56 protein-coding genes and 1 pseudogene (1 of these 57 only partly in view) are annotated in these 55,662 nt (G+C 62.9%); 32 read left to right on the forward strand and 25 right to left on the reverse strand.

Translation table 11 applies throughout. The features are described 5' to 3' along the window. The first annotated feature begins 161 nt into the window (after positions 1-161). The 3 genes and pseudogenes from ACS5Q0_RS07240 (at position 162) to ACS5Q0_RS07250 (ending at position 2,920) form a co-directional block, all read left to right on the forward strand. Positions 162-961: pseudogene (locus tag ACS5Q0_RS07240) on the forward strand (IS5 family transposase). A gap of 432 nt (positions 962-1,393) precedes the next feature. Next, on the forward strand, positions 1,394-1,528 hold the full coding sequence (locus ACS5Q0_RS07245; protein WP_473125944.1) for a hypothetical protein: 135 nt from the start codon (positions 1,394-1,396) through the stop codon (positions 1,526-1,528). Positions 1,529-2,218: 690 nt separating this feature from the next. Then, the gene (locus ACS5Q0_RS07250) at positions 2,219-2,920 is read left to right on the forward strand and encodes a L,D-transpeptidase family protein (RefSeq protein WP_473125945.1); all 702 of its coding nucleotides are present in this window, start codon (positions 2,219-2,221) and stop codon (positions 2,918-2,920) included. Between the two features lie 106 nt (positions 2,921-3,026). On the opposite strand, the gene ACS5Q0_RS07255 is transcribed toward ACS5Q0_RS07250, so the two are convergent. Further along, positions 3,027-3,266: a hypothetical protein gene (locus ACS5Q0_RS07255; protein WP_473125946.1), complete on the reverse strand. Its 240-nt coding sequence runs from the start codon at positions 3,264-3,266 to the stop codon at positions 3,027-3,029. Positions 3,267-3,744: 478 nt separating this feature from the next. Between ACS5Q0_RS07255 and ACS5Q0_RS07260 the strand changes: the two genes are divergently transcribed. The 6 genes from ACS5Q0_RS07260 (at position 3,745) to ACS5Q0_RS07285 (ending at position 11,091) form a co-directional block, all read left to right on the forward strand. Next, the gene (locus tag ACS5Q0_RS07260; RefSeq protein ID WP_473125947.1) at positions 3,745-6,288 is read left to right on the forward strand and encodes an arylsulfatase; all 2,544 of its coding nucleotides are present in this window, start codon (positions 3,745-3,747) and stop codon (positions 6,286-6,288) included. A gap of 367 nt (positions 6,289-6,655) precedes the next feature. Continuing rightward, positions 6,656-7,462 carry a cytochrome c oxidase subunit II gene (gene coxB, locus ACS5Q0_RS07265; protein ID WP_473125948.1) on the forward strand — a complete coding sequence of 269 codons (807 nt, stop codon included), beginning with the start codon at positions 6,656-6,658 and terminating at the stop codon, positions 7,460-7,462. 59 nt (positions 7,463-7,521) lie between these two features. Then, the gene (ctaD, locus tag ACS5Q0_RS07270) at positions 7,522-9,300 is read left to right on the forward strand and encodes a cytochrome c oxidase subunit I (protein WP_473125949.1); all 1,779 of its coding nucleotides are present in this window, start codon (positions 7,522-7,524) and stop codon (positions 9,298-9,300) included. Further along, positions 9,293-9,994, forward strand: a complete 702-nt coding sequence (locus tag ACS5Q0_RS07275; RefSeq protein WP_473125950.1) for a cytochrome c oxidase subunit 3 — start codon at positions 9,293-9,295, stop codon at positions 9,992-9,994. Before ctaD ends, ACS5Q0_RS07275 begins: the two co-directional genes overlap by 8 nt. A 16-nt stretch (positions 9,995-10,010) precedes the next feature. Further along, a complete protein-coding gene (locus ACS5Q0_RS07280; RefSeq protein ID WP_473125951.1) occupies positions 10,011-10,733 on the forward strand; it encodes a heme-copper oxidase subunit III family protein in 723 nt (240 codons plus the stop codon). A 10-nt stretch (positions 10,734-10,743) separates the two neighbouring features. After that, on the forward strand, positions 10,744-11,091 hold the full coding sequence (locus tag ACS5Q0_RS07285) for a cytochrome C oxidase subunit IV family protein (protein ID WP_473125952.1): 348 nt from the start codon (positions 10,744-10,746) through the stop codon (positions 11,089-11,091). A 26-nt stretch (positions 11,092-11,117) separates the two neighbouring features. On the opposite strand, the gene ACS5Q0_RS07290 is transcribed toward ACS5Q0_RS07285, so the two are convergent. Further along, on the reverse strand, positions 11,118-11,972 hold the full coding sequence (locus tag ACS5Q0_RS07290; RefSeq protein WP_473125953.1) for a DUF2189 domain-containing protein: 855 nt from the start codon (positions 11,970-11,972) through the stop codon (positions 11,118-11,120). A 224-nt stretch (positions 11,973-12,196) separates the two neighbouring features. Between ACS5Q0_RS07290 and ACS5Q0_RS07295 the strand changes: the two genes are divergently transcribed. Both ACS5Q0_RS07295 and ACS5Q0_RS07300 read left to right on the forward strand, forming a co-directional pair. After that, the gene (locus ACS5Q0_RS07295; protein WP_473125954.1) at positions 12,197-12,442 is read left to right on the forward strand and encodes a hypothetical protein; all 246 of its coding nucleotides are present in this window, start codon (positions 12,197-12,199) and stop codon (positions 12,440-12,442) included. 260 nt (positions 12,443-12,702) lie between these two features. Next, positions 12,703-13,182 (forward strand): hypothetical protein, encoded by a 480-nt coding sequence (locus ACS5Q0_RS07300; RefSeq protein ID WP_473125955.1) that lies wholly within the window; start codon positions 12,703-12,705, stop codon positions 13,180-13,182. Between the two features lie 17 nt (positions 13,183-13,199). Here the strand turns inward: ACS5Q0_RS07300 and ACS5Q0_RS07305 are convergent, their stop codons facing one another. Genes ACS5Q0_RS07305 through ACS5Q0_RS07320 form a run of 4 tightly spaced genes read right to left on the reverse strand, consistent with a single transcriptional unit; the run spans position 13,200 to position 15,876 of the window. Continuing rightward, positions 13,200-13,799, reverse strand: a complete 600-nt coding sequence (locus ACS5Q0_RS07305; protein WP_473125956.1) for a nucleotidyltransferase family protein — start codon at positions 13,797-13,799, stop codon at positions 13,200-13,202. Further along, a complete protein-coding gene (locus ACS5Q0_RS07310) occupies positions 13,796-14,815 on the reverse strand; it encodes a molybdopterin-binding protein (protein ID WP_473125957.1) in 1,020 nt (339 codons plus the stop codon). The genes ACS5Q0_RS07305 and ACS5Q0_RS07310 overlap by 4 nt, the downstream gene beginning before the upstream one ends. Beyond that, positions 14,812-15,504 (reverse strand): XdhC family protein, encoded by a 693-nt coding sequence (locus tag ACS5Q0_RS07315; protein ID WP_473125958.1) that lies wholly within the window; start codon positions 15,502-15,504, stop codon positions 14,812-14,814. The genes ACS5Q0_RS07310 and ACS5Q0_RS07315 overlap by 4 nt, the downstream gene beginning before the upstream one ends. Before the next feature lie 48 nt (positions 15,505-15,552). Then, positions 15,553-15,876 carry an XdhC family protein gene (locus tag ACS5Q0_RS07320; RefSeq protein WP_473125959.1) on the reverse strand — a complete coding sequence of 108 codons (324 nt, stop codon included), beginning with the start codon at positions 15,874-15,876 and terminating at the stop codon, positions 15,553-15,555. Positions 15,877-16,066: 190 nt separating this feature from the next. Between ACS5Q0_RS07320 and ACS5Q0_RS07325 the strand changes: the two genes are divergently transcribed. From ACS5Q0_RS07325 to ACS5Q0_RS07355, 7 genes are all read left to right on the forward strand, one after another. Continuing rightward, positions 16,067-16,513 (forward strand): iron-sulfur cluster assembly scaffold protein, encoded by a 447-nt coding sequence (locus tag ACS5Q0_RS07325; RefSeq protein WP_473125960.1) that lies wholly within the window; start codon positions 16,067-16,069, stop codon positions 16,511-16,513. A 107-nt stretch (positions 16,514-16,620) separates the two neighbouring features. Then, a complete protein-coding gene (locus ACS5Q0_RS07330) occupies positions 16,621-17,082 on the forward strand; it encodes an SRPBCC family protein (protein ID WP_473125961.1) in 462 nt (153 codons plus the stop codon). A gap of 175 nt (positions 17,083-17,257) precedes the next feature. Continuing rightward, the gene (locus ACS5Q0_RS07335) at positions 17,258-17,752 is read left to right on the forward strand and encodes a (2Fe-2S)-binding protein (RefSeq protein WP_473125962.1); all 495 of its coding nucleotides are present in this window, start codon (positions 17,258-17,260) and stop codon (positions 17,750-17,752) included. 151 nt (positions 17,753-17,903) lie between these two features. Then, on the forward strand, positions 17,904-20,267 hold the full coding sequence (locus ACS5Q0_RS07340) for a xanthine dehydrogenase family protein molybdopterin-binding subunit (RefSeq protein WP_473125963.1): 2,364 nt from the start codon (positions 17,904-17,906) through the stop codon (positions 20,265-20,267). Positions 20,268-20,279: 12 nt separating this feature from the next. After that, on the forward strand, positions 20,280-21,086 hold the full coding sequence (locus ACS5Q0_RS07345) for an FAD binding domain-containing protein (RefSeq protein WP_473125964.1): 807 nt from the start codon (positions 20,280-20,282) through the stop codon (positions 21,084-21,086). A gap of 63 nt (positions 21,087-21,149) precedes the next feature. Then, on the forward strand, positions 21,150-22,109 hold the full coding sequence (locus ACS5Q0_RS07350; protein WP_473125965.1) for an AAA family ATPase: 960 nt from the start codon (positions 21,150-21,152) through the stop codon (positions 22,107-22,109). Continuing rightward, complete coding sequence (locus ACS5Q0_RS07355; RefSeq protein WP_473125966.1) at positions 22,106-23,320, forward strand: vWA domain-containing protein; 1,215 nt, start codon at positions 22,106-22,108, stop codon at positions 23,318-23,320. Before ACS5Q0_RS07350 ends, ACS5Q0_RS07355 begins: the two co-directional genes overlap by 4 nt. Positions 23,321-23,532: 212 nt before the next feature. On the opposite strand, the gene ACS5Q0_RS07360 is transcribed toward ACS5Q0_RS07355, so the two are convergent. The 3 genes from ACS5Q0_RS07360 to ACS5Q0_RS07370 form a co-directional block, all read right to left on the reverse strand. Continuing rightward, positions 23,533-24,930, reverse strand: a complete 1,398-nt coding sequence (locus ACS5Q0_RS07360; RefSeq protein WP_473125967.1) for a GGDEF domain-containing protein — start codon at positions 24,928-24,930, stop codon at positions 23,533-23,535. 120 nt (positions 24,931-25,050) lie between these two features. After that, complete coding sequence (locus ACS5Q0_RS07365) at positions 25,051-25,548, reverse strand: invasion associated locus B family protein (RefSeq protein WP_473125968.1); 498 nt, start codon at positions 25,546-25,548, stop codon at positions 25,051-25,053. Between the two features lie 206 nt (positions 25,549-25,754). Next, positions 25,755-26,336 carry a peptidoglycan-binding domain-containing protein gene (locus ACS5Q0_RS07370; protein ID WP_473125969.1) on the reverse strand — a complete coding sequence of 194 codons (582 nt, stop codon included), beginning with the start codon at positions 26,334-26,336 and terminating at the stop codon, positions 25,755-25,757. A 299-nt stretch (positions 26,337-26,635) separates the two neighbouring features. On the opposite strand from ACS5Q0_RS07370, the gene ACS5Q0_RS07375 reads away from it, so the two are divergent. From ACS5Q0_RS07375 to mnhG, 7 genes are all read left to right on the forward strand, one after another. After that, positions 26,636-27,232: a peptidoglycan-binding domain-containing protein gene (locus tag ACS5Q0_RS07375; protein ID WP_473125970.1), complete on the forward strand. Its 597-nt coding sequence runs from the start codon at positions 26,636-26,638 to the stop codon at positions 27,230-27,232. 337 nt (positions 27,233-27,569) lie between these two features. Next, entirely contained in the window at positions 27,570-30,506 is a 2,937-nt protein-coding gene (locus ACS5Q0_RS07380) for a monovalent cation/H+ antiporter subunit A (protein ID WP_473125971.1), read from the forward strand. Next, positions 30,506-30,853 (forward strand): Na+/H+ antiporter subunit C, encoded by a 348-nt coding sequence (locus ACS5Q0_RS07385; protein WP_473126149.1) that lies wholly within the window; start codon positions 30,506-30,508, stop codon positions 30,851-30,853. Before ACS5Q0_RS07380 ends, ACS5Q0_RS07385 begins: the two co-directional genes overlap by 1 nt. Beyond that, the gene (locus tag ACS5Q0_RS07390) at positions 30,850-32,469 is read left to right on the forward strand and encodes a monovalent cation/H+ antiporter subunit D (protein WP_473125972.1); all 1,620 of its coding nucleotides are present in this window, start codon (positions 30,850-30,852) and stop codon (positions 32,467-32,469) included. The genes ACS5Q0_RS07385 and ACS5Q0_RS07390 overlap by 4 nt, the downstream gene beginning before the upstream one ends. Then, positions 32,466-32,954, forward strand: coding sequence for a Na+/H+ antiporter subunit E (locus tag ACS5Q0_RS07395; RefSeq protein ID WP_473125973.1), 489 nt, complete (start codon positions 32,466-32,468; stop codon positions 32,952-32,954). The genes ACS5Q0_RS07390 and ACS5Q0_RS07395 overlap by 4 nt, the downstream gene beginning before the upstream one ends. Beyond that, complete coding sequence (locus tag ACS5Q0_RS07400; protein WP_473125974.1) at positions 32,951-33,232, forward strand: K+/H+ antiporter subunit F; 282 nt, start codon at positions 32,951-32,953, stop codon at positions 33,230-33,232. The genes ACS5Q0_RS07395 and ACS5Q0_RS07400 overlap by 4 nt, the downstream gene beginning before the upstream one ends. Continuing rightward, a complete protein-coding gene (mnhG, locus tag ACS5Q0_RS07405; RefSeq protein ID WP_473125975.1) occupies positions 33,229-33,606 on the forward strand; it encodes a monovalent cation/H(+) antiporter subunit G in 378 nt (125 codons plus the stop codon). Before ACS5Q0_RS07400 ends, mnhG begins: the two co-directional genes overlap by 4 nt. 142 nt (positions 33,607-33,748) lie before the next feature. Here the strand turns inward: mnhG and ACS5Q0_RS07410 are convergent, their stop codons facing one another. Next, positions 33,749-33,991, reverse strand: coding sequence for a helix-turn-helix transcriptional regulator (locus ACS5Q0_RS07410; RefSeq protein ID WP_473125976.1), 243 nt, complete (start codon positions 33,989-33,991; stop codon positions 33,749-33,751). 174 nt (positions 33,992-34,165) lie between these two features. Here ACS5Q0_RS07410 and ACS5Q0_RS07415 point away from each other — a divergent pair, with 174 nt between their 5' ends. The 3 genes from ACS5Q0_RS07415 (at position 34,166) to ACS5Q0_RS07425 (ending at position 35,495) form a co-directional block, all read left to right on the forward strand. Then, positions 34,166-34,309, forward strand: coding sequence for a hypothetical protein (locus ACS5Q0_RS07415; RefSeq protein WP_473125977.1), 144 nt, complete (start codon positions 34,166-34,168; stop codon positions 34,307-34,309). Between the two features lie 133 nt (positions 34,310-34,442). Then, on the forward strand, positions 34,443-34,913 hold the full coding sequence (locus ACS5Q0_RS07420) for a YbaK/EbsC family protein (RefSeq protein ID WP_473125978.1): 471 nt from the start codon (positions 34,443-34,445) through the stop codon (positions 34,911-34,913). Positions 34,914-35,261: 348 nt separating this feature from the next. After that, a complete protein-coding gene (locus tag ACS5Q0_RS07425) occupies positions 35,262-35,495 on the forward strand; it encodes a hypothetical protein (protein ID WP_473125979.1) in 234 nt (77 codons plus the stop codon). Positions 35,496-35,594: 99 nt separating this feature from the next. Here ACS5Q0_RS07425 and ACS5Q0_RS07430 read toward each other — a convergent pair whose 3' ends face one another. The 7 genes from ACS5Q0_RS07430 to ACS5Q0_RS07460 form a co-directional block, all read right to left on the reverse strand. Beyond that, complete coding sequence (locus ACS5Q0_RS07430) at positions 35,595-35,732, reverse strand: hypothetical protein (protein WP_473125980.1); 138 nt, start codon at positions 35,730-35,732, stop codon at positions 35,595-35,597. 148 nt (positions 35,733-35,880) lie between these two features. After that, positions 35,881-36,633 (reverse strand): SDR family NAD(P)-dependent oxidoreductase, encoded by a 753-nt coding sequence (locus tag ACS5Q0_RS07435; RefSeq protein ID WP_473125981.1) that lies wholly within the window; start codon positions 36,631-36,633, stop codon positions 35,881-35,883. 75 nt (positions 36,634-36,708) lie between these two features. Continuing rightward, complete coding sequence (locus ACS5Q0_RS07440; protein ID WP_473125982.1) at positions 36,709-38,184, reverse strand: aldehyde dehydrogenase family protein; 1,476 nt, start codon at positions 38,182-38,184, stop codon at positions 36,709-36,711. A gap of 113 nt (positions 38,185-38,297) precedes the next feature. Further along, a complete protein-coding gene (gene mmsB, locus ACS5Q0_RS07445; protein WP_473125983.1) occupies positions 38,298-39,494 on the reverse strand; it encodes a multiple monosaccharide ABC transporter permease in 1,197 nt (398 codons plus the stop codon). A 1-nt stretch (position 39,495) separates the two neighbouring features. Next, complete coding sequence (mmsA, locus tag ACS5Q0_RS07450; protein WP_473125984.1) at positions 39,496-41,025, reverse strand: multiple monosaccharide ABC transporter ATP-binding protein; 1,530 nt, start codon at positions 41,023-41,025, stop codon at positions 39,496-39,498. Between the two features lie 97 nt (positions 41,026-41,122). Beyond that, a complete protein-coding gene (gene chvE, locus ACS5Q0_RS07455) occupies positions 41,123-42,166 on the reverse strand; it encodes a multiple monosaccharide ABC transporter substrate-binding protein (RefSeq protein ID WP_473126150.1) in 1,044 nt (347 codons plus the stop codon). A 319-nt stretch (positions 42,167-42,485) separates the two neighbouring features. Further along, on the reverse strand, positions 42,486-43,259 hold the full coding sequence (locus tag ACS5Q0_RS07460) for a FadR/GntR family transcriptional regulator (RefSeq protein WP_473125985.1): 774 nt from the start codon (positions 43,257-43,259) through the stop codon (positions 42,486-42,488). A gap of 412 nt (positions 43,260-43,671) precedes the next feature. Here ACS5Q0_RS07460 and ACS5Q0_RS07465 point away from each other — a divergent pair, with 412 nt between their 5' ends. Next, positions 43,672-45,405, forward strand: a complete 1,734-nt coding sequence (locus tag ACS5Q0_RS07465; protein ID WP_473125986.1) for an IlvD/Edd family dehydratase — start codon at positions 43,672-43,674, stop codon at positions 45,403-45,405. Positions 45,406-45,439: 34 nt separating this feature from the next. Next, entirely contained in the window at positions 45,440-46,378 is a 939-nt protein-coding gene (locus ACS5Q0_RS07470; RefSeq protein ID WP_473125987.1) for a dihydrodipicolinate synthase family protein, read from the forward strand. A gap of 75 nt (positions 46,379-46,453) precedes the next feature. Here the strand turns inward: ACS5Q0_RS07470 and ACS5Q0_RS07475 are convergent, their stop codons facing one another. The 6 genes from ACS5Q0_RS07475 to ACS5Q0_RS07500 all read right to left on the reverse strand — a co-directional run bounded on the left by ACS5Q0_RS07475 (position 46,454) and on the right by ACS5Q0_RS07500 (position 51,969). Beyond that, a complete protein-coding gene (locus tag ACS5Q0_RS07475; protein WP_473125988.1) occupies positions 46,454-46,642 on the reverse strand; it encodes a hypothetical protein in 189 nt (62 codons plus the stop codon). Positions 46,643-46,699: 57 nt separating this feature from the next. Beyond that, a complete protein-coding gene (locus ACS5Q0_RS07480) occupies positions 46,700-47,017 on the reverse strand; it encodes a c-type cytochrome (RefSeq protein ID WP_473125989.1) in 318 nt (105 codons plus the stop codon). Positions 47,018-47,029: 12 nt separating this feature from the next. Next, complete coding sequence (locus ACS5Q0_RS07485) at positions 47,030-47,425, reverse strand: hypothetical protein (RefSeq protein WP_473125990.1); 396 nt, start codon at positions 47,423-47,425, stop codon at positions 47,030-47,032. 85 nt (positions 47,426-47,510) lie between these two features. Then, positions 47,511-49,109, reverse strand: a complete 1,599-nt coding sequence (locus tag ACS5Q0_RS07490) for an MBL fold metallo-hydrolase (protein ID WP_473125991.1) — start codon at positions 49,107-49,109, stop codon at positions 47,511-47,513. 183 nt (positions 49,110-49,292) lie between these two features. Beyond that, positions 49,293-50,963, reverse strand: coding sequence for an alpha-glucan family phosphorylase (gene glgP, locus ACS5Q0_RS07495; RefSeq protein WP_473125992.1), 1,671 nt, complete (start codon positions 50,961-50,963; stop codon positions 49,293-49,295). A gap of 40 nt (positions 50,964-51,003) precedes the next feature. Continuing rightward, entirely contained in the window at positions 51,004-51,969 is a 966-nt protein-coding gene (locus ACS5Q0_RS07500) for a 1-phosphofructokinase family hexose kinase (protein WP_473125993.1), read from the reverse strand. A 69-nt stretch (positions 51,970-52,038) separates the two neighbouring features. On the opposite strand from ACS5Q0_RS07500, the gene ACS5Q0_RS07505 reads away from it, so the two are divergent. Next, the gene (locus ACS5Q0_RS07505; protein WP_473125994.1) at positions 52,039-52,551 is read left to right on the forward strand and encodes a PAS domain-containing protein; all 513 of its coding nucleotides are present in this window, start codon (positions 52,039-52,041) and stop codon (positions 52,549-52,551) included. Here the strand turns inward: ACS5Q0_RS07505 and ACS5Q0_RS07510 are convergent. Beyond that, entirely contained in the window at positions 52,548-53,555 is a 1,008-nt protein-coding gene (locus ACS5Q0_RS07510; RefSeq protein ID WP_473125995.1) for a 2-hydroxyacid dehydrogenase, read from the reverse strand. The two genes, ACS5Q0_RS07505 and ACS5Q0_RS07510, sit on opposite strands and share 4 nt — an antisense overlap. 429 nt (positions 53,556-53,984) lie before the next feature. Between ACS5Q0_RS07510 and rimO the strand changes: the two genes are divergently transcribed. Next, the gene (gene rimO / locus ACS5Q0_RS07515; RefSeq protein WP_473125996.1) at positions 53,985-55,301 is read left to right on the forward strand and encodes a 30S ribosomal protein S12 methylthiotransferase RimO; all 1,317 of its coding nucleotides are present in this window, start codon (positions 53,985-53,987) and stop codon (positions 55,299-55,301) included. Between the two features lie 127 nt (positions 55,302-55,428). On the opposite strand, the gene ACS5Q0_RS07520 is transcribed toward rimO, so the two are convergent. After that, positions 55,429-55,662, reverse strand: the end of a protein-coding gene (locus ACS5Q0_RS07520) for a nicotinamidase (protein WP_473125997.1). The gene runs 423 nt beyond the window's last position; 234 of the gene's 657 nt are visible here — the last part of the coding sequence; the start codon falls outside the window, past its right edge — the gene reads right to left on this strand; its stop codon occupies positions 55,429-55,431.

Genomic DNA, 55,662 nt, shown 5'->3' on the forward strand with positions numbered 1-55,662 from the left:
CGAACCTTTGATGCACTCTGGCGAGCGCTCGGCGACATCTGCGATCTCTTCGAGCCACAAGAGTGTTGGAACTACCTCAAGGCAGCCGGATATGCGTCCGTGTAATCGTCCGGTGCTCTAGAGGGTGTCTGGAAAATCGGGTGGTGCCCACCTGAAGGGGCATGACAGCCCTTGGCTACGACACCGACCTGAGTGATGCGGAGTGGGCGATCCTGGCGCCCCTTCTTACCCCCACAACCCGCCGCGGGCGGCCTCGCAAGCATGATCTGCGGCGGGTGCTGAATGCGATCCTCTACATCCTGCGCGGCGGCGATCCATGGCGCCCGCTGCCACACGAGTTCCCACCCTGGCAGAGCGTGTACGATCACTTTCGGCGGTGGCGCCAGCGTGGCACGTGGCGGTCCATCAACGATGTCTTGCGCGCATGAGCCCGGGTGCTGGCTGGCCGCAGCCCGCAACCGCACGCACCAGCGAGGCCGGTGGGGTGCGGGGTTATGATGGTGGCAAGCGGACCTCCGGCCGCAAGCGCCATCTGGTGGTCGACACGCAAGGGCTGATCCTGCACGTCTTGGTGCATCCCGCTGACGTGCATGACCGACGGGCGGCGGAAGCGGTGCTGGCCGATCTGAGAGGCCGCTACCCGGAGGTGGAATGCCTGTTTGCCGACATGGGCTATCAGGGTCTGGCCTCCTGGCTGGCAACGGAGCTCGGATGGACGCTGCTGATCGTGAAGCGGCCGCGGCGCTGGGCATGGGTTCCGGCCGATCAGCCCGCGCCCGAGATGCCAGCCGGTTTTTCTATTCTGCCCCAGCGCTGGATTGTGGAGCGCACCTTCGGGTGGCTCATGCGCAACCGGCGATTAGCCAAGGATTGGGAACGCCTCTCGGCCACCACCGAGACGTGGATCTACCTCGCGATGAGCCGGCTTAGGACCAAAAGATTAGCCCATGCAGCAGCTTAATTTCCAGACACCCTTTAGAGCGGTTTGGGGTCGAACGAAATCGGAAGATCTGACTCCATGTGGCCAAGGGCGTGAGCACAGAGGCTCCCTATGACCACACCATTGTCTCAGGAGCTGCTGCGTTCCCTGGTGGACGCCAAATCCGGCATCACGCTGGCCGAGACCGGGCCGAGCTGCGCACCCGCGGGATCGTGGTGCAGGCACTCTCGATCATTCATCACCTGATGCTCAAGCGCATGGACCTGACGCACAAAAAAATGACGCCTAGGGCGGCCGAGCGGGACCGGCCGGCTGTATAATAGCTCAGGAGCGCCACCGCTTTCGGGTGTCGCAGCGCTTCATGGACGCCAGCCACTTTGTGTTCCTCGACGAGACCGGCACCGCCACCAACATGAGACCCGGCGCTACGGGAGGGCGCCGCGCGGGCAGCGGGTGGTCGACGCTGTGCCGCACGGGCACCGGCTCACCACCACCTTCGTAGCGCGTCTGCGCGAGATCGGGATCATCGCTCCGCCCGTGGTGGACGGCACCATGAGAGGCGCGATCTTCCGGGCCTATGTCGGGTAAGTGCTGGCACCAGCCTTTTCGAAAGGCCATGTGGTCGTGCTCGCCAAGCTGGCCACTCACAATTTGGCAGGTGTTGAGGAGAAGATCCGAGCGGTCGGGGCCAGTTTGCTGTACCTGCCGCCGTATAGTCCCATCTCACCCCAATTGAGTGGCTCTTCTCCAAGTTTAAGGCACTTCTGCGCAAAGCGGGTGCACACATCAAGGGGATACTCTGGGCAACCACCTGAGAACTGCTCAATGCATTCTCATCCGAGGAGCGCCGGAACACCTCAGGAACTGCGGATATGAGGCCGTTTAAGTCGAATCTGCGCTAGTTTCGATCATATCTTGTGGAAGGGCTTGAGGTGAACGACAACGTATGCATTCAAACATGATTGCGACCAGAAGAGCCCTGAATATACAGGGATATGCTAAATCGGACTAAACTTGTGTGAACGCGGTGGAATGGTAGTTATATAGACACCCCACCGCATGCCCCTTAACATCCTGCAAATGAAAGCGATTTCGCTTCAGTATTCGAGTGGCCCACATTCTCAGGCCTCATTCTCATCGCGTTTGCTCTGGCACGGTGCGGCGCGCAGCGAAGGCCCGAGCTTGCCAATCGGTCCGTGTGACGGCAATCTCAGCTCAGCAAGACGGTCAGCGGGTGTAGGCCGGCGCATCTTCTCGTCCGGCACTGGGACAAAAATCATGATCATGAACGGTGGAAATGCCGATGCTGGAGAGGCAACTTTGCTCGGGCGTCGGACGGAGTTTCTCACCCGCCGGTCGTTTCTGGTCGGCTCGGCCGCCGGTGTCGGCGCGCTGGGGCTGGCTGGGTGCGTGACATCCGACGGCATGAGCTTCGCTGAGGCAACGAAGGTCTACGGGCCGGTGCCCGATGAGAAATTCCCGATCCCGGCGGCCGATATCAGCAAGGTTGATCCGAAATATTATCGCCGGACAGTTCGCTACGATACCAAGGAGGCACCTGGTACGATTATCGTCGACCCCGGCAATTACTATGTCTACCGCATCGAAGACGACGGATACGCGACCCGCTATGGCGCCAATGTCGGCCGCGACGGGTTCCGGTGGAGCGGTGACGCTTATGTCGGGCGCAAGGCCGAATGGGCAACCTGGACCCCGCCCAAGGAAATGATCAAGCGCCAGCCCGAGGCGGCCAAATATGCCGGCGGCATGCCGGGCGGCCTCGACAATCCGCTCGGCGCCCGTACGCTTTATCTCTATCAGAACGGCGCTTATACGCTCTATACGATCTACGCCAGCCTCGATGCCGAATCGATTGGTACAGGCATCACAAGCGGCTGCGTCGGCCTTCTCACTCAGGACATGATGCACCTCTATTCACGAACGCCGGTCAAGACGAAGGTGGTCGTGCTGCCGGCATAGCAACGGCGCCAGCACGGCCCACCGGGTCCGCACAATGCAGCTGACCGGCCCTGGGGTTTTCTTTGATCTCACAGGGCCACACAGGACCCGAATGAGGAGTCTGCTGTCAGCGCTTCAGACGCCTCACATTCGCCCGAACACGCTTGCGATAATCCTTGACGACCTTGTGGGCCGAACCGCCTGTCGCCACCGTTGCGGTCGCCTCAGCAAAGGCAGCCATCTTCTCCGTCACCATCAGCATGGACTCGGCAGGCGTGCCCTGGCCGCGGGCGATCTGGGTCAGTCGGGTCCAGATGACGATCTGAGACTCCAGAGCCAGCCTGTTCGTCTCAATGGCCAGTTTCATCCATGAAAACAGCATCCGTGCCCCGCTCCTGTTATGGCGGCAAATCATACCGCTTCGCGCCCGTGCTCAGGCCTGTTGACCAGTTTCTCGTAACACCCTTCACCCCAAAGATTCACAACTACTGGTGCGTGTATTTGCCTCATGACGTGATGAGAACACAATAGAAACATCCTCAACACGAACGCGAACGGGCACGAAGTCATGCATGCCGGACAACACGGCAGGCTCGCCGAGTTACAGCTTCGAATTGCCCGGTATGAAAGCAGCCTCAACGTCCGTTGGATCGGCGACCCTTCGGGATTAGGAGAGCCGCGCCTGTCCATTCCGGTCAAGGCAATGTCCGGTTCGATCAAGCACGCTTCAGCCGGCCAATCTTCATTGCATCCTTGAGAAGGCGTGCTCCCCTGAAACGAGGAATGCTTCCCCTCGCCCTGCTCGCCGGGATTTGACCTGCTGCCTTTCACGAAGGATCGCGGACATGAAAAAAGCCTCGTCAGTCATCCTGTCCCTCGCTACCGCCAGTTTCCTGGCGATCTCCGCGGCCCAGGCCCAGCAGACAACCGGCACGCCCGGCGCGCCGGACGCGACCACCACCATCGACGGACGCCAGCTTCCCGCGCCGGACCCGCAGTTCGGCGGCGTGATCAAGAATGATGCCTTGCAGTCCAAACCCTGGTGGGCGCCGCGCGTCGTGCCGCCGAAGGGCGCGCCCAATGTCCTGCTCATCATCACCGACGATGCCGGCTTCGGCGTGCCCAGCACCTTCGGCGGTGTCATCCCGACACCAGCAATGGACCGGGTCGCCAATGCGGGCCTGCGCTACAACCGCGTGTTCTCCACGGCCCTGTGCTCACCCACCCGGGCTGCGCTCATCACCGGTCGCAATCACCACTCGGCGGGCTTCGGGGTGATCTCCGAGCAATCCACGGGCTTTCCCGGCTACAACAGCATAATCGGCAAGGACAAGGCAACCATCGGCCGGATCCTGCAGGACAATGGCTACGCCACCTCCTGGTTCGGCAAGGACCACAACACGCCGGCCTTTGCAGCCAGTCAGGCGGGGCCGTTCGACCAGTGGCCGACGGGCATGGGCTTCGAGTACTTCTACGGTTTCGTCGGCGGCGATGCCAACCAGTGGCAGCCGAACCTCTTCCGCAACACGACGCAGATCTACCCGTTCGAGGGCAAGCCGGCCGGAAGCTGGAACCTGGTCACTGCCATGGCCGACGACGCGATCGGCTACATCAACCGGATGCATCAGATCCAGCCGGACAAGCCGCTCCTCGTCAAGTATGCGCCCGGCGCCACCCATGCGCCGCATCACCCGACGGCGGAATGGATCAAGACGATCAGCGACATGCATCTCTTCGACGAGGGCTGGAACAAGCTGCGCGAGCGCATCTTCGAGAGCCAGAAGCGGCTCGGCGTGATCCCGCAGGATGCCAAGCTGGCGCCCTGGCCCAAGGACATCCTGAAGGAATGGGACACGCTCTCGGACCAGGAGAAGAAGCTGTTCATCCGCCAGGTCGAGGTCTTCGCGGCCTACGCAGCCTACAGCGACCATGAAATCGGACGCGTGATCCAGGCCTTCGACGACATCGACCAACTCGACAACACGCTGGTCATTTATATCAACGGCGACAATGGAACCAGCGCCGAGGGTGGACCGAGAGGGACGCCGAACGAGGTGGCTTTCTTCAACGGCCTGAACGAATTACCCGTCGATGTCCAAATGAAGTTCTACGATGTCTGGGGCACCGAGCAGACCTACAACCACATGTCGGCCGGCTGGTCATGGGCCTTCGATACGCCGTTCCAGTGGTTCAAGCAGAATGCATCGCAGCTCGGCGGCATCAACCAGAACATGGCTGTCTCCTGGCCGGCGCGCATCAAGGACAAAGGAGCCTTACGCGAACAATTCGTGCATGTGATCGACGTCGTGCCGACGATTCTTGAGGCCGCCGGGATCGCGGCGCCGGAAGTCGTCGACGGGATCAAGCAGGCGCCGATCGAGGGCACGAGCTTCACTTACACCTTCGAAGCCGCGAACGCCAAGGCGCCGTCACGGCACACGACGCAGTACTTCGAGATGTTCGGTCAGTGGGCGCTCTATCACGACGGCTGGCTTCTGAGCACCAAGGTCAACCGGGCTCCCTGGGAAGCCTTCGGCCCGGCCAATCCCGATCCGCTGAACAACCAGGTGCTCCAGTTGTACGACCTGGGCAAAGACTTCAACCAGACCACCGACGTGGCGGGACAGAATCCGCAGAAGGTCGAAGAGCTGAAACAGATGTTCATCGCGGAGGCGAAGAAGTACCAGGTGTTCCCGATGGATGCTTCTGTCGCCGCGCGCATCGTCGCGCCGCGCCCGAACATCACCGCGGGGCGCTCCGAGTTCGTCTACACCCAGCCGATGACGGGCCTGCCGCAGGGCGACTCGCCGGTGCTGCTGAATACCTCCTACACGATTACGGCCGACATCGAAGTGCCGCCGGAGGGCGCGGAAGGCATGATCCTGACCTCCGGCGGGCGCTTCGCCGGGTACGGCTTCTACCTGCTCAAAGGCAAGCCGGTGTTCCTGTGGAACCTGGTCGATCTGAAGCGGGTGAAGTGGGAGGGGCCTGACGCTCTCGCGCCCGGCAAGCACACGCTGGAATTTGATTTCCGGTACGACGGCCTGGGCGCCGGCACCCTTGCGTTCGACAGCATGAGCGGCGTTGGCCGCTCCGGAACCGGCACGCTCAGGGTGGACGGCAAGGAGGTGCAGATGATCACGCTGCCGCAGACCCTGCCGATGATCCTGCAATGGGACGAGGCCTTCGACATCGGCTCGGATACGCTCACCGGCGTGAACGATGCCGATTACACGCCGCCGTTCCCGCTGACGGCCAAGCTGGACAAGCTGACGATCAAAGTGGACCGGCCCAGGCTGTCGCCTGAGGACATCAAGAAGCTGGAAAACGCTGAAGCCACCGCGGTGGATGGCACGCCGCTGACGCGGGTCCAGGCCGGGCCTCAATAGCCCGGCACGGCATTCTCGCAATGCGCCTGCCACGGACGCAGACCGGACCAATGGTTCCGGTCTGTGCCTCCTCAGCCGCTCGCAATCCCCACTGCCCTCCAGGCAGGTGCGCGCGTGGGCCGCCTTTCCCCAGGCGTGGCCGATCATTGACCAAGGCAGGCGTTAGGTATAGTTTTTCGGGAGAACTTAACAGGAAGCCTCCACCGCTTGAGAAGCGGGAAGGTTGCTTGGGAGAGCGCAGTGTTGTGCGCGTTCTCCTTCGTGTCGTCCAAGGCAGTTCCGGCTTTGAATAAGCAAATTGCTTTGACGGAGTACGTATCGCCTTCTGTTTCATACCGACAGCCTCTACGGGTAAGGATGAACGGGGATGGCTGTAGCGCTCGTACTGGTTCTGATCGCCGTCGGCTCGGTGGCTTTCCATCTCTTGAGCCCCTGGTGGTGGACGCCCATCGCGTCGAACTGGGCGTATATCGACTCCACGATCATCATCACCTTCTGGATCGCCGGCGCGGTCTTCGTCGCCGTCGTCCTCTTCATGGCCTATTGCGTCTGGCGCTTTCGCCACCAGCCCGGGCGGCAGGCGCATTATGAGCCGGAGAGCAAACAGCTGGAGCTGTGGCTGACCGTCGTCACCGCCATCGGCGTCGCGGCCATGCTGACGCCGGGCCTGTTCGTCTGGAGGCAGTTCATCACGGTTCCGCAGGACGCGACCAATGTCGAAGTTCTCGGCCAGCAATGGCAGTGGAGCTTCAGGCTGCCGGGTCCCGATGGCAAGCTCGGCATATCCGACGCGCGCCTCATCAGTCCCGACAACCCGCTCGGGATCAGCCGCGATGATCCGGCGGGACAGGACGATGTCGTGATCGAGGGCGGCGAACTGCATCTGCCCGTCGGCAAGCCGGTCAAGGCGCTCCTGCGCTCCGTCGACGTCATTCATGATTTCTATGTGCCCGAGATGCGGGCGAAGATGGACCTCGTGCCGGGCCAGGTGTCCTATATCTGGTTCACGCCGACGCGGACCGGAACCTTCGAGATTCTGTGTGCGGAACTCTGTGGCGTGGGGCATCCTCAGATGCGTGGAACCGTCGTGGTCCAGGAACAGAGCGATTACCAGGCATGGCTGCAGGAGCAGGCATCGCGCGACTTCGCGCGGCTCGCCCCCGCAGCCCAATGAACAAGGCGCCGGTGACCGGCGCATAGGGGGCTGAGGAAACGGCCAGGGAGTGTGTCCTGATGGTTGATGTCCCGCTAGGTTCCATCGGAGCGGTCCCCGCGCCCGATCTCGAAGATGTCGAACTCTACCACCCCCATAGCTGGGTGACGAAATACGTCTTCAGCCAGGACGCGAAGGTCATCGCCATCCAATATTCGTTCACTGCCCTCTCGGTCGGCCTGATCGCTCTCGTGCTGTCGTGGCTGATGCGCCTTCAGCTCGGATTTCCGGGCGTCTTTTCCTTCATCGATTCCAACGCCTATTACCAGTTCATCACCATGCACGGGATGATGATGGTGGTCTATGTGCTGACAGCGCTCTTTCTCGGCGGCTTCGGCAACTACCTGATCCCGCTCATGGTCGGCGCGCGCGACATGGTCTTTCCCTATGTCAACATGCTGAGCTTCTGGGTCTATCTCCTGGCCGTGCTGATCCTGATCGCGAGCTTCTTCGCGCCGGGCGGCCCGACGGGAGCCGGCTGGACCCTGTATCCTCCGCAGGCGATCCTGTCGGGAACTCCCGGAGGGCAGGACTGGGGCATCATTCTGATGCTGGTTTCGCTGATGGTCTTCATCATCGGCTTCACGATGGGCGGCCTGAACTACGTGGTGACGGTGCTGCAGGGTCGGGCGCGGGGCATGACCCTGATGCGCATGCCGTTGACCGTCTGGGGCATCTTTACCGCGAGCTTCATGGCGCTGCTGGCGTTTCCGGCCCTGTTCGTCGGCGCCGTGATGATGCTGTTCGACAGGGCGCTCGGCACGAGCTTCTTCATGCCGACGATGGTCGAGATGGGCCAGCCTCTGGACCGCAGCGGCGGGAGTCCCCTGCTCTTCCAGCATCTTTTCTGGTTCTTCGGGCACCCCGAAGTCTACATCGTCGCCCTGCCCGCTTTCGGCATCGTCTCGGACCTGATCAGCACCCACGCGCGGCGCAACATCTTCGGCTACCGCATGATGGTCTGGGCGCTGCTCGCCATCGGCGCGCTCAGCTTCGTCGTCTGGGCGCACCACATGTACGTGAGCGGCATGAACCCGTATTTCGGCTTCTTCTTCGCCACGACGACGCTCATCATCGCCATCCCGACCGCGATCAAGGTTTATAACTGGATCCTGACCCTCTGGCGCGGGAACATCCACCTCACCGTGCCGATGCTGTTCGCGCTCGCCTTCATCGTCACCTTTCTGAACGGAGGTCTGACGGGGCTTTTCCTCGGCAATGTGGTGGTGGACGTTCCGCTCTCCGACACGATGTTCGTGGTGGCGCATTTTCACATGGTGATGGGCGTCGCCCCGATCCTCGTGATTTTCGGCGCAATCTATCACTGGTACCCGAAAGTGACCGGCCGGATGATGAACGACGCGCTCGGAAAGATCCATTTCTGGGTCACCTTCCTCGGCGCCTACGCGATCTTCTTTCCCATGCACTATCTCGGCCTCATGGGGGTTCCGCGCCGCTATTACGAGATCGGGGAGATGAGCTTCGTCCCGCCCTCCGCTCACACGCTCAACGCCTTCATCACCATCGCGGCGCTGATCGTCGGCGCGACCCAGCTGCTCTTCGTCTTCAACCTGTTCTGGAGCCTGCGGCATGGGCGTCCGGCCGGAGGCAATCCCTGGCAGGCGACCACTCTGGAATGGCAGACCCCTGAGACGCCTCCTCCGCACGGCAATTGGGGCAAGACGCCGCCGGTAGTCTACCGCTGGGCCTACGATTACAGCGTTCCGGGCGCGGCGGAGGATTTCATCCCGCAGAACCAGCCCAACGCTCAGGTCCCGTCGGGAGCCGCGCATGGCTAGCATCCTCTTTTTCCTGACGGCGCTTTTCACGATCGGAACATGGTGGCTCCTGCGCCAAGGCGTGATGTCGAAGCCGTGGCTGGAACAGGGCGTTCTGGAAGCCCCGTCGCCGGTTCCGTCGCCGCCATCGACCGCGAAAGTGGGGCTCGGCGTCTTCCTGGCGGTCGTCGGCTCGCTCTTCGCGCTCTTCATCAGCGCCTATGCGATGCGGATGCAGTTGCCGGACTGGCGCGACGTTCCTCTCCCCAATGTGCTTTGGCTGAACACGGGAATGCTCGCGCTCAGCAGCATCGCGCTTCAGGGAGCGCGCAACGCGGCCCGCGATGGTGACGAGGACAGGCTCAAGATCGGCCTTCTCGCGGCGGGCGTCACGACCCTCGCTTTCGTCTCGGGGCAGCTTCTGGCCTGGCGTCAGCTGACGGCGGACGGATATTTTCTGACCTCCAATTCGGCCAATGCCTTCTTCTATGTGCTGACCGGGCTCCATGGGCTGCACGTCCTCGGCGGCCTGGTGGCTCTGGGGGGCACCGTTTCGAAGGCATGGCGCGGCGCGCCCATCGAGCGTCTGCGGCTCAGCGTGGATCTGTGCGCCACCTATTGGCACTTCCTGCTCGTGGTCTGGCTTATCCTCTTGAGCATCCTGGCGGGCTGGGCCGGAACCGTCATCGCCATCTGCCGGCAGGTGCTGACCTGAAGAGGGATCTCCCATCATGACCGAGCAAGCCTTTTCAGAACTTCAGGCCGACCGCGACGACAATTCCGGCTTGCGCAGCATCGCCGTCGATTTCGCCTCCGACAGGCAGGCCTTCAGGAATGTGCCCTGGGGCAAGGCGATGATGTGGATCTTTCTGCTCAGCGACACCTTCGTCTTCAGCAGCTTCCTGATCGCCTACATGACGGCGAGGATGTCGACGACCGTGCCGTGGCCGAATCCGAGCGAGGTCTTCGCCCTGACCATCGGCGGCACGTCTCTGCCGCTGCTCCTGATCGCCATCATGACCTTCGTCCTGATCAGCAGCAGCGGAACCATGGCGATGGCGGTGAACTTCGGCTATCGCCGCGACCGCAAGAAAACCGCCGCCCTGATGCTGGTGACGGCTCTTCTCGGCGCCACCTTCGTCAGCATGCAGGCCTTCGAGTGGACCAAGCTGATCCACGAGGGCGTGCGCCCCTGGACCAATCCCTGGGGAGCCGCCCAGTTCGGATCGTCCTTCTTCATGATCACGGGCTTCCACGGCACCCATGTGACCTTCGGCGTGATCTTCCTCCTCACCATTGCCAGAAAAGTCTGGCGCGGCGATTTCGACGAGCGGCGGCGCGGCTTTTTCACCAGCCGCAAAGGTAGTTACGAGGCCGTCGAGATCATGGGCCTCTACTGGCACTTCGTCGATCTGGTCTGGGTTTTCATCTTCGCCTTCTTCTATCTTTGGTGAGAGGCCATCCATGGCACAGGCAACGGCAGTCACATCCACTCACGCTCAAGGGCAGCAGCATCCCATCAAGCTCTACCTCGTCGTCTGGGCCTGGCTGTTCATCCTGAGCACCGGTTCGTATCTGGTCGATTACTTCCAGCTCGAGGGAGGGCTGCGATACTCTCTCATTCTCCTGTTCATGGTGCTGAAGGCAGGGCTCATCGTCGCCGTGTTCATGCACATGGCCTGGGAACGCCTGGCGCTCGTCTATGCCATCCTGGTGCCGATGAGCGCGCTCCTGGTCTTCGTGGCCATCATGGTGCTCGAGTCGGATCACACGCTTCTGTCGCGGCTCACATTCTTTGCATCCGCTCACTGATCGCAGGACCGCAAGGCCCCGCCCCGTCAGGTCCCGTCGAAGGAGCGCAGGACGGACTTGTCCGCCGGATGGATGTCCTCGGCGCGGGGCGGCTCCACCACGCGTCTGTAAAGATGCCAGGTTGCGTGTCCGAGCACCGGCATCACGACGGCAAGCCCCACGAACAGGGGAATGGAGCCGACGAGCAGCGCCGCCGCGATGATCAAGCCCCAGAGCGCCATCGTGAGAGGGTTCTCGGCGACTGCCTTGATGGAGGTGTAGACTGCCACTGCCACGCCGACGTCCCGGTCGAGCAGAAGCGGAAAGGAAATGACGCTGATGCTCAGCACCACGAGGGCGAAGACGAATCCCAGGAGGTTGCCCCAAACGATCAGCCTCATCCCTTCCGGGGTCGTGAGAACCCGATGGACGAACTGCTCATAGGAGGTGGGAGCGGCGTACCCGAACAGGGACTCGTACAGTACCCGCGCAGTGGTCAACCACGTGAGAAAGATCACCAGCAGGATGATGCCCATCCCGATGATCGATGGAATGGCGGGGGAGTTCAGGACTGAGAACGCATCCCGCCAGGACGTGGGCAGACCCAGCTCCCGCCGCCGGCTGATCTCGTAAAGACCAGTGCCCGCGAACGGTCCCACGAGAGCAAAGCCCGTAGCCAGCGGGTAGAGCAGCGGCAGAGCGTTCGAAGTGAAGGTGAGAGCGGCGAGGCACACGCCGAAAATCGGATAGATCAGCCCCAGAAACACGAGATGGGACGGCATGGCCCAGAAGTCGTCGAAGCCCCTCGACAAGGCCTCCTTCAGGTCTGCGGGAGAGATCTTTCGGATGATAGGATGAGCCGGGGTCGCGCTTGCGCCGGCGACGATATGAAATTGGGCCATGGCCGCACCTCCAGAGCTGAACCTTCGCAGCCCAGATCGCGGTCATGGTGCATCGTCTCAAAAGGTCACGCCCAACCGCGACCTGTCGCACCATCATAGTCTCAAACGGAGCGGCTGTCGTCGAGGAAATGCCTGACCCGCCAAGCTGTCGTGCGCACGGCTTTGTCCCCATATCCCAGGTTTCATGGTATGGTGGCTCGTCCTGCACCCAGGGAGAAGGCTTCATGGATTCCGGGATTCTCCTCATCTGGATCGGCGCCTTGCTCATCATCGCCGGCATCGTCTACGGAGCGGCTCAGGCTCTCTGGGGAGGACGGCTGAGCGATGCGAGGCTTGGCGGGGCGACGAAGGCGCAGGCGAGTCTCGAACCGCGGCAGAGCACGCGGGCGTTCAGCTTCAGAACGCATTGGCCAGCCTTCGCCCTGGTCCTCGTCGGGGCCATTCTCATCCTGACGAAAACGGCGTTCTAAGCCGAGGGCTCTCTTGCAAGAGTTGCTTCCTGCGGGTTGGACTTGTTTTCACGGAAGCCTTCCCGTCCCGAGGCCCGCGGCGCGCAGGCCGATAGTCAATCCGCTCCCCGGATGATACATTCGCAAGGTGACATTCCCGCTCGGCCGAGCCCCTGACGCTCCAGCCCTCGCGCCGTGTTCCCGAGGGCGCGACGACCGGCAGATCCGGCTCAGCTCTTGGCAAGTCAGTTCGACATCGCGCAGCCTTGCAGGAGACCCGAATGACAAAGACCGTCAGTGCCCTCTTCCACAGTGAGCCGCATGCAGCGGCCGCGGCAAGCCGTCTGGAGCAGGCAGGCATCTCCCGAGACGCCATCTCGATCTGGTCGACCCCGCACAATCTCGCTTCGTTCCTGGAGGATGAGGGCTTCTCGCGAGCCGATGCATATGCCTATGCCGAGGGCGTGCTTCGCGGCGGATCCATGGTGATCGCGGAATGCGATGAAGGCGCAGTCGATCAGGCCGTCAGGATCCTGGATCAGGAGGGTGTGCTGGACCTCGATGAGCAGCAGGCCTCCTGGCGCTCCGAGGGGTGGCAGGAAGAACGGGCTGCGAGCGCCGTGGAAGAAGCCGCCTCCGCCGGATCTCCGAACACCCCTTGGACCGAAACCGAAACATCTGCCGGAGGCCAGTTCGAAGAGATCATTCACGGCCGCGTTCGAATTCACATCACCAAGGTGGAGCGCCCGGCGCGGAAATAGTGCTGATGCCGTGCCGTTCAGAGGAGGTGCTTGTCGAATTCCTCTCGCGTGTCGATATCCTGCACCACCGCGGGATCATTGGCAGGCCATTCCAGCACATCGGGCCTTGCGCGCAGGATCGGGCCTGCCCCGACATCTCCTGAAAGCCCTTCGACCATGTCCTGAAGCGCACGCGAGATCACGACCGGGTTCCCGCGCTGGCCGTTCCATGTCGGAACCAGAGCCGACGGCTCTCCGCTTTCCCGCCATCCGGCCACGAGAGCATTAATGAGATCGGCCGTCACGAACGGCATGTCCCCGAGGAGGACGACGGCAGCGCGCGCCGATGGCGGAAGCGCGGAGAACCCGGCCTTGAGGGAGGTCGAGAGCCCTTGGGCGAACAGGGCGTTGTGAACGATGCGAACGGGGAGCCCGAGCAGCGCCGATTGGACCTCCTGGGCACGGTGCCCCGTCACCACGATCACCGGATCGGTTGCGGAATTGACGGCGGCCTCGGCCGCATGGCGAACCAGGGCCTTGCCATTGACCTGGGCCAGCAGCTTCGGCTCTTCGCCGAAGCGCGTGCCGCGCCCGGCCGCCAGAAGGATGGCGGCCACATCTCTCGCTTTCCGGCTCATTCCTCTCCCTCGCTTTCGCCGCCTTCGCGCGGCTGGGGTCGGGAAACGATCTCCATGAGAAGCCCACCGACGCCCAGGGACATGATGTCAGCCCGCGTCACGGGCACGTCCGCAAGAAGGCGCTGCAGAATCCAGTCGAATCCGTTCTCCTTCGGCGACCGTGCGCAACCCGGGGCTCCGATCACGGGCTTTCCGGCGATGGAGCCGATGAGCAGCAGGTTTCCCGGATCGACGGGCATGCCGAAATGGTCCACCCGTCCCCCGGCCCTCTCGATGGCGGAGGGAATGACATCTCGGCGGTCGGCGATGGCCGATGCGCCGAAGACGACGATGAGCTGCGCGTTGCCTTGGGCCTGGGTGGCCAGTTCCTCGGCCAAGGAAGCCGCCTCGTGCGGAACCCGACGATCGGCCACGATCCTTGCATCGGCGGGCTCCAGCCGCTCCGAGAGCGCCGCAAGGGTCTTGTCGACCACGCTCGGCTTGAGGCCGGGAAGAAGGGTCGATACGACCCCGACCGAGCGGCGCATATAAGGCGCGATGCGCAGGGCGCCCTCGCCTGCCCTTGCGATCCCCTCCCGCAGCAGAGTTTCCGGAATGGCATAGGGGATGATCTTGACGGTGCCGATCATCTCCCCCGGAACGACCGGCTTGTAGACCGGCAGGGTGGCGGCGGTCATGGCCTCGTCGACGGCGTTGAGGCCGTTGATCGCCTCGGCATCGATGAGGAGAATGCCCGACACCTCGGCGTAGAGGTTGGAGCGCCCCGTGAAAGGGGCTTCGACCACGACGTTGTCTCCCGCAAGAGCGCGGGCGAGCCGTAAGGCTGCTTCGTTCTCGGCAATGTCTCCCGGCTCGAACCGCGCCGCGATGATCGTCTCGACGCCGGCCTGCTTCAATTGCAAGACGATGTCGGGCGAAATGACTGTTCCTTTTTTCACGAACGTTCCATTCGCCCGCACGCTGTGGGCTGCGAGCGCCCCGATGGCTTCATGAACGGGAACAGGGCCGAACTTCACGCCGGTCGCCTCCGCTCCTTGCGCAGGGTGGCAACGATCTCCGCCAGGATCGAGACTGCGATCTCAGCCGGCGAAACGGCCCCGATATCGAGCCCGATCGGCGCATGGATGCGGGCGAGATCCGTCTCGGTGAAACCGGACGCCGTCAGGCGCTGAACGCGGCGTTCGTGAGTTTTGCGCGAGCCGAGCGCGCCGATGTAGAAGCATTCGGACCGCAGAGCCGCAGTGAGCGCGGGATCGTCGATCTTCGGGTCGTGGGTGAGCGCCACGACGGCCGTATATCGGTCGAGGCCCGTCTCCGGCAGGACGGCGTCGGGCCATTCGGCACGAACCGGCACATCCGGAAAACGCTCGGGAGTCGCGAAGGCCGTGCGCGGGTCGATGATGGTGACGTCGAAATCGACGCCCTTGGCCATGGGCGCCAGCGCTTGGCTGATATGGACGGCGCCGATCACGACTATTCTCACCGGTGGGGCCTGGACGGTCAGGAAGAACTGTCGGCCGCTCTGCTCGACTATGGCACTCTTGCCTTCGCGAAGCCGCTCCCGCAGCTCCTGCGCGAGCGGATCGCCTGCGATCTCCGCCTCATGGACGAGGCGCTGCTCGCCCGAAGCGACATCGGTCACGAGGACGGCGGCGCGTCTGGCCGCGCGCTCCGCGTTGAGATCGGACAGAAGACTCAGCCGCATGCGGTTTCCTCACCTCCTGCGGGGAGCGACGAAGGCCGGTCGGACATCCTAATCCACCCGTTCCACATAGACCCGGATCCGCCCACCGCAGGACAGTCCGACCTGCCAAGCGGTCTCGTCGGCGACACCGAACTCGAGCATGCGCGGCTTTCCGTCCGCGATGACGTCCAGCGCCTCAGTGATGACCGCGCCCTCCACGCATCCACCGGACACGGATCCCAGGAAATTCGTATCGCCGTCGATCACCAGATGGCTGCCGACGGGACGCGGCGCCGAGCCCCAGGTCTCGACGACGGTCGCGATGGCGACGCCCCTGCCCTCGCGCTTCCAGGCTTCCGCGGTCTTGAGGATATCCGTATCGGTCGAGAGCATGAAGATTTCCCGGCGAAAGGAGCATGTTCGAGCAAGGCTCCGAGAGCGATACTGCCACCATGGCCGCCCGGACCGCAACCGCTATGCGACACGCGTGCCGGTCGGTGACAGACCGAAGCATTGACAGGCAGCCGGATGCGGCGTCTGATCGGTCCCGGAGGCGCACGACCGTCGGATGGCTCCGGGCAGGATGCTGAACGATATCTACAGCCGAAGGATCTTGGAGCTTGCGGCCGATATTCCGCTTCTCGGCACGCTGCCGGACGCGGATGCCAGCGCCAAGGCCCATTCGAAATTGTGCGGATCGACCGTCACCGTGCATCTGAAACTCGACGGAGACGTCGTCAGCGCCTTCGCTCACGAAGTCAAAGCCTGTGCCCTCGGTCAGGCGTCCTCATCGATCATAGGGCGCCACGTGATCGGCTCGACGGTCGAGGAGCTCCAGGCCGTCCGGGAGGAGATGCGCGGGATGCTGAAGACCGGCGGACCGCCGCCCTCCGGCAAATGGGCGGAGCTGGCCCTGCTGGAGCCGGCGCGGGATCTGAAAGCCCGTCACGCTTCCATCCTCCTCACCTTCGATGCCGTGGTCGAGGCGCTGGCGAAGGCGAAGGCCACGGGTGAACCCCATAAAGTCTGAGCGCTTCCTCCATTGAGAGTGCATTGCAGCAAATTTTGGCAGGTGACGCGCCGCTGAACTTGCCCGTACTCTGGCGTCAAAACCAATTGACAGGAGGAGGAGACGGCATGGCGATGACGATGCAAGGGGAAGTGATGCTTCCCGCCGATCGCGCGACGGTGTGGGCGGCCCTCAACGACCCGGAGGTTCTGAAGGCCTCGATTCCCGGCTGCCAGGAACTGGAGAAGATCAGCGATACGGAGTTCCAGGCGACGGCCAAGGTCTCGGTAGGGCCCGTGAAGGCGACGTTCAAAGGCGGCGTCACGCTCTCCGACCTCGACCCGCCCAACGGCTATACCATCGGTGGCGAGGGACAGGGCGGCGTCGCCGGCTGGGCCAAGGGCGGCGCGAAGGTACGTCTGGAGGATGTCGAGGGAGGCACGAAGCTGGTCTACGACGTAGAGGCCCATGTGGGCGGCAAGATCGCTCAGCTCGGGGGACGTCTGATCAACGGCGTCGCCAAGAAATACGCCGACGAGTTCTTCGGCAACTTCGCCAAAATCCTGTCGCCGACCGAGTCCGCTGCATAGGCGGGGAACGGGCGCCGTTCGGCACGATATTCCACGACTTGACCACTCAACGAGCGAGGTTCACACTCACGGCCGATGGATCGCATCCGTGCGATCGTCCAACAAGAAAACCTGTCGGTACCTGAGACCGCCTTAAGGTTGGCCGGGTTGCCGGCGCCTGAGGAGGATTTCACGCATGACCACCGTCTCGCTGACGGTGAACGGTCAATCCGTCACCGCAGATGTCGATCCCCGTACCCTGCTCGTTCAGTTTCTCCGCGACAACCTACGCCTGACCGGAACCCACGTGGGTTGCGATACCAGCCAGTGCGGCGCCTGCATCATCCATTTGAACGGTCAGGCCGTGAAGGCCTGCACCATCCTTGCCGTGCAGGCAAATGCCAGCGTCGTGACCACCATCGAAGGGATCGCCAAGGATGGCGAGCTGCACCCGATGCAGGCAGCCTTCCGGGAGCATCACGGCCTCCAATGCGGCTACTGCACGCCGGGCATGATCATGTCGGCCATCGATATCGTGAACCGCAAGGGGAACGCTCTCGACGAGCAGACCATCCGGGCCGAACTCGAAGGCAATCTGTGCCGGTGCACGGGCTATCACAACATCGTCAAGGCCGTTGCCGCCGGAGCGCAGGCCATGGCCCAGGCCCCTCTGCCGCAGGCGGCGGAGTAAGGCGACCGATACGCCCGTCCACGGCACGCGGCCCCGCGACAGGGAAACGTGTAGGCGGGCCTCGGAGCAGGAGCCTTTCTCAGAGAGCCTTCTTCGAGGTGCCGCTTCGTTCCCGTCCCGCTGAGGGCCAACGAAGACAAGGGAGGATTTCATGACCGCAACAGGGATCGGCGCCCCCGTCCGCCGCAAAGAGGATCAGCGCTTCGTCACCGGCCAGGGGCGATATGTCGACGACTTCAACCGGCCCGGGCAGGCTTATGCCTATTTTCTGCGCTCGCCGCATGCCCATGCCGTGATCCGCTCCATCGATACCGGCCCGGCGAAGATCATGCCGGGCGTCGTCGCCGTCTTCACGGGTGACGACCTCGCGGCCGACAAGATCGGCGGCCTCATCTGCGGCTGGATGATCCATTCCAAGGACGGCTCTCCCATGAAAGCCGGGCCGCATCCCGCGCTCGCCCAGGGCAAGGTGCGCTACGTGGGCGACCATGTGGCGGTGGTGATCGCCGAAACTCTCGCCCAGGCCAAGGATGCGGCCGAAGCCATCGTGGTCGATTACGATGTTCTCCCGGCCGTCGTCGATACCGCGCAGGCCACGAAAACCCCAATCCAGGTGCACGACGTCTCGCCCGACAACACCGTGTTCAACTGGCATCTCGGCAACAAGGACGAGACGGAAGCAGCCTTCGCGCGGGCAAAGCACGTGACGAGGATCGATCTCGTCAACAACCGCCTGGTCCCGAACGCCATCGAGCCCCGGGCGGCGGTCGGCGAATACGATTTAGGCACCGACAACTACACGCTCTACACGACGAGCCAGAACCCTCACGTGGCGCGCCTCGTGCTGTCGGCCTTCATCGGCATCGCGCCCGAACACAAGCTGCGCGTCATCGCCCCGGATGTCGGCGGCGGGTTCGGTTCCAAGATTTTCATCTATGCCGAGGAGACGGTCTGCGTCTGGGCGGCGAAGAAGGTCAAGCGACCGGTCAAATGGACGGCCGATCGCACGGAGGCCTTCCTCTCCGACGCGCATGGCCGGGACCATGTCACCCATGCGGAGATGGCGACCGACGAGAACGGCAAGATCTTGGGGTTGCGGGTTCACACCACGGCCAATCTCGGCGCCTATCTGTCCACCTTCTCCTCCTCGGTGCCGACCTACCTCTACGCCCCTCTCCTGTCGGGACAGTACGACATCCCGGCGATCTATTGCGAGGTCGACGCCGTCTACACCAACACAGCACCCGTCGACGCCTATCGCGGAGCCGGACGGCCCGAAGCCACCTTCGTGGTCGAGCGACTCGTCGAGAAGACCGCGCGCGAACTGGGCCAAGATCCGGCCGAGTTCCGTCGGAAGAACTACGTCACGCAGTTCCCGCATCAGACTCCAGTCATCATGACCTACGACACGGGCGATTATGCAGCCTCGCTCGACAAGGCGCTGGAACTCGCCGATTACAGGAACTTCCAGGCGAGAAAGCAGGAGAGCGCCCGCCGCGGCAAGCTGCGTGGCATCGGTTTCTCGAGCTATATCGAGGCCTGCGGCATTGCTCCCTCGCAGGCGGTAGGCTCCCTCGGGGCAGGCGTCGGCCTGTGGGAATCCGCCGAGGTGCGCGTCAATCCGACGGGCTCCGTCGAGGTGCTCACGGGTTCGCACAGCCACGGCCAGGGCCACGAGACCACCTTCGCGCAGCTCGTGTCGGACCGGCTGGGCATTCCCATCGACCAGGTCAGCATCGTCCATGGCGACACCGACAAGGTGCAGTTCGGCATGGGAACCTACGGCTCGCGGTCCGGCGCGGTGGGCATGTCGGCTATCGCGAAGGCTCTCGACAAGGTCATTGCCAAGGGCAAGAAGGTCGCGGCCCATGTTCTCGAAGCTTCCGAAGGTGACATCGAATTCAAGGACGGCAAGTTCGGCGTTGCCGGAACGGACAGGACGCTCGGCTTCGGCGAAGTGGCCCTCCAGGCCTACATCGCCCACAAGTTCTCGGGCCAAGATCTCGAGCCCGGCCTGAAGGAGGGAGCCTTCTACGATCCCACCAACTTCACCTTCCCAGCCGGCGTCCACATCTGCGAGGTCGAGATCGATCCCGACACGGGCGTCACCACGATCGAACGCTGGACAGCGGTGGACGATTTCGGGGTGATCATCAACCCGATGATCGTCGAGGGCCAGGTTCATGGTGGCATCGCCCAGGGCGTCGGACAGGCATTGCTGGAAGGGACCGTCTATGATCAGAGCGGCCAGCTCGTGACCGCCAGCTTCAATGATTATTGCATGCCGCGCGCCATCGACCTGCCCTCGTTCCAGGTCGGCATGACGGTGACGCCCTGCCCTTCGAATCCGCTCGGGATCAAGGGTTGCGGCGAGGCGGGCGCCATCGCCGCCCCGCCCGCCGTCATCAACGCGATCACGGATGCCCTCGGCCACGAGGACATCGCCATGCCGGCAACGCCCCAGGCGGTCTGGCGGGCGGCGCAGAAGGCCCGCATGCCCATGGCGGCGGAATAAGGGAGGACAGGGATGTACGCGTTCGAATACCACCGTCCGACAAGCATCAAGCAGGCTGCGGACCTTGCGGGCCAGTTCGAGGATTTCAAGTTCCTCGCCGGCGGACATACGCTTCTTCCGACCATGAAGCTGCGGCTCGCGGCTCCGGCCAATCTGATCGATCTCGGCCAGATCGCGGAACTTCGCGGAATCGAGCGTTCCGGCGACGCGATCACCATCGGCTCGATGACGAAGCATGCGGAGGTTGCGAATTCGGCCGAAATACGCTCGGCCATCCCTGCCCTTGCCGAGCTGGCCGAGCTGATCGGCGATCCGCATGTACGCAACCGCGGCACCATGGGCGGCTCGGTCGCCAACAACGACCCTTCCGCCGATTATCCGGCAGCGTGCCTCGCATTGAATGCGACGATCGTCACCGGCAAGCGGAAGATCCTCGCGGACGACTTCTTCCAGGGCATCTTCACGACGGCTTTGGACGAAGGCGAGATCATCACGCAGATCGCGTTCCCGATCCCGTCCAAGGCTGGCTACGCCAAGTTCCGCAATCCCGCTTCGCGCTACGCCCTCGTCGGCGTCTTCGTAGCCCAGCATGCTGATGGCGTGCGGGTCGCCGTGACGGGAGCCGGCTCCAACGGTGTGTTCCGGGTGCCCGAAATGGAAGAGGCGCTCAGCCGAAACTTCGCTCCCGAAGCCCTCGACGGCATCCCGGTATCGGAAGAGGAGATGAACAACGACATCCATGCGGATGCCGCCTACCGGGCCCATCTCGTCGGAGTCATGGCCCGTCGGGCCGTGCAGGCCGCGGCCGGCCGCAGCTGAGCAACCCCCCGGCCTTGCCCCTGATATCCAGGGCTGCAGGTCTGGGCTAAGGCAATCACATGCATGCCCGGGCATCCCGGGCATGTCTTCTTGAGGAGCAACGAAGCTGTGGCTGACCGCCCCGGTTCCATCGACGAGACGCTCGCACTTCTTGGACGCGCCGGTTATGTCGCCGATCGTCCGCTCGCGACGGTGCTCTTTCTGGCGCTGAAGCTCGGACGCCCGCTCTTCCTTGAAGGAGAAGCGGGCGTCGGCAAGACGGAGATCGCGAAGGTCTTGTCGTCCGCGCTCGGGCGAAGCCTCATTCGCCTGCAATGCTACGAGGGCCTCGATGTCGCTTCGGCGGTCTACGAGTGGAACTATGCGGGTCAGATGATGGCCATCCGGCTTGCGGAAGCGGGCGGAACCGTGGATCGCGACACGCTGGAAAGCGACCTGTTCTCAGAACGATACCTCGTGAAACGACCGCTCCTGCAGGCCCTCGAGCCCGATACGGCCGGAGCCCCGGTTCTCCTGATCGACGAGCTCGACCGCACCGACGAAGCCTTCGAGGCCTTTCTGCTCGAAGTGCTGTCCGATTTCCAGGTGACCATTCCGGAACTCGGCACCATCAAGGCCGAACACCCGCCGATCGTCATCATCACCTCGAACCGCACCCGGGAAATTCATGACGCGCTCAAGCGCCGCTGCCTCTATCATTGGGTCGATTATCCGGATGCCGAGCGCGAGCTCGCCATTCTCAGGAGCCGTGTGCCGCATTCTCCCGAGCGGCTCTCTCACGAAATCGTCACCTTCGTTCAGGCGATCCGGAAAGAGGACTTGTTCAAGGCGCCCGGCGTCGCCGAGACGCTCGACTGGGCTTCCGCGCTGGTGGAACTCGATGCGATAGCGCTCGATCCGGCCCTCGTCTCGGATACGCTCGGCGTTCTGCTCAAATACCAGGACGACATCCAGAAGATGCAGGGCAGCCGGGCGAAGGAGATGCTCGACCGAGTCCGCGTTCCGTTGGAGAGGTCGGAGTGACGAACACCCCCGTAAGGGGCGAAGGCCGGCTTGCGGACAACATCGCCTATTTCGCGCGGGCCCTGCGGATTGCCGGTCTTCCGGTCGGCCCAGGGACGGTTCTCGATGCGATTGCCGCAGTCGAAGCGGCGCGGGTCGGCACGCGCGAGGATTTTTACTGGACGCTTCACGCGGTCTTCGTAAAGCGCCATGAGCACAGCATCCTCTTCGACCAAGCCTTCAAGATCTTCTGGAGACGTCGTGCACTGATCGAGAAGCTTATTGCTCAGATGTCGCCGATCGCTCCCGGAGGACAGGAGGAGAAGAAGCCGCAGGCGGGCGCATTGCGTGTTGCCGAAGCCTTGACGCCGCCACGGCGGGAAGAACCTGAGCCGATTGAGAAGACCGAGTTCTCGGCCCGCCTCACCGTCTCGGATCGCGAAATCCTCAAGACGAAGGACTTCGCGCAGATGTCGGGCGCCGAACTCGCCTCGGCCAAGCGCCTCATCGCCGAGATGTCCCTGCCGCAGGAGCAGATGGTGACACGCCGCTTCCTGCCGGATCCCAGGGGACGCCGGATCGATCCGCGCAAGACGTTCCGGAGGTCGCTTCGGGGAGGAGGCGCCGCGATCGATCTGGCCTATCGCTCTCCCGCCGTGCGATACGCGCCGCTGGTCGCACTCGTCGACATTTCAGGCTCTATGGCGGAGTATTCCCGGCTCTTCCTGCATTTTCTGCATGCCATCGCGGAAAAGAGGCGTCGGGTTCACTCCTTCGTATTCGCAACCCGCCTGACCAATATCAGCCGGGAGTTGACGAGCCGCGACCCGGATGAAGCCCTCGCCCGCGCATCGAAGCGCGTGCTGGACTGGGAGGGCGGGACACGGATCGCCCATGCCCTTCACGATTTCAATCGTCACTGGTCTCGCCGGGTGCTCGGGCAAGGGGCCATCGTTCTGCTCTTCACGGACGGTCTCGAGCGGGACGTGACACGGGAGCTGACCTTCGAGATGGATCGGCTGAAGCGCTCGAGCCGTCGCCTGATCTGGCTCAATCCGCTCCTTCGTTTCGAGGGATTCGAGGCGCGCGCCGCCGGCATCCGCGCGATGCTGCCTCATGTGGATGAGTTCCGCCCCATTCACAATCTGGCTTCGATGGAAGATCTCTGCCGGGCCCTGTCCGGACAGGCGATCGCGGGAGCGGGCCCGCGACAATGGTTATCCACTTCCTGACAGTCGGAAGAGAGAGCGAGCGCGCATCCGATGCTCCCTTCTTGAAAAAAGCGCATCGTTCGAGCGGAAAACCGGGTCCACTCTTCCGCACGATGCTCTAGAGCATCGGACCCAAAAGTGGATCTGCACTTTTGGGGCTCATCCGATGCTCCACTCCCTTGAAGAGCGCATCGTTCGAGCGGAAAACCCGGTCCACTTTTCCGCACGATGCGCTAAGGAACCGCCTGCAGGGTGTTTTCTCCAGAGATCACCGTGCGATTTCGGCCCCTTTCCTTTGCTTGGTAAAGCGCCTGGTCCGCAGCCTCGACCAAATAGGCGTAATCCGGATGCCCCTCATGGGTCGCAAGTCCGATGGAAGCCGTAATGGTGAGATGCGCCCCATCCGGAAGAAGCATCTCCCGAGCCATGAGCGCTTCCCGAATCCGCTCGGCCACTTCAAAGCCGGGCTCGGCGCCGGTTTCCACCAGCGCGACCAGGAACTCCTCGCCCCCATATCGGAAGACGAAATCGCTCAGGCGCACCGTATCGAGAATGGCTTCGGCGACTTGCCGCAGCACCATGTCTCCAGCGGAGTGCCCCCAGCGGTCGTTGATCTGCTTGAAGCGATCCACGTCAATCATCAGAACCGTGAACGGCGATCCATTCTTGCTCGCGATCGAAATCTCCCGACTCAGAATGGACGGAAGGAAACGCCGGTTCAATGTTCGCGTGAGAGGGTCGCGCCCGTTCTCTAGCCCGGCGACACTCTGGAACAAGTCCGCGAGCAGGAATTTCATTTCTTCGATGAGAGCCTGCAGCCGCCCGAGGGCTTCCGTCAGCTCCAGCCCATTGGTCGTCCGGGTTTCTTCGATTTTCGGGAGCAGCACCTTGTCGACCTGCTGCATGGCGCTCTCGATGCTCTCGAGGGCCGGCATGTCCTGGAACATGACACTCGCGCGATGATGCAGCCATAGCCCGAAGGGCGAACTGCAAATCGGCTTGAGGTCGGCGCCCGCCTGGCTCCCGAAGAGGGAGAACAGCACGCTTTGGCTCCACTCCATCAATGCGGCGCGCTGGCTTTCCCGTTCGAGCGTAATGTCCTGACCCAAGGCGAACAGCTTGAACGCTTCGTCGAGCTGCGCCCGGCGCGCCATGCCCGTCACATAGGCTTGGCTCATCAGGCGCATGGCGTAGTCGATCCGCTGGTCGAGGAGAATGATCGCCTTCGCAAGAACCTCGCGGGGAACGTCCAGCGCCATGAGATCCGCCGAGACCGCCTCCTTGATGACGGACGCGCCCTGAAGAACGAGATGAATCGGAATCTTGATCCGGGCATGGACATCGCCTATCGCCCGCTGTCGATCATCGAACGCGCACCGATCCGTGTCCCATCCGTCCTGCAGAAGATCCAAGAGCCAGTTGCGCAGCGACAGACTCAGCCGATTGTGCACAGCGTTGTGGCTGAGAAAGGCCGAAGCGGCCTCGTCGGCGAGAAGGGCGTCGTAGAAGAGTTTGACGAGGTCGTCCGCTTTTTCCGTGACCGCCGAGAGCAAAACGCTCCGAGCGTGATCCCGAGACCAATCGTCCAGCGCGCTCACGCTGGAAAATCTACCTTCGCCCTGTTCCGCCATTCGCTGCCCGCTCCTACCCTGGTGCTTCGACAGGCTCGCTATAACATCGGCCCCGAAAGTGGAAGGCCATTTCGGTTCCGAGGCTCCAGGATCGAAGAACCGCGTGCAGAAGCGGACGGATTACCGGCATCCTTGGCGGGCTTTGCGCAACACAGCGGTGAATCCCTTCAACGGGAAGCTGTATGTCGTCTTGTTGCCGCGCCTCGAACTCGCTTCGATGGTGACCGTTCGCCCCTTCTCAAGGGCTCGGACGAATTCGGATTCACGTTCGGTGCGACGCAACCAGGCGTATTTACCGCGCGGGATCATCGTGAATTTCTTGCCATCCACATCGACATGGAGGGCCGTCGGGGCGAAGTCATACCCCGTTTGCAGGCTGGCTTCCGTGCGAACCGCGCCTCGCTTGAGCAAGCGAACGAAGAGCGTCACCCGTCCGTGATCGAGGTGTTCCGGCTTCTTCGAGGCGGCATCGGAAAACACGTAGCATGCGGAAATGTTACTTTCCCTCGTTTTCCAAGCACTCCAGCGTTCGTTCGATCCGAGCATGCGGGGGCTCTGCGCAAAGGCGCAGGTGCTTGAAAGGACGACGAATGCAAGGGCCGTGCTTGTGATCTTCATCTACGAGATACTCGCCTTGGTGGTTTCAGAAGCCCGCAAGCTTCCAAGGCGAGGTTACTCGTTGGTAAATTTTTGGGCCCGAATTCCCCGCGGAGCGACGCTCAACCCGATTTCGACAACGTGCCCAGCGGCTTGCCGCCCGTTCAACAGCTTGTGAACGCGGCGTGTAATTCCTCAAGGCCTGGGAACCGGCCGGGTAAGATCGCTCAAGGGGTGTCGCTCTGTGCCGCCATCACCTTCGCCGCCCTCGTGAGCGTCGAGAGTGTCTGAGCATGGAGTTCACCCGTGACGGGAAGGCCCGCCGCGCGCTGAAACTTCTCGATAGCCTCGCGTGTCGAGGGGCCCATCGCACCGTCGGCCTTGATCGATCCGAAACGAAGCTGGGACAGCGCCTGCTGCGCCGCCATGACATCTTCTTTCGTCGGGCGTGGCTTGATGCTCAGGATTTCCTGAGACATGCCGATGCCTGGGAAAAGACCACCCTGCTGCGCTGCGGCCACCTGCTCTCGCGCCTTCGCCGCCTCATCGCTCGCCTGCTCGGCCTGCGCCGTGAGGTTCTGGATCTGCGATTGTGTCTGTGAAAGCTCCTGCCGGAGGGTTGCGAGTTCCTTGGCGTCTTCGTCCGCCTTCTGGCGCTGAGCCGAGTATTGCGCTTCGGAGGCATGCAGTGCAGCCGTCTGCACGCGCAGCTGGTCCTCGAGACCGACCTGGGTCCACATGGAATAGAGAGACAGACTCCAACCCGAGACTCCCGCAAGCGCCAGGACGGCGACGAGGGCGGGGCTCACATGAGATCCATTTCCTTTCTGCTTCAGCAGCACAGTCGTTCCTTCAACATTCGGTTTCGATCGGCACGAGGGATATCGAGCTAACCTAGCTGAAATCATGGTCAAACCATGACCTTCCGTTCTCGAACGCAGCCCGTTTTCGTCGTTCGTCTACGATCTGACGTTTGTGGCTAATCCGTAAGTAAGTCCACTGATGGCTCGCGTGTCGGCTCTCGGAGCATGTTTGCCCAGCCACTTTCGGGCCACATTGAAGAGTTTTACGCAAGACCGGGATCAGCGATCAAACATGAGGAGAAAAGATGACGGCGAGGTATGTGGCCGAGCGGCGGACATTCAGTCATGTTCTCATTCTGGCGCTTGCCATCGCAGCCGCGACGGGTTGGGGTATGTGGTTCCTGTCCGGCCAGCGATCCGACAGGGTAGAGCGCGAGCTCAGAGAGCAGGTTTCCACGCTTGCCCAGAGTCAGATGAAGTTTCTGCACGAGCGCGAGACGGCCCTGGCCGCAAAGTCGGACCTGGCATCTCTTCAATCGCAGGCCTCGGACTTGCGAAAGGAGATCGACGAACTGACACGGCGCCGTGACGATATGAGGGCGGACGAACCTGCCCGGAACGCCGCTGACAGCTCGGCCCCGGACGCTGAACAAACGGCCGTTTCGGCGACCGGATCGGCGGCTCCTCTGGAAGATCCGGAGAGGGTCGTGATCTCGACGGCGCAGAAGGCCCTCACCAAACTCGGTTACGGCCCGCTCTCTGCGGACGGTGTCATCGGTCCGAGCACGCGGCAAGCCATCGAAGAGTTTCAGTACAAGAACGGCATACCCGTGACCCGGGATCTCGATGCGGCGACATTGCAGCGGCTGGGCGAGGTGAACAGCGTAGCTGCGGCGGAGTGACGGCGAACGCTTCGCTGAAACGAAGACCAATGCATGTCGAATCGGGAGCGGTCCGGACGGACCGCTCCCTGCAACAGAGCCTTCGCGAACCGTCTATTCGACATGAGCGCCTCCTCCGGAAATCTGCCGACGCAGCTCACATTCCACATGATATAACCTTATTCATCGAGATCATCGTGGATCTGCGGACGCCGCGAGGCCTCCAACTCGGCCATAACGCCAATTTTATTGGACGGCGGCCTTGCTTCCGGCAAAGGACGTCAACCATATTGGGCGGCATAACACCCATTTCGGAGTTCCCCCCGCGCTCCCCACCCGGAAGGAGATCGCTCACCTTATGCCTGTTGACATGCCTCTCCTGGCTATCGTCCTCCTTCCGTTCGTCGGAAGCCTCGTCGCTGCGTTCCTGCGGCAGGACGCCAGGAATGGCGCCGCCTTCCTGGCCGGAACCATTGCTTTCTCTGGGACGGTCCTCGTCGCCGCCCAATATCCCGCCGTCAGCCACGGCGGAGTGCTGCGCCTGAGCGTCGAGTGGCTGCCGACGCTGGGGCTGGATTTCACGCTGAGACTGACCGGCTTCACCTGGCTGTTTTCCATGCTGGTCACCGGCATCGGCTTCCTGGTCGTGCTCTATGCGCGCTACTACATGTCTCCGGCCGATCCGGTGCCCCGTTTCTTCGCCTTCCTCCTCGCCTTCATGGGCGCGATGCTGGGCATCGTGCTCTCCGGCAACCTGGTTCAGCTCGTCTTCTTCTGGGAGATGACGAGCCTCTTCTCCTTCCTGCTCATCGGTTACTGGCATCACAATGCGAGCGCGCGCGAAGGAGCGCGCATGGCCCTGACGGTCACGGCCACGGGCGGGCTGTGCCTGCTCGTCGGCGTGCTCCTGCTCGGCCATATCGTCGGCAGCTACGATCTCGATCGGGTGCTTGCATCAGGAGCACGCATCCGCGGCAGCGATCTCTACCTGCCCACACTGATCCTGATCCTTCTGGGGGCCCTCACCAAGAGCGCCCAATTCCCGTTCCATTTCTGGCTGCCCCAGGCCATGGCGGCGCCGACACCGGTCTCGGCCTATCTCCACTCCGCGACCATGGTGAAGGCGGGGGTGTTCCTCCTCACCCTGCTCTGGCCGGTTCTCTCAGGCACGGAAGCCTGGTTCTACATCGTGGTGACGGCGGGCCTCAGCACGCTGCTGCTCGGCGCCTATGCAGCCATCTTCCAGCAGGATCTGAAAGGGCTTCTCGCTTATTCCACCATCAGTCATCTCGGCCTGATCACGCTGCTGCTTGGGCTGGGGAGTCCGCTCGCGGCGGTGGCGGCGATCTTCCACACCATCAATCACGCGACCTTCAAGGCGTCGCTCTTCATGGCCGCGGGCATTATCGACCACGAATCCGGCACCCGCGACATCCGGAAGTTGAATGGGTTGTTCCGCTTCATGCCAATCACGGCAACCCTGGCCATGGTCGCCGCGGCCGCCATGGCCGGCGTGCCTCTGCTCAACGGCTTTCTGTCGAAGGAGATGTTCTTCGCCGAGGCCGCGGCCTTCCACGTCGATTCGCTTCTCGACCACTCCCTGCCCTACTTCGCGATGCTCGCCAGCGCTTTCAGCGTGGCTTATTCCTTGCGATTCATCCATGGCGTGTTCTTCGGCAAGCCGGCGACCGACCTGCCGCGGACGCCCCACGAGCCGCCGCATTGGATGCGGTTTCCCATCGAGCTTCTCGTCCTCGTTTGCCTGCTCGTGGGCATTGTGCCGGCGCTGACCATCAAGCCTTTCCTCTCGGCAGCGGTGAGAGCGGTCCTCGGCCCCGACACGCCCTACTACAGCCTCGCCGTGTGGCACGGGTTCAACGAGCCCCTGCTCATGAGCGTCATCGCTCTCGCGGTGGGCATTCTCCTCTATTGGATGCTGCAGGGTTATCTCGCCAAAGGCATCGACGGCCCCCCGCTCATGCGGCGGCTTAAAGGCCAGCGCATCTTCGAGCGCATTCTCGTCGCGGTCTCATGGCGCTGGGCGCGCTCCATCGAACGGATGATGGGAACGCAGCGCCTTCAGCCGCAGTTGCGCCTGCTCGTGGCCTTCGCCGTGCTGGCTGCGCTCTGGCCTCTCTACCAGCACGGCCTCGAAGGAGGCTCCCATGTCGGCACGGAGTTCGATCCCGCCTTCCTTCTGCTCTGGATCGTCGGCGGCCTCTGTGCCGTCGGCGCGGCCCATCAAGCCAAGTACCATCGTCTCGCCGCCATGGTTCTCATGGGGGGCGCCGGGCTGGTCACCTGCGTCACCTTCGTTTGGTTCTCGGCGCCGGATCTCGCGATCACCCAGCTCCTCGTCGAAATCGTCACCACTGTGCTTCTCCTTCTCGGTCTGCGCTGGATGCCGAAACGCTTCGAGATGGCGGACGAGGGTCTTTTCGTCGGGTTCCGCGCGCGACTGCGTCGCGGACGCGATCTCGCCCTGGCGATCGCGGCCGGCGCAGGCATGTCGCTGATCGTTTACGCGATGCTCACGCAGCCTCTGCCCAACACCATTTCACGATACTTCATCGAGAACGCTTACGCGGAGGGTGGTGGACGCAACGTGGTCAACGTCATCCTCGTCGATTTCCGCGGTTTCGATACTTTTGGCGAGATCGTGGTCCTGGCCGTAGTGGCGATCACCGTCTTCTCTCTGCTTCGGAGGTTCCGACCCGCTCCAGAGAGCGTTGACGCTCCCGAGCAGCAGCAGATGCAGGACGCCTACGACGATGCGAGCCCGGATCGGGCCGTCGGCGATACGCTCTCGGATTATCTCGCGATCCCATCCGTCATCATGCAGTGGCTCTTCCCGGTCATCGGGGTGTTTGCGATCTATCTCTTCCTGCGCGGCCACGACCTGCCAGGCGGCGGCTTCGCGGCCGGCGTCACGCTGTCGATCGCTCTCGTCCTCCAGTACATGGCGGGCGGAACCCGGTGGGTCGAGGCAAGGCTACGCATTCTTCCCATCAGCTGGATGGGGCTGGGACTGCTCTGCGCCGCCCTTACCGGCGCGGGGGCTTGGGCGTTCGCGCATCCCTTCCTCACCTCCCATTTCGAGTATCTGGAACTGCCCCTCATCGGGAAGGTACCCGCAGCCACCGCGCTCCTGTTCGACCTCGGCGTCTTTGCCGTTGTGGTCGGCGCCACGGTTCTCATTCTGATTGCGCTGGCTCACCAGTCCGTCCGCAGCCCCCGCACGCCCCGTGCGCCGCTGCCATCCCCGCAACCTTCGCCTGTGAGGGACGACGCATGATGGAGCTCATCTTCGCGCTGGCGGTCGGCATCCTGACAGCTTCCGGCGTCTGGCTGCTGCTGCGCCCCCGCACGTTTCAGGTCATCATCGGGCTGTCCCTGCTCTCCTATGCGGTGAACTTGTTCATCTTCGCCATGGGCCGGCTGAGGATCGGCGCAGCTCCGGTCCTCGAGAATGCCGAGGCCACAGATCCGGCGCTCTATGCGGACCCGCTGCCGCAGGCGCTCGTTCTCACCGCCATCGTCATCAGCTTCGCGATGACCGCCCTCTTCCTGGTCGTTCTGCTGGCGTCGCGCGGCCTCACGGGAACCGATCACGTCGACGGCCGGGAGGACGGGCAGGGATGACCTGGCTCGATCATCTGATTATTCTGCCGATCCTGCTGCCGCTCGTATCAGGCGCGGTGATGCTCCTTCTCGACGAGCGTCACCGTGTCCTCAAGGGCGCGATCGGAATTGCGACGACGGTCGGGCTGCTGATCATCTCGATCACTCTGCTGCGCCTCGCCGACGCGACGCCCGCTGCCGCGGACGCTTCGTCCGTCCTCGTATACCGCCTGGGCAATTGGCCCGCCCCCTTCGGCATCGTGCTCGTGCTGGATCGCCTGTCCGCACTCATGCTGGTACTGACGAGCGTGCTCGGTCTCGCATCGCTGCTCTATTCGCTCGCGCGGTGGCATCGTGCCGGACCGAGATTCCACACGATCTTCCAGATCCAGCTCATGGGACTCAACGGGGCGTTTCTGACCGGCGACCTTTTCAATCTTTTCGTGTTCTTCGAGGTGCTGCTGGCGGCATCCTATGGGCTCGTCCTCCATGGAGCCGGACTGCTTCGCGTCAGGGCCGGCCTCGCCTATATCGCCATCAATCTGACGGCCTCGCTGATGTTCCTGATCGGCGCGAGCCTCGCATACGGCGTAACCGGCACGCTCAACATGGCAGACCTCGCCGCGCGGATTCCGCATCTCGCACCCGGAGACGCCGCTCTCCTGGCGACCGCTGCCGCGATCCTCGGCACAGCCTTCCTGATGAAGGCAGGTGTGTGGCCGCTGAATTTCTGGCTCCCGACCACCTATGCGGCAGCCTCCGCGCCCGCGGCGGCGATCTTTGCGATTATGAGCAAGCTCGGGATCTATGTGGTCCTGCGTCTTTGGATGTTGATATTCGGATCGGATGCCGGGGCTCTGGCGGGGTTTGGCGGTGTCTGGCTGCTTCTCGCAGGCATGCTGACCATCGTCTTCGGCACCGTCGGCGTTCTGGCCTCGCAGTCCCTCCCTCGTCTGGCCGGGTGCAGTGTCCTCATCTCGTCGGGAACCCTCGTCGCAGCCATCGGCACGGGCAACAACGCCATCATCGGGCCGACGCTGTTTTATCTCGTCAGCTCCACCCTGGCGATTGCCGCCTTCTTCCTGCTCGTTGAGTTGGTCGAACGCATGCGCGATCCCGGTGCCGACGTGCTGGCCGTGACGATGGAGGCCTATGGGGAAGACGACCTCTTCGAAGAGGAAGTCGGTGTCGCGATCCCAGCGACCATTGCTCTCCTGGGTGGAAGCTTCATCGCGTGTGCCCTGCTCCTGGCGGGCCTGCCGCCCCTGTCCGGCTTTATCGCCAAATTCGCCATGATGGCAGCGATGTTGGGAACCAAAGGCGCAATCGCCACGCAGACATGGGTGCTGATCGCGCTGCTGATCGTCTCGGGTCTTGCGACCCTGATTGCGATGACACGCACCGGCATCAGCAGCTTCTGGGCGCGTCTGGACGATAGCGTCCCCAGGGTCCGGGTCATCGAGATTGCACCGGTTCTCTGCCTTCTCGCCCTCTGCCTCGGCCTCACCGTCGCCGGTGGTCCGGTCATGCGCTACATGGATGAGACCACCCGGAGCCTGCGCTCTCCACAGACCTATGTCGATGGCGTGCTGCCGCTGCCGAAGACTGACGGCGGACAGAAGGAGAGAAGCCCATGAGCTGGCTTTTGCCCTTCCCGCTTCTCTCCGCTGCGATCCTTGTCCTGTGGCTTCTCCTGAACCAGTCCCTGTCGGCCGGACATGTCATCCTCGGCAGCGTGCTCGCCGTTCTGAGCTCGTGGGCCATGGCGGCGCTCAGACCGGACAAGCCTCGCATCCGCCGCCCTTTTGCGGCCCTGCGGCTGCTGGGCCTGGTGCTGTTCGACATTCTGCGTTCGAACATCGCCGTCGCGCGTATCATCGTTCGTCCCAGTGAGCCCGGTGCGAACGCAGGCTTCATGACCATTCCGCTCGATATGCGCAGCCGTCACGGGCTCGCGGTTCTGTCCATCATCATTACGTCGACGCCTGGAACGATCTGGGTGAGCTACGACGCCGCGAAAGGCACCCTGTTGCTGCATGTGCTGGATCTCATCGACGAAACCGTGTGGATCGAAACGATCAAGTACCGTTACGAGCGCCTGCTGATGGAAATCTTCGAATGAGCAATCTCGTTCTTTCATGGTCCATCCTCGCGGCACAGGTGATGCTCGGCTTCGCCATGTGCTGCGCGACCTATCGCCTTATCTTCGGGCCGCGCGCACAGGATCGCATCCTGGGACTGGATACGCTCTACGTGAACGCGCTCCTGATGGTGCTGACTTTCGGGATTCGGGTTGGCAACATGTTCTACTTCGAGGCAGCGCTCATCATGGGGCTCCTCGGATTCGTCGCGACCGTCGCACTCGCGAAGTTCCTCATGCGTGGCGAGGTCATCGAATGAGCGCGGCAGGTGAATTGCCCACATGGGCCGCGCTGCTGACCGCGTTTTTCGTGCTGCTGGGGGCGAGCGTCACTCTCATCGGCTCCATCGGCCTCGTTCGGCTCGGCAGCTTCTATGCGCGCGTTCACGCACCGACGCTCGGCACGACTGTCGGCATGGCCAGCATTCTGGCGGGATCAGCCCTCTTTTTCAGTGTGATCGAGGCTCGCCCTGTCCTCCATGAGATCCTCATCGCCGTCTTTGTCACGTTGACCACCCCGGTGACATTGACGCTCCTCGTCCGTGCCGCACTCTATCGCGACCGCACGGAAGGCAGCGGCGACGTTCCGCCGGCCGATGACGTGGAGGACGCCGTTCCGCCGGAGAAGAACTGAAACGGACGAGACAATACGGCGAACTGGATCTGGTTCGCCGTTCGCAAATGCGGACCGGCCGAAGAAGAAAGCCGATTCCACACAAGGAGCGTGAACATCGGACAGACCCCAAAGCTGGGTCCCACTTTTCACATCCGATGGTTTAGCCGGTCGGTCTTCTGAACCGCACACCAGGCCCAGCGTCACCGGGCGGGATCAATTGCGCTCCGCCGCACTCGAAAGCGGCAACAACCTGGGCTGCCGTCATGGGATTCAGCGAGTGACGCCCGTTCTCGAAATCGCGGATGGTACTGCGCGAGACATTGGCGCGCTCCGCCAGATCTTCTTGGGTCCAGTCCAGGAGGCCGCGAGCGGCACGGCATTGTTCAGGAGACAGAAGCGGCATTCCGAATGTTCTTGCAGAGGCGCACGTTGTCGAAGCGGGTGAAGCTAGTGTGCCCTATCCGTGAGCGCAAGAGAATGCACCGGGATTATGAAGTCAGGCAATCACGGCACCGCGTGCCCGACGTCCGTTTTACAAAGATCTCTCCTTGCCTGCGCTCACCTTCCCCGTTCGGCCATGTGCGGCACCTCACCGACCGATGCCCCTCCGTCATGGAAGAACGATCGTCAAAGGATGCTCGCCATGGCCCACCACATCGTGCCGTTCACGCTCGGCGTCGTCGCACCCCTCCTGCTGATCGGCTGGATCGTCTTCCAGTAATCGGAACAGGGACACGCAACGAAAAACACTCCCGCGCCACAATGTTTCACGGATAGACGTGAGACGTCTTCCTTTGCCGGAAGACGTTGTGTATTCCTGCCGTGCCCTTTCACCCACTTGGGAGTCGCGAGCAATGAGCCTTGAATCCGTACGTGCATTCTTCTCGAAGAATGCACCGGACATCGAGATTGTTGAGATGGAAACCAGCACGGCTACAGTGACGCAAGCCGCAGAAGCCCATGGGGTGGAGCCGGGGCGGATCGCGAAAACCCTGTCGCTCCGCGTAGGCGACCGGAGCTTCCTGGTCGTGACCCGCGGCGACACCCGCCTCGACAATCGAAAGGTGAAGGCAACCTTCGGCGGCAAGGCATCGATGCTGGATGCCGAGCAGGTCCAGTCGCTCACAGGACATCCTGTCGGAGGCGTGTGCCCGTTCGGACTCGCAACACCGTTACCGGTCTATTGCGATATTTCTCTCAAGGCTTTCGAGGAAGTCGTGCCCGCCGCCGGCTCCATCCATGCAGCCGTGCGCATCCGCCCTGAGCGTATGGCGGCCCTCGTCGCGGCGGAATGGGTCGATGTCTGCCAGGAGCCGTCGGCGTAAAGCGGACGTTAATGGAAGAAGAATATTAACCTTAAGCATTATTGCCTAGCTCGCCGAAATTTGGTTAAGGTTTTGCCATGCCCGATAGAAATTCACATCCCGGCACCGACGCGCTCGCAAAGATCTGCGATCTTTTCGTGCTGGCGGTCGGCATCGGCCTCCTGAGCTTGGCGCTCAACGTCGTTCGGGTTTGATTCTGTCGCACGGCCCGGGACCGGCCATGCCGCGCATCCACACATCCTTAACTCCCTGCGGCTAAAGAAACGCGATCAAAGGGTTGCGCCGACCGCCAACGGCGTTTAGCAAACTCGCACCGTTCGACGACGAAATTACTTCGGAGGAGCCTGAATGCCCCACGAAGCGTACTGCGTTGCATACCGCGACAGGCGTTGGTCTGTTCTCCATCAGGGCCGGGACCTCGGCGCCTTCCACTTCCGGACCACCGCCCTGAGATTCGCCGTGACCTCAGCCTACCGCGCCGGGGCGTCGGCTGACCACAACGTCTATGTTCTCGATCGCAACGGCGCTCTCTACACGGTCTGGAACTGGACCCGAGACGGCATCAGCCTGGAATCAGAATAAATTCCCGCCCGCGTGACCGGCGGGCGAGCGGGGCGCAAGGCGGCTCCCGGCAATGCCTCATACAGGACGAGGAGTCACGGCTTCAGAGCCGGCACGGGGTTATTCGGGAGCGAATGCCGTCCCACCGCGCCGCAACGCCATCCTGGCATCGCGATCAAGGCTCATGATCTTGAAGGTCGGCGGAATGATGAGCCCTGCCATCGAGGCAATCACCGCACAGGTCAACAAGGTCGCCATTCGAAAGTCCCCCAGAACGAATCCGTTTCGTTGGGACGAGCTTGGGATCTCATGCTTGCGGGAAACTTGCGACGGCGCTTTGGGCCCGAAATGAAAAGCCGGCCCGTGGGCCGGCTTTCGAGCGATGCGGCATTGGCACCCGGAGGGCTCAAACCCAGCCGCCGTCCACCAGATAGGTCTGGGCGGACATCGCGCTCGAATCGTCGGAACCGAGGAAAAGCGCGAAATTCGCGATATCCTGCGGCACCAGCTTGCGCTTGACGCATTGCCGCTTCAGCAGCTCCTGCTCGCCTTCCGGAGTGAGCCAAAGATCGATCTGGCGCTGGGTCATGATCCAGCCCGGAACGATGCAGTTCACGCGGATATTCTTCGGACCCAACTCTCGGGCCAGGGCGCGGGTAAGGCCGACCACGGCAGATTTCGCGGTCTTGTAGGCTGCGAAGGAATCGTCGCTCACCATGTAGCTCGTGGAGCCCATGTTGATGATCGATCCCTCGCCCGCCCTCTCCATATCCGGCAACACGGCCTGGGCTGCGAAGAACTGGTGGTCGAGATTGGTGGCGAACCGCTCCCGCCAATAGTCCGGCGTGACCTGATCGATCGTGTGGCGATCGTCCCGCGCCGCGTTGTTGACGAGAACAGTGATCGGACCGAGAGCCTCGCTCGCGCGGCGGATGGCGGCCTGTAGGGCCGGGATGTCGCGGACGTCGCTGTGCTCGAACTGCACCCGCCCGCCGAGCTCCTTCGCGAGCGCCTCGCCGGCTTGCGCGTCATAGTCCAGAACGGCGACCTTGCTGCCCTGCGCATGAAAGGAGCGCGCGATGCTCTCGCCGATTCCGCTGGCGCCCCCGGTGATGAGAACCGTCTTGCCCTTCAGGGAGCCGTAAATCGTCTGGGTCATGGAACTCTCGTCGTTGATACGGGGAAGTCCGGGCGTTGCAGCGCTTCAGTGCTGCAACGCCCCCGCAAGCCGAGCTTATTCGCTTCCCTTCGTCTTCGGCACGTAAGGTCCGTTGCCGTCGAAGGTATAGGCGGTCTTGACGGTGGTGTAGAACTCCTGCGCGTAGCGGCCCTGCTCGCGTGGACCATAGGAGGAGCCCTTCCGGCCGCCGAACGGCACGTGATAATCCACGCCCGCCGTCGGCAGGTTCACCATCACCATGCCAGCCTCCGCATGCCGCTTGAAGTGGCCGGCGTATTTCAGGCTCGTGGTGCAGATGCCGGAAGACAGGCCGAACGGCGTGTCGTTGGCGATCTCCAGCGCCTCGTCGTAGTTCTTGGCCCTGATCACGGTCGCAACGGGCCCGAAGATCTCCTCGCGCGCCACGCGCATCGTGTTCTCCACGCCCGTGAACAGCGCCGGCGACAGATAGAAGCCGGGCGCGTCGCGCTTCAGGAGTTCGCCGCCCGCCACGAGCTTGGCGCCCTCTTCCTGGCCGATGCGGATATACTTCAGGTCCTGGTCGAGCTGGCTCTGATCCACCACCGGTCCGATATGGGTGCCGCTCTTGAGGGCATCGTCGATCACGAGGCCCTGCATGCGCTCCTGCATCGCCTGAACGAACCGGTCATGGATGCCTTCCGTCACGATCAGGCGCGAGGAGGCGGTGCAACGCTGGCCGGTGGAGAAGAACGCGCTGTTGACGGCGCATTCGACCGCCACCTTCAGGTCGGCGTCGTCGAGCACGACCATCGGGTTCTTGCCGCCCATCTCGAGCTGGACCTTCTTCATGGGATCCGTCGTGATGCAGGTCTGGGCCACGCGACGTCCCGTCGGCACCGATCCGGTAAAGGAAATGGCCGCCACCTTCGGGCTCTGCAGCATCGCTTCGCCGACCACGGAGCCCCTGCCCATCACCAGGTTGAACACGCCTGCGGGAACGCCGGCGCGGATGATGATCTCGGACAATGCATGGGCCGAGGCCGGCACCAGCTCGGCGGGCTTGAACACGACCGTGTTGCCGTAGGCGAGCGCCGGAGCGATCTTCCAGGCTGGGATCGCGATGGGGAAGTTCCAGGGCGTGATCAGGCCCACCACGCCGACTGGCTCGCGGGTGATCTCGACGTCGATGGCCGGGCGGACGGACGGCAGCTTCTCGCCTGCCATGCGCAGGCACTCGCCAGCGAAGAACTGGAAGATCTGGCCGGCGCGGGCGACCTCGCCGATGCCCTCGGGCAGGGTCTTGCCCTCTTCGCGCGAGAGCAGGCGCCCGAGCTCTTCCTTGCGGGCCAGGATCTCGTCGCCCACGGCCTTGAGGATGTCGTGCCGGGTCTGGATGGAGGAATGCGCCCAGGCGGGGAAGGCATCATAGGCCGCGTCGATGGCAGCTTGCGCCTCGGCAGCCGAAGCACGGGCGAAGTCGCCGATCACGTCATTGGTATTGGACGGATTGAGGTTCGGTGAGGCCTCGGACGCAGCAACCCATTCGCCCGCAATATAGTTCTTGGTCATAAGCGTTCTCCATTCCGCATGCAGGCCCAGATGCGCCCTTCCCTCCCGAAAGGCAAGGCGGCAGGACCGCCATACAAAGTCGAACTCCCGCTGTGGAAGCGGGGGTTCTTGTATCACTTCTTACGATTGTAGACGTCGAGGGACACGGCCGCCAGGAGCACCAGGCCCTTGATGACCTGCTGGTAATCGATCCCGATGCCGAGGATCGACATGCCGTTGTTCATAACCCCCATGACGAAAGCGCCGATCACGGCCCCGGTGACCTTTCCGACGCCCCCCGTTGCCGATGCACCGCCGATGAAGACGGCCGCGATCACATCCAGCTCGAACCCGAGGCCGGCCTTCGGCGTCGCCGTATTGAGGCGAGCGGCGAAGATGAGGCCGGCCAGTCCCGCCAGCACTCCCATGTTCACGAAGGTGAGGAAGGTCAGGCGCTCCGTCTTGATGCCCGAGAGCTTCGCCGCCTTTTCGTTTCCGCCCAGGGCATAGATGCGCCGGCCGATTGTCGTGCGGTTGGTCACGAAAGCGTAGAGCGCGATGAGCACGGCCATGATGACGAGAACGTTGGGCAGGCCGCGATAGGTCGCCATCAGATAGCAGAAGGCGATGACGAGGGCGGCGAGAAGAGCGTTCTTGAAAACGAAAAGGCCGAGAGGCGCGGTCGCCACGTTGTGTTTGAGCTGGTTCGCCCGGCTGCGGGCGCTGAAATAAACCAGTGCTGCGACGCTCGCCACACCGAGGAACAGGGAGGTGTAGTTGAAGCCCTCCCCGCCGAAGACGTCGGGGATGAAGCCGGAGCTGAGGCGCTGGAAGACCACCGGAAACGGACCGACCGACATGCCGCCGAGAAGGGCCAGCGTCAGCCCTTTGAACACGAGCATGCCTGCGAGCGTCACGATGAAGGACGGCACCTTGAAATAGGCCACCCAGTAGCCCTGGGCCGCGCCGATCAGGCCGCCGACGGCGAGACATGCAACCGTCGTCGTGACAGGATCGAAGCCCCAGCGGACCATCATCATTGCGGCCAGGCCGCCGACGAAACCGACGATGGAGCCGACCGAGAGGTCGATGTGCCCCGCCACGATGACGAGCAGCATGCCGAGCGCCATGATGACGATGTAGCTGTTCTGCAGAACCAGGTTCGTGAGATTGAGCGGACGCAGGAGGGTGCCGTTGGTCACGACCTGGAAGAACAGCATGATCGCGAGCAGCGACAGCAGCATTCCGTAGTCGCGGAAGTGGGATTTGACGAACTCGAACCACGATGTCTGCTGGGGAACGTGAAGCTCGTCGGTGGTTCTCGTATCCATCTCAGCGCCTCCCCGACTTGACGATAGCATGCATGATCTTTTCCTGTGAGGCCTCGGCGGCGTCGAGCTCCGCGATGATCGCGCCCTCGTTCATCACATAGATCCTATCGCACATGCCGAGCAGCTCCGGCATCTCGGACGAGATCATGAGGACGCCCTTACCGGCCTCGGCCAGACCGTTGATAATCGTATAGATTTCGTACTTGGCGCCCACATCGATCCCGCGGGTCGGCTCGTCCAGGATCAGGATCTCCGGATCGGAAAAGAGCCACTTGCTCAGGACGACCTTCTGCTGGTTCCCGCCCGACAGGTTCACCGCCTCCTGGAACACGCTGGAAGAACGGATCCGCATCTTCGCCCGGTAGTCGTTGGCGACGGCAAGCTCCCTCATGTCGTCGATGACGAGGTTGCTCGATACCCCCTCCAGATTCGCCAGGGTGATGTTCTTGCGGATGTCCTCTTCGAGAACGAGGCCGTAGGTTTTCCGGTCCTCGGTGGCGTAGGCGATCCCGTCCGCAACGGCTTTCTGTACCGTTCCGACATCGATCTCCTTGCCGTATAGGAGCACCCGACCGGAGATGTTCTGGCCATAGCTCCGGCCGAAGAGGCTCATGGCGAATTCCGTCCGCCCTGCCCCCATCAGGCCCGCGATGCCGACGATTTCGCCGCGCCGGATATGCAGGTTGACGTTCTTGACCACCTGCACACTGGAATGAAGTGGATGATGGGCCGACCAGTTCTCCACCTGGAAGATCGTCTCGCCGATGTTGGCCTGCCGCTTGGGGTAGCGGTCGGCCATGGTCCGCCCGACCATGTCGCGGATGATCCGGTCCTCAGAGACCGCCTCGGCCCTGCAATCCAGCGTTTCGACCGTGCCGCCGTCACGAAGCACTGTGATGGAATCCGCGACCTTCGATATTTCGTTGAGCTTGTGCGATATCAGAATCGAGGAAATTCCTTTGGCCTTGAATTGCAGGAGAAGGTTCAGCAGCGCGTCGCTGTCCTTCTCGTTCAGGCTCGCGGTCGGCTCGTCGAGGATGAGCAGCTTGACCCGCTTGGAAAGCGCCTTGGCGATCTCGACGAGCTGCTGCTTGCCGACGCCGATATTGGTCACCAGCGTGTCGGGGGACTCGTCGAGGCCCACGACCTTGAGCAACTCCTTCGTGCGTGCGAAAACCGCCGACCAGTCGATGACCCCGTATGTCGCCCGCTCGTTCCCGAGGAAGATGTTTTCGGCAATCGACAGGAGCGGCACGAGGGCAAGCTCCTGGTGGATGATGATGATGCCGAGCTCTTCGCTGTCGGCGATGCCCTTGAAGCGGCGTTCCTGACCCTCGTAGATGATCTCTCCGGAATAGGAACCATGCGGGTAGACTCCGCTCAGCACCTTCATCAGGGTCGATTTCCCGGCGCCGTTCTCGCCGACCAGCGCATGGATCTCGCCGGATTTCACGGTGATGTTGACGTTGTCCAGCGCCTTCACGCCCGGAAACGCCTTGGTGATCCCTCGCATTTCAAGGATCGCATTCATCGCTCAAACCTCAGGCAACTCGAGGACAAGGCGCGGAGCCTTTCAGAAACGAGCAAGGACCCCGCGCCTTGCGCAGGGCCCCTCACCATTTCGAGCCTTACTTGAACTGATCTTCCTTGTAGTAGCCGCTGCCGACCAGAACATCCTTCCAGTTTGAGGCATCGACGCTGACCGGCTTCAGCAGATAGGCCGGGACGACCTTCACGCCGTTCTCATAGGTCTTGGTGTCGTTCACTTCAGGCTGCTTGCCCGACAGAACGGCATCGACCATGTTCGACGTGACCTTCGCAAGTTCGCGGGTGTCCTTGAACACGGTCTGGGTCTGCTCCTTCGCAAGGATCGACTTCACCGAAGGCACTTCCGCATCCTGGCCGGTGATGACAGGCATGGGCTGCTGGGCGGAGCCGTAGCCGACGCCCTTGAGCGAGGAGATGATGCCGATGCTCAGGCCATCGTAGGGCGACAGGACCGCGTCCACGCGCTTGTCGGTGTAATAGGCGGAGAGCAGGTTATCCATACGCGCCTGGGCGACAGCGCCGTCCCACCGCAGGGTCGAGACCTTGTCCATGCCCATCTGGCCGCTCTGCACCTTGAGCTTGCCGCTCTTGATATAGGGCTCCAGCACCGACATGGCGCCGTTATAGAAGAAATAGGCGTTGTTGTCGTCGGGCGAGCCGCCGAAGAGCTCGATGTTGAACGGCCCCTTCCCGTCCTTCAGGCCCAGCGCTTTCTCGATGTAGCCGCCCTGCAGGACGCCGACCTGGAAGTTGTCGAAGGTCGTGTAGTAATCCACGTTCTTCGAATTGCGGATGAGGCGGTCATACGCAATGACCTTGATGCCCTTGTCGGCCGCCTGCTGCAGTGCATCCGACAGGGTGGTGCCATCGATGGAGGCGATCACCAGCACCTTCACGCCTTTGGTGATCATGTTCTCGATCTGGGCGAGCTGGTTCGGAATATCGTCTTCGGCGTATTGAAGGTCGACGTTGTAGCCCTTCTCCTTCAGCGCCTTGACCATGTTGTTGCCGTCGTCGATCCAGCGCGCCGACGATTTCGTCGGCATGGCCACGCCGACGGTGCCCTTGTCCTGAGCCAAGGCCGGGTTGAGAAGGCCCGCAGCTCCGATCGCCAGCGCTGCGATAGCAGTCGTGAAAGTCCTCAAGGTCGTTCTCCCTTATGGTCCTATGGCCGAGCCGAGCGGTCCATGGTTGTGCCGGCTCATATCTAGAGTTCCGATACGGCGGGCCTAGGCGGCTTAGGCGGTCCTCATCCGGAGGAGCGTCGTCCAAGACCGGCATCCCGAGCAGGCTCTTCTACGGGAGCCCTTGCAGGTCGCATCTCAGGCGATTTGCCCGTGAAAGTCACGCGCCCAATCGCCCAATAATACTATAATACTATTTTGGTACAGAGAAGCGCCTCAAGCCGTTTCCGCGGACATCCGCCGGAACCTGGAGAAAACCTTAGTCGCTTGAAAATGCGTGGGTTTCGATCGTCGCGAGGGCAGACTCGCTGTGCTTGATCCGAACACGCTCGGCAGCCTGCATGATCAGGGACGACATGGCCTCGCTGGCCTTCGAAGGGGCCTGATGCTCAATGGCGTCGAAGACGGCCTGATGCTGCTCCATGACCCTCCGAAAGCTGTCGTCGCTCGATACGGGCGAGCTGATCGTGAAGGATGTGGCGAGCGCCGCCCCGATGACCGAGCCGATGGACTGGAGGAAGGGATTCCCGGAGGCTTCGAGAATGGCCTGATGGAAGGTCAGATCGGCCTTGGTGAAACCCTGGCGGTTGGTCGCGCAGCCATACATCGCCTGAAGGGCGCTCCGCATGGTCTCCAGCTGTTTCGGGTTCCGCCGCAGGGCCGCGGTGGCGCAGGCGAAAGGCTCCAGCGTCTGGCGGATCTCGAAAAGCCACCCTAAGAACTTCGCGTCGACCCCGAGTTCGAGATGCCATTCGAGGATGTCGGCATCGAACATGTTCCAGTTGTTCCGGTCCAGAACCTTCGTGCCGACCTTGGTCTTGGACTCGATCAGCCCTTTCGCGGCAAGCGTCTTCAAGGCCTCGCGCAGGGCCGTTCGAGAGACACCGAACAGCTCCATCAGCTCGGCGTCGCCCGGCAGGATGCTGCCGACGGGGAAGCGTCCCCGCATGATGTTCTGGCCGATACCATGGGCCACGAGATCGTGGGCCGACCGCGTCCTCGCAGGCTTCTGCAGATCGTTTGCCAAAACCATGGGCTGTCTTAATCCCTACCTTGTTCGGATCGATGCCGCCGATCACGACGGCCGCAATCATGTCGAGCTCGACCCCGGTTGCTGCAAGGAAGTAACCTGCAGAGGCATCAAAAGAAAAGGCAGTTCCGGCCAGGGCGGCCAGAAAACTCGACCGCATGTCAATTCTGGTGGTCGTCTGGTCTACGGGATTCCCTGTCAGCCGGCCTACGTGCTGCTGCCACTACGAGCGTAGGCGTTGGCTCCGAAGCGCCATTCTCCCACTGCTTTGTCAGTTTTAGACTTTAGCAGCCTTAACAGCCCCCTATTTATAATATTATATGCCAATTCCGTAGCAACCATCCGACGATAGTCGAAGTCGCAGATTTCACGGGCGCTACCTGGGCCGCTGCCGCGATTGTTAGGGCGACACGATATGAATGAAGAAAAGAAAAAGCCGTTGCGAAGCCAGGCCTGGTTCGGCCGTCAGGACAAGATGGGCTTCTATTACCGCTCCTTTCTGAAGAACAGCGGCTTCCCTCAGGACCAGTTCGAGGGCAGGCCGGTGATCGGGATCTGCAACACTTGGTCCGAGCTGACGCCGTGTAACGCGCATTTCCGCACCATCGCGGAGCACGTGAAATACGGGGTGCTCGATGCCGGGGGCTTCCCGCTGGAGTTTCCCGTCTCCTCGCTCGGCGAGGTGACCATGCGGCCGACCGCCATGCTGTTCCGCAACCTCGCGGCGATGGATGTGGAGGAGGCGATCCGCGCCCATCCGCTGGACGGCGTCGTCCTGCTCATGGGCTGCGACAAGACCACCCCTGCCCTGCTGATGGGCGCGGCCTCCGCCGATCTGCCGACCATCGGCGTGTCCGGCGGTCCGCAGCTGCGCGGCGTCTATCGCGGCAAGTATATCGGCTCGGGCACCAACATCATCTCCATGAGCGAGCAGCTGCGCGCCGGTGAAATCACCCTTCAGGAATTTCACGAGGCCGAAGGCGCCATGAACCGCTCGGCCGGACATTGCATGACCATGGGCACGGGCTCGACCATGGCGTCGATGGTGGAGGCGCTCGGCGTCGGCCTTCCCGAGAATGCCGCCATCCCCGCCGCGGATGCCCGCCGCAATCATCTCGCCCGGATGGCGGGCCGACGCATCGTCGAGATGGTGAAGGAGGAGCTCGTCCTCTCGAAGATCCTGACCCGGCAGGCGTTCGAGAACGCCATCCGCACCCTGGCCGCCATCGGCGGTTCGACGAACGCCGTCGTGCACCTGCTCGCCGTAGCGGGCCGAGCCGGGATCGAGCTGACCCTGGACGATTTCGACCGGCTCGGACGGGACATCCATTGTCTCGTCGACCTCATGCCGTCCGGACGCTTCCTGATGGAGGACTTCTACTATGCGGGCGGCCTTCCGGTGGTGCTGCGCACGTTGGGCGAGCGAGGCCTGCTCCACAAGGATGCGCCGACCGTGAACGGCAAGCCGATCTGGGAGAACGTGAAGGACGCCCCCTGCTGGAACCGGGAGGTCATCACCACGTTCGAGGAACCCTTCAAGCCGGAAGCCGGCATTGCGATCCTGCGCGGCAATCTCGCGCCAAACGGCGCGGTCATCAAGCCATCCGCCGCCTCGCCCGAGCTGATGCAGCATACCGGCCGCGCCGTGGTGTTCGAGACCATCGAGGAGCTGCATGATCGGATCGACGACGACACCCTCGACATCGACGAAACCTGCGTTATGGTGCTGAAGAATTGCGGCCCGAAGGGTTACCCCGGCATGGCGGAGGTCGGGAACATGCCCCTGCCCCAGAAGCTGCTCAAGAAGGGCGTGCGGGACATGATCCGCATCTCCGACGCGCGCATGTCGGGCACGGCTTACGGCACCGTCGTTCTCCACGTCGCCCCTGAGGCCGCCGCAGGCGGGCCCCTGGCCCTCGTGCACAATGGTGATCTGATCACGCTCGATGTCCCGGCGCGCAGCCTCCATCTCCATGTGGAGGCGGAGGAGCTCGAACGCCGACGCACCGCGTGGACGCCCCCGGCGCCTCACGCCACACGCGGCTACGTGAAAATGTACGTCGATCATGTGATGCAGGCGGACAAGGGCGCCGATCTCGATTTCCTGGTCGGAAAGACGGGAGCGCCCGTTCCACGCGACAACCATTAACGCCATAACGTCAATCAGCTTACAGGGAGAGAAAATGTCCTCGCTCGGCAGGTCTTCAGTCCGCCCCTATCGCGGTGTGTATCCGGTCGCGCCGACCATCTTCGGCGACAACGGCCAACTCGATCTCGAGGGGCAGAAGCGGGCCATCGACTTCATGATCGATGCCGGATCGGATGGTCTCTGCATTCTCGCCAATTTCTCCGAGCAGTTCCTGCTCACCGATTCCGAGCGCGAGACGGTCATGCACACGGTGCTCGATCATGTGGCGGGGCGGGTTCCCGTCATCGTCACGACAAGCCATTTCTCGACCGATATCTGCGCCGACCGCTCGCGCCGCGCGCAGGAAGCGGGCGCTGCCATGGTCATGATCATGCCGCCGTTCTTCGGGGCGACGCTGCGCGTCTCGGAAGCGGGCATCTACGACTTCTTCCGCCGCGTTTCCGAAGCCATCGCCATTCCCATCATGATTCAGGACGCACCCATGGCGGGAACCTCCCTGTCACCGGCCTTACTGGCGCGGATGGCGAGGGAGATCGCCAATGTCTCTTATTTCAAGATCGAGGTCGCGGGCACGGCCAACAAGCTCCGCGAGCTGATCGCGCTCGGCGGGGATGCCATCGAGGGCCCCTGGGACGGCGAGGAGGCGATCACCCTCATAGCCGATCTCGATGCGGGCGCGACCGGTGCAATGACGGGCGGCGGCTATCCCGACGGCATTCGCCGGATCATCGATCCTTATTTCGCGGGCAACCGGGAAGAGGCGCTCGCAGCCTATGAGCGCTGGCTGCCTCTGATCAACTACGAGAACCGGCAATGCGGACTGTCCGCCGCCAAGGCGCTCATGAAGGAAGGCGGCGTGATCAGGTCGGACTTCGTCCGCCATCCGCTCCAGCCGCTGCATCCCGAAACCCGCAAGGGCCTCGTCGAGATCGCCCGCCGCCTCGAGCCGCTCGTGCTCCGCTGGGGGCGATAAGAGGAAACGTCGCGCAGATCCCGGACAAAGAGAGGGCGCAGCCATATCCGGCTGCGCCTTCTCTATCTCGGCATCTCAACGGGTCCGTCGCCGCCGGGACGACCAGTTCTCGGGCCAGAATGCGAGCGCCGCGACGGCCAACGCGATCAGCAGCAGCATCACCATCGTCTGCACCGTCCCGAAAAGAGGCGCGTCTTTTGCCAGGAACAGGCCTGTGACCACGCCCGCCACAATCATGATGATCCGCGCGATCCACCCAAACATGTCGTACTCCGTCTCCCGAATCCCAATGCCCTTCCGACTGTCGGAAGGACGTGCAGGTTACTCTTGAATCGATTCCAGATAGGCCATCACGTCGTTGACCTGGGCGGCGTCGAGCTGAAATTCGGGCATGGAGGGATGGCCCGTGATGATGCCCTCCGCCAAGGCTTCGGCCAGATCCTCAATCGGGTAACGCTTCTTGAGGGTGCGGAACGGCGGCGCCTCCCGCAACGGGCTTTCGCCGATGCGTCCGACCGCGTGGCACATGGCGCAGTTCGTCTGCACGAATGTGCGCCCGCGCTGGATCCGGCCCTCCTGGGCCGGAACAGCCTGAACGCTTAGGACAACGGCGAAAACGGCGATGCACGCGCGCCACATGACCAGTGCTCCTCAAACCTTCTCGGCCGTTTTCAACGGCCGCGCCTCGACCACTTGGAAGGTGTGGAGTTCCTCATCCTCGTCCTGGATGGAAACATATTCCCCTTCGACGAAACGATGCTTGTTGAGACGATACCCCGCCTCGTCGTCGATTGCACGCTTGGGGTCGTAGTCGATGACCCAGGTGGCCCCTCCCGCCCCGCCGGGACGGTGGACCAGATAGCCGTACCGATCGCGTTCCTCTCCCCAGAATCGCCGGACGCGGCACTGATCCCGCTTATCCTTCCACTCGGCGGCATCCAGCAGGCCCGCCGCATCGAGGGGAGCCGTGATCTCGTAGCCGAACCGCGCGCTCCCTTCGGGGTAATCCTTGCACCGGGCAAGATGCAGGGTGATATGGTAAAGCATGGCGTCCTCCTGGTCCGGCCGTTCTCCGTCCTCGGGCGGCCAAGCCAAAGCCTAGCGGAGCGCGCTTCCCCCACCTTGATCTCCGTCAAACCTCGGCGGCATCCTCCTTCAGGGCGCGGCGCAGGCGCCGAAGGATGACATCCTTCGCCCGCTTGTCCGCCGCCTTGTCGAGGGCCGCGTTGATGTCGAGCAGAAGCCGCGAGTAATCGTTGCTCCAATCCTGACGCCCGACGGCCGCCGGTTCCAGACGCCGCTCGTGATCGTCGACCTGGACGGCCCTGTCCCCTGACAGCTCGTAGATGTCGTCGAGCTCCGGAATGGTCACGTTCAGCCCGGGCACGGCGCCGTTCAGAGAATCACGCAGGGCCATGAGAGACGGCTCCTCGCCGTGGACAAGGAAGACGCCCCGTCGCACGGGCGAGCGTTCGGTGAGCCAAGTCGTCAGTTCCGGTCCGTCCGCGTGGCCGGAATAGAGATCGAGGCTGCGCATCCTTGCCCGAACACGGATGTCCTCCCCCTGAATGCGGACCTGGGACGCGCCTTCCTGCAGAATGCGCCCGAGGGTGCCCTGGGCCTGATAGCCGACGAAGAGGACTGTCGCCTCCTCGCGCCAGAGCCACGCCTTGAGATGATGCCGGATGCGGCCGGCCTCACACATGCCGCTCGCGGCGATCACGATATGGAAGCTGTGAATCCGATCGATCGCCTTGCTCTGTTCCACGCTCTCGGTGAAGTGAACCCAGTGCGCTCCCAGCGCCTGCACCAGATCGCCGCCGCTCCGCAGCTCACGGGCATGCTTCTTGAAGATCGCGCTGGCCTTCGTGGCGAGGGGCGAATCGATGAACACGGGAATCTCCGGCAGCTCACCCGCTTCCATCAGTTCCAGGAGATCGACGAGAAGCTCCTGCGTCCGTTCGACCGCGAAGGATGGAATGAGCAGGACGCCGCTCGGCCTCATGGCGGCCTTCACTTCGTCCCGCAACATCCGGCGCCGGCGCTCGATGGTGATGCCCGCACGGTCCGTGTCGCCGTAGGTCGATTCCAGGATCACGTAGTCGAGATCGCGGGGACCTTCCGGCTCCGGCTGCAGGAGCTTGAAATCGGGCCCGATGTCGCCCGAGAACAGAAGCCGGGTCGGCTTGTCGCCCTCGCCTGCCGCGACCTCCATCTCGATGGACGCCGAGCCGAGCAGATGCCCCGCATTCCAATAGCGGGCCCTGAAACCCGGGGCCACGGCCTGCCACTGGCCGTAAGCCACAGTCCGGAACCGATCGAGGCAAGCCACGGCGTCCTCAGCGGTATAGATCGGCGTGACCGTCGGCCGTCCGCGGCGGCTGTTGCGCTGGTTGAGCTGATTGACCTCGATTTCCTGAATATGACCGGAATCGGGGAGCATGATGGACGCGAGATCCGCCGTCGCGGGCGTCGCGTAGATCGGCCCTACGAACCCGGCCTTCACGAGTTTCGGAACGAGGCCGCTATGGTCGATATGGGCATGGGTGAGGCACAGGGCGTCCACCCGCGATGGCTTGAAGGGAAAGGAGCGGTAGTTCAGCTCCTTCTCGGATTTCGCGCCCTGGAACATGCCGCAATCGACCAGCACGCGAGCCTGATCGGTTTCCAGAAGAAAGCAGGAGCCCGTAACGGCATGGGCGGCGCCATGAAAGTGAATGCGAAGCGGCAAGACACACCTGTTCTGTGACGACGAGCTCCGACGGGAGCGGATGCGGCTTTCTACTCAGCCCTGACCGTGCGCGGTTTGATCCATGCCAAAGGATTTTCCCAATCCGCAGGATACCATTCAGGATGGTCCGGGCTTCGCCGTCAACAGGTCGGCGGCATGCGGACCGGAATTTCTGTGCGGGCCCTAGCGCATCAGATAGGCTTCTCTAGCGTAAGCCTTCATCATGCGCTGCGTATTGAACACCGGGCCGATCCTGCCGATGGCCTGCTTCATCATGCCGATCCAGCCATGGCGATCCTCCGTGTAAAGCGGCAGAATGGCTCCCCCCAGCTTCTCATGCAGAATCCGGGCATGTTCGCTGAAATCTCCCTCCGGCCCGATTCCCCATCCGGTGACGCCCTCAACGCAGCCTTCAGGCCACCACCCGTCCAAGGTGCTGACATTGAGAACGCCGTTGAATGCCGCCTTCATTCCACTGGTGCCGGAAGCCTCGAGCGGAGGCAGAGGCGTGTTCAGCCAGATGTCGCTACCCGCGACGATGCGCTTTGCGATGTCCATGTCGTAGCCGGGGACGAAGACGATCGGGATCGCCGCGTGATGCGCTTGCCTCACGATCTCGTGGATCAGTTGCTTTCCCCCTTCGTCGCGGGGGTGAGCCTTGCCGGAGACGACGATCTGGAACGGATGGCGCCGGTAGATGTCCATCAGCCGGTCCCACGCGCTGAACAGCAGGCTGGCCCGCTTGTACCCCGTCACGCGGCGCGCAAATCCGATGATCGGACGATCGCGGTCGAGGCGCCTTCCCGTCCGTTCCCGGACCAGGGCGATCAGGTCATCCTTGGCTTCCATGTGGGCGCTCCAGACGTCATCGTCCTGGAGATGAACGACGCCCGCGAGCGTTTCCGGCTGCACGTCCCAATCCGGCGAGATCCGGCGGAACAGGCGCGCGAAGGCCGGATGTGTCCATTGCCCCGGATGAACGCCGTTGGTGACGGCATGAATGCGATATTCAGGGAACATGCGCCGCGTCGTCTCGGCATGGAGCGCCGACACGCCATTCACATAGGCGCTCAGATTCAACGCGAGCTGCGTCATGTTGAGCCGGTCCTCTCCGGCGAGCGCCTTCAACCGGTCAGCGGCGATGAAGTCCCCGAGAACCCTGCTCACGTCCTCATAGTCGAAACGATCATGCCCGGCCTCGACCGGCGTGTGCGTCGTGAAGACACAGCGCCGCCTCACAGCTTCGACCTCGTCATCTCCCGATGCGCCTTGCGATCCGCGCTTCAACAGCGCGAGCGGCAGAAGGGCGGCGTGTCCCTCGTTGAGGTGGTAGGTGTCGATGGTGAATCCCAGCGTCCTCAGGACCTGCTCGCCGCCGATGCCGAGGACGATCTCCTGCTTGAGCCTGTATGCCTGATCGCCACCATAGAGCCTGTGCGTGATCCCGCGATCGCGAAGATCGTTCCGATCGATATGGGTGTCGAGCAGGATCACGGGCACCGTGTGCCCGCGCGCCGATGTCCATTCGTAGAGCCAAGGACGAACCCAGACATCCCGCCCCTCGATCGTTGCACCGAGGACATCGGGGAGAGGTGTCGCCCAGTGCTCTGGCTCCCATGCGTCGGCGTGGTCGACCTGCTGCCCCTTCAGGTCGATTTCCTGCTGCAGATAACCCTGCCGGCTGACGAGCGTCACGAAGACCATCGGGAGCTGAAGATCGGCGGCAGACCGAACGGTGTCGCCGGCCAGGACGCCGAGCCCGCCGGAATAGGTGTGCATCTCGCTCCTGAGGGCGATTTCCATGGAGAAATAGGCGATCCGCGCGTGGGGCAGATAAGGTGCGATGGCGGACACTGATCTCTCCATGTCGTCCTTAAGCATGGACTCGTGCGCGTCAGGAAATCGGGATGGCCTTCAGGGGACCGATGGGCGCCGAGGCCATGTGCTGCCCGTAGAGGCGCTCGACATCCTCGCGCCGGCAGAGCCCCGTTCCGGGGGTCATCAGCGTCGCGGCACCTGCTGCCATCCCGAGGCGGACCGCATGGCGCAAGTCGAGCCCTTGGACGATCCCGAAGCACACGGCCGCAACCATGCTGTCCCCTGCTCCCACCGCCGAGTGGACGGGAATGTCGATGGAGGCGAGTTTCTCGTATCCCTGCCGGGTCACGAGGAGCGCTCCGTCGGCGCCCAGGGAGACGACCATGACTTCGCAAACGCCTTGGGCGATCAGTTCGTAGGCCCCCTCGGCCTGCTCGGATTCGCTGCGCAGCTCCCGGCCGAGCCATTCCCGGAGTTCACGAATGCTGGGCTTGACCAGATATGCGCCGGATCTCAGGTGGCGCAGGGCCTCTCCGGAGGTGTCCAGCACAAAGCGGCAGCCCAGCCGGTTGGAAAGATCGGACGCCTCCTGCACGAAACCCGGTGACACGCCGGGAGGAAGGCTGCCGCTGAGAACGACCATGCGTGCCCCCTCGGCGGCGTGGGCCAGCGCATCCACGCAAGCCCGGCGCTCGTCCGGTTTCAGTTCAGGCCCGGGCATGACGAAACGATATTGAAGGCCGCTTTTGCGCTCGTCGATCGTCAGGCTCTCCCGCGTGACGCCGTCGATGGGAATCCGCCGCGTCGGAATGTGCATTCCGCCGAGAAGTTCTTCGATCATCGCGCCTGTCGGACCGCCCGCTGGGAAGACGGCCAGGGCTGCCCCGCCGAGAGTCCGGACCACGCGAGCCACATTGATCCCTCCGCCGCCCGGATCGTGCCGAACGGCGCCGCAGCGGACCTTGTCCGTGGGCATCACCGCCTCTGCGCTCGTCGAAACGTCGAGCGCCGGGTTCATGGTGATCGTTACGATATCCGGCACGCTCCTGGCCTCCATCTGCTTGCATCCGCCAAATTGTTATAGGGCATGCGACAGGAAGCCCCTACCCGCATGAGACGGGAAACCTACATCCGGGCCGGAGCTTTGCCTCTCGTGGACCCCTCGAACGTCATGGTGAGACAGGACATGTCATCGGCTCTTTCTTCTACGCTGCCCGGGACTCTCGAACCCGACCTCGCGAAGCTTCTGGATTACTGGAAGGACCTGATCCGCGGCGAGAATTCCATGCCGTTCTCGGACGACATCGACCTGTCCCGCCTGCCCGATCTGTCGTCCTCCCTCATACTCCTGACCGCTTTCGAGAATCCCGACAGGTTCCGGTTCGAGACCGCCGGCGAGGCTATCATCCGGGATTACGGCGCGCCTCTCGCGGGCGAATTCTCCGACGAGATGGCGCAGAGCCCGCCCCTGGAGGAATTCACGGAGCAGTGCCGCATGACGGTCTCGCAGAAGAGGCCGACATATTTTCGCGCTCCCAGCGGAGGCTATGCCCGGCTCGTGCTGCCGACATGGGGCGAAGGCCATGTGATGGCGCTCCTCGGAGCCGTGGCCAAGGCTGCTTAGCGCGCGATCTTTTCAACGGAGACTTCGTAGGTCGCCCTGCCGGTGCGCTCGAACGCCGTTACGTTGGCGATGGTCGTTTCGGCGATGTTCGTCAGGGCCTCCTGTGTGAAGAAGGCCTGGTGCCCGGTCATGAGCACATTCGGGAAGGTGAGCAGCCGCGCGAAGACGTCATCGTCGATAAAGCGTGCTGAAAGGTCCTCGAAGAACAGATCGGCCTCCTCCTCGTAGACGTCGAGACCGAGATAGCCGATCACCCCGTCCTTCAGCCCCTGCAGCACGGCCTGCGTATCGATCACGGCCCCGCGGCTCGTGTTGATCAGCATCACGCCGCGCTTCATGCGCTGCAGAGCCGCCTCGTCGACCAGGTGGCGCGTCGCGGGCGTGAGCGGGCAATGGAGGGTGATGATATCGGACGAGGCAAACAGGTCCTCGACCGGCACGTAGGTCACGCCCATGTCGAGGCATACCGGGTTCGGCAGAGGATCGAAGGCGATCACCCGGCACCCGAACCCGTTCAGGATCCGGCACATCACCTCGCCGATCTTGCCCGTTCCCACGACCCCGACCGTCTTGCCCGCGAGATCGAAGCCCAGGAGCCCTTCAAGCGCGAAGTTGCCTTCCCTCACGCGATTGTACGCGCGGTGGGTCTTGCGGTTGAGCGCAAGGATCAGGGCGAGCGTGTACTCGGCGACCGCGTGGGGAGAATAGGCCGGAACCCGGGCGACCGTGATTCCGAGGCGTTTGGCCGCTTCGAGATCCACGTTGTTGAACCCCGCCGAGCGCAGGGCGACGAGGCGGATTCCTCGGGCGCTGAGAGCGGCCAGCACCTCGGCGCTCACGTCGTCGTTGACGAAGGCGCAGACCGCATCGGCCTCCGCGGCAAGATCGCACGTCTGAACGGACAGCCGGGCTTCGAAAAAGGTCAGGCGGTGTCCGGTCCCCGTACAGGCCGCCTCCAGAAAGCGCTCGTCATACGGTTTCGTGCTGAAGACTGCGATCCGCAATATCCTCTCCTCTTGCCGTCGTCCCTGCGTCAGGTCTTAAACGCTTTGGCCACGGAAACGTTGATCGGCGTCAAGGGTCGCCCCTCGCCCCACGCCGCGGATCGCGGCGGAACAACCTAGGCCGTTCAAGGCCTTATGCTGTCCCGGCTCCGGGGGCGGCGCATCTGTCCGGTGTTGTAAAGACGGGTCCTCTGTTGTAAGGCAATCCCGCGTCTCGGTCGTGCGCTCCTTCACCCGGAGCGACTGCGCAGGGCGTGACATCAACTTGAGAAGGTCCTCTCGGAGTGCCCGAGATACCGGGTTCGCAGCGCGCCGGGCGGCCTGCGCCGTGCGCCCGCTCACGGGCTCCCTTGCCATGATTTTGCACCGAAGCCCCGCTACGGGCGCCTTCCCAATGTCCGTATCGCCTCTAAGAGTGGAATTTCGCGGATGAATGCTCCCGCACCCAAAGTCTCGTTCGTATCCCTGGGCTGCCCGAAGGCCCTGGTCGATTCCGAGCGCATCATCACCCAGCTTCGCGCTCAAGGTTATCAGCTGACCAAAGAACACGACGGGGCCGACGTGGTCATCGTCAACACCTGCGGCTTCCTCGACAGCGCCAAGGCCGAGTCCCTCGAGGCGATCGGCGAGGCCATGGCCGAGAACGGCAAGGTCATCGTGACCGGCTGCATGGGCGCCGAGCCCGAGCAGATCCGCGAGCATTTCCCGAACGTGCTCGCGATCACGGGCCCGCAGGCCTACGAATCCGTCGTGTCGGCCGTTCACGAAGCCGCCCCTCCCGCGCACGATCCGTTCGTCGATCTCGTGCCGCCGCAGGGGGTGAAGCTGACCCCGCGTCACTACGCCTATCTGAAGATTTCCGAGGGCTGCAACAACCGCTGCACCTTCTGCATCATCCCCAAGCTGCGCGGCGACCTGGTCAGCCGCCCCATCGGGGATGTGCTGCGCGAGGCCGAGAAGCTCGCCAGGGCCGGCGTGAAGGAGCTGCTGGTCATCTCTCAGGACACCAGCGCCTACGGCCTCGACATCAAATACCAGCCGAGCCTCTGGAAGGACCGGGAGGTCCGCACGCGCTTCTACGAACTCGGCAAGGAACTGGGCGAGCTCGGCATGTGGGTGCGCATGCACTACGTCTATCCCTACCCGCACGTGGATGAGATCATCCCGCTCATGGCGGAGGGCAAGATCCTTCCCTATCTCGACATCCCCTTCCAGCACGCCTCGCCGAGCGTGCTCAAGGCCATGCGCCGCCCCGGCAACCAGGAGAAGACCCTGGAGCGCATCCGGAAATGGCGCGAGATCTGCCCGGATCTCGCCATCCGCTCCACCTTCATCGTCGGCTTCCCCGGTGAGACGGAGGAGGATGTGGACTTCCTGATGCAATGGCTTCAGGAGGCCAAGATCGACCGCGCCGGGTGCTTCCAGTACGAGCCCGTCCAGGGCGCGCCCGCCAACGACATCGCCGGAGCGGTTCCCGACGAGGTCAAGGAAGACCGCTGGCACCGGTTCATGCAGACCCAGCAGAAGGTCAGTACCGAGCTGCTCAAGGGTCGCGTCGGCAAGACGCTGCCAGTCATCATCGACGAACAGGGCGCCACCGTCGCTACTGGCCGCACCAAATACGACGCGCCCGAAATCGACGGCGTCGTCTACGTGGCGTCGAAGACCCCGCTGAAGCCGGGCGAGATCGTCAATGTGAAGATCGACGCTTCAGACGAATACGACCTGCACGGGACGGCGGTTTAAGGAGCCGCCCAGGTCCTCGCACTCCTCATCGTCATGGCCGGGCTTGCCCCGGCCATCCACGTCTTAGAACCGCAGTGCAGACAAAGACGTGGATACCCGGCACGAGGCCGGGCATGACGAAAATCCGTCAGTTAAGAGGTCCCTCGATCTGACTGCTCGCGATCGTGCGCACGCCTGCGGCGTTCCAATCGTTCCTGGCTCTCGCCAAGGAGCCATTCGCATCGATGGCCCGTGAGGCATCCTCGATCAGATAGGTCTCGAAACCCGCAGCCGCGGCATCGATGGCAGTCCATGCCACGCAGAAATCGGTCGCGAGACCGGCGCAGAAGACGCGCCTGAAGCCCCGCTCCTTCAGATAGCC

Source organism: Microvirga sp. HS2 (genome assembly GCF_055792805.1).

Bases quoted from the DNA above. Each gene is read 5' to 3' on its own strand.
- ACS5Q0_RS07250 (WP_473125945.1), top strand. From the start codon at position 2,219: ATGATCATGAACGGTGGAAATGCCGATGCTGGAGAGGCAACTTTGCTC.
- ACS5Q0_RS07255 (WP_473125946.1), bottom strand. From the start codon at position 3,266: ATGAAACTGGCCATTGAGACGAACAGGCTGGCTCTGGAGTCTCAGATC.
- ACS5Q0_RS07260 (WP_473125947.1), top strand. From the start codon at position 3,745: ATGAAAAAAGCCTCGTCAGTCATCCTGTCCCTCGCTACCGCCAGTTTC.
- coxB (WP_473125948.1), top strand. From the start codon at position 6,656: ATGGCTGTAGCGCTCGTACTGGTTCTGATCGCCGTCGGCTCGGTGGCT.
- ctaD (WP_473125949.1), top strand. From the start codon at position 7,522: ATGGTTGATGTCCCGCTAGGTTCCATCGGAGCGGTCCCCGCGCCCGAT.
- ACS5Q0_RS07275 (WP_473125950.1), top strand. From the start codon at position 9,293: ATGGCTAGCATCCTCTTTTTCCTGACGGCGCTTTTCACGATCGGAACA.
- ACS5Q0_RS07280 (WP_473125951.1), top strand. From the start codon at position 10,011: ATGACCGAGCAAGCCTTTTCAGAACTTCAGGCCGACCGCGACGACAAT.
- ACS5Q0_RS07285 (WP_473125952.1), top strand. From the start codon at position 10,744: ATGGCACAGGCAACGGCAGTCACATCCACTCACGCTCAAGGGCAGCAG.
- ACS5Q0_RS07290 (WP_473125953.1), bottom strand. From the start codon at position 11,972: ATGGCCCAATTTCATATCGTCGCCGGCGCAAGCGCGACCCCGGCTCAT.
- ACS5Q0_RS07295 (WP_473125954.1), top strand. From the start codon at position 12,197: ATGGATTCCGGGATTCTCCTCATCTGGATCGGCGCCTTGCTCATCATC.
- ACS5Q0_RS07300 (WP_473125955.1), top strand. From the start codon at position 12,703: ATGACAAAGACCGTCAGTGCCCTCTTCCACAGTGAGCCGCATGCAGCG.
- ACS5Q0_RS07305 (WP_473125956.1), bottom strand. From the start codon at position 13,799: ATGAGCCGGAAAGCGAGAGATGTGGCCGCCATCCTTCTGGCGGCCGGG.
- ACS5Q0_RS07315 (WP_473125958.1), bottom strand. From the start codon at position 15,504: ATGCGGCTGAGTCTTCTGTCCGATCTCAACGCGGAGCGCGCGGCCAGA.
- ACS5Q0_RS07320 (WP_473125959.1), bottom strand. From the start codon at position 15,876: ATGCTCTCGACCGATACGGATATCCTCAAGACCGCGGAAGCCTGGAAG.
- ACS5Q0_RS07325 (WP_473125960.1), top strand. From the start codon at position 16,067: ATGCTGAACGATATCTACAGCCGAAGGATCTTGGAGCTTGCGGCCGAT.
- ACS5Q0_RS07330 (WP_473125961.1), top strand. From the start codon at position 16,621: ATGGCGATGACGATGCAAGGGGAAGTGATGCTTCCCGCCGATCGCGCG.
- ACS5Q0_RS07335 (WP_473125962.1), top strand. From the start codon at position 17,258: ATGACCACCGTCTCGCTGACGGTGAACGGTCAATCCGTCACCGCAGAT.
- ACS5Q0_RS07340 (WP_473125963.1), top strand. From the start codon at position 17,904: ATGACCGCAACAGGGATCGGCGCCCCCGTCCGCCGCAAAGAGGATCAG.
- ACS5Q0_RS07345 (WP_473125964.1), top strand. From the start codon at position 20,280: ATGTACGCGTTCGAATACCACCGTCCGACAAGCATCAAGCAGGCTGCG.
- ACS5Q0_RS07350 (WP_473125965.1), top strand. From the start codon at position 21,150: ATGCCCGGGCATCCCGGGCATGTCTTCTTGAGGAGCAACGAAGCTGTG.
- ACS5Q0_RS07360 (WP_473125967.1), bottom strand. From the start codon at position 24,930: ATGGCGGAACAGGGCGAAGGTAGATTTTCCAGCGTGAGCGCGCTGGAC.
- ACS5Q0_RS07365 (WP_473125968.1), bottom strand. From the start codon at position 25,548: ATGAAGATCACAAGCACGGCCCTTGCATTCGTCGTCCTTTCAAGCACC.
- ACS5Q0_RS07375 (WP_473125970.1), top strand. From the start codon at position 26,636: ATGACGGCGAGGTATGTGGCCGAGCGGCGGACATTCAGTCATGTTCTC.
- ACS5Q0_RS07380 (WP_473125971.1), top strand. From the start codon at position 27,570: ATGCCTGTTGACATGCCTCTCCTGGCTATCGTCCTCCTTCCGTTCGTC.
- ACS5Q0_RS07385 (WP_473126149.1), top strand. From the start codon at position 30,506: ATGGAGCTCATCTTCGCGCTGGCGGTCGGCATCCTGACAGCTTCCGGC.
- ACS5Q0_RS07390 (WP_473125972.1), top strand. From the start codon at position 30,850: ATGACCTGGCTCGATCATCTGATTATTCTGCCGATCCTGCTGCCGCTC.
- ACS5Q0_RS07395 (WP_473125973.1), top strand. From the start codon at position 32,466: ATGAGCTGGCTTTTGCCCTTCCCGCTTCTCTCCGCTGCGATCCTTGTC.
- ACS5Q0_RS07400 (WP_473125974.1), top strand. From the start codon at position 32,951: ATGAGCAATCTCGTTCTTTCATGGTCCATCCTCGCGGCACAGGTGATG.
- mnhG (WP_473125975.1), top strand. From the start codon at position 33,229: ATGAGCGCGGCAGGTGAATTGCCCACATGGGCCGCGCTGCTGACCGCG.
- ACS5Q0_RS07410 (WP_473125976.1), bottom strand. From the start codon at position 33,991: ATGCCGCTTCTGTCTCCTGAACAATGCCGTGCCGCTCGCGGCCTCCTG.
- ACS5Q0_RS07415 (WP_473125977.1), top strand. From the start codon at position 34,166: ATGTGCGGCACCTCACCGACCGATGCCCCTCCGTCATGGAAGAACGAT.
- ACS5Q0_RS07420 (WP_473125978.1), top strand. From the start codon at position 34,443: ATGAGCCTTGAATCCGTACGTGCATTCTTCTCGAAGAATGCACCGGAC.
- ACS5Q0_RS07425 (WP_473125979.1), top strand. From the start codon at position 35,262: ATGCCCCACGAAGCGTACTGCGTTGCATACCGCGACAGGCGTTGGTCT.
- ACS5Q0_RS07430 (WP_473125980.1), bottom strand. From the start codon at position 35,732: ATGGCGACCTTGTTGACCTGTGCGGTGATTGCCTCGATGGCAGGGCTC.
- ACS5Q0_RS07435 (WP_473125981.1), bottom strand. From the start codon at position 36,633: ATGACCCAGACGATTTACGGCTCCCTGAAGGGCAAGACGGTTCTCATC.
- ACS5Q0_RS07440 (WP_473125982.1), bottom strand. From the start codon at position 38,184: ATGACCAAGAACTATATTGCGGGCGAATGGGTTGCTGCGTCCGAGGCC.
- mmsB (WP_473125983.1), bottom strand. From the start codon at position 39,494: ATGGATACGAGAACCACCGACGAGCTTCACGTTCCCCAGCAGACATCG.
- mmsA (WP_473125984.1), bottom strand. From the start codon at position 41,025: ATGAATGCGATCCTTGAAATGCGAGGGATCACCAAGGCGTTTCCGGGC.
- ACS5Q0_RS07460 (WP_473125985.1), bottom strand. From the start codon at position 43,259: ATGGTTTTGGCAAACGATCTGCAGAAGCCTGCGAGGACGCGGTCGGCC.
- ACS5Q0_RS07465 (WP_473125986.1), top strand. From the start codon at position 43,672: ATGAATGAAGAAAAGAAAAAGCCGTTGCGAAGCCAGGCCTGGTTCGGC.
- ACS5Q0_RS07470 (WP_473125987.1), top strand. From the start codon at position 45,440: ATGTCCTCGCTCGGCAGGTCTTCAGTCCGCCCCTATCGCGGTGTGTAT.
- ACS5Q0_RS07475 (WP_473125988.1), bottom strand. From the start codon at position 46,642: ATGTTTGGGTGGATCGCGCGGATCATCATGATTGTGGCGGGCGTGGTC.
- ACS5Q0_RS07480 (WP_473125989.1), bottom strand. From the start codon at position 47,017: ATGTGGCGCGCGTGCATCGCCGTTTTCGCCGTTGTCCTAAGCGTTCAG.
- ACS5Q0_RS07485 (WP_473125990.1), bottom strand. From the start codon at position 47,425: ATGCTTTACCATATCACCCTGCATCTTGCCCGGTGCAAGGATTACCCC.
- ACS5Q0_RS07505 (WP_473125994.1), top strand. From the start codon at position 52,039: ATGAGACGGGAAACCTACATCCGGGCCGGAGCTTTGCCTCTCGTGGAC.
- rimO (WP_473125996.1), top strand. From the start codon at position 53,985: ATGAATGCTCCCGCACCCAAAGTCTCGTTCGTATCCCTGGGCTGCCCG.